Origin of the sequence: Pseudomonas asiatica, assembly GCF_009932335.1 — a bacterium.
Classification (GTDB): domain Bacteria; phylum Pseudomonadota; class Gammaproteobacteria; order Pseudomonadales; family Pseudomonadaceae; genus Aquipseudomonas; species Aquipseudomonas asiatica.
This window is the reverse complement of the sequence record NZ_BLJF01000001.1, coordinates 2,441,947-2,498,750: the sequence shown is the minus strand read 5'-3', so window position 1 is coordinate 2,498,750 and position 56,804 is coordinate 2,441,947. Positions and strand designations below refer to the sequence as shown.

Genomic DNA, 56,804 nt, shown 5'->3' with positions numbered 1-56,804 from the left:
CAGCTGGAGGGCCTGGGCTATGCCGAGATCGGCAAGCGCCTGGGCGTTTGCGAGCGCTCGGTCAAACGCTACATGGCGCAGGCCTACGAGCATTGCCTGCTGGCCGAACTGCAATGACCAGCCATTCCCCCGAAACCCGCGAGGCACTGCAGGCCGCCGCGCGCTGGCTGGCACTGGTGGACTCTGGCGCTGCCAGCGAGGGTGACCTGCAGCGCCTGGAACAATGGCGCACCAGCAGCACCTTGCACGAACACGCCTGGCAAAAGGCACTGCTGTTGCGCCAGCGCTTTTCCGCGCTACCCGGCGCATTGGCCATGGCCACCCTGGACCGCCCGGATAGCGGCCGTCGGGCGCTGCTCAAGCAGGCCCTGGGCGTGGCTGCATTGTTGCCGGCGGCCTGGCTGGCAAGCCGCGAACTGCCGCTGGAGGCCTGGGCCGCCGACATGCGCACCGCAGTCGGGGAGCGCCGGCAGGTGCTGCTGAGCGATGGCACATTCGTGCAGTTGAACACCGACAGTGCGGTGGATATCGACCTGGGCGCGCGTCGCCTGACATTGCTGCGTGGCGAAGTGGCAGTCAGGTTGCCCGGCAACCTGAGCCTGACGTTGCAGGTGCCCTATGGCCAGGTCGCGCTGGATGCTGGTGAGGTGTGCTTGCGCCTGGTCGATCAGGCTTGCCGGGTATCGGTGCTCAAGGGCACGGCCAACCTGCAGCCGCGGCAAGGCCCGGCGCTGCTGCTGCAGGCCGGGCAGCAGGCCAGCCTGCAAGTGGCCGGGGTTGGCCCTGTCACCGGCCTGGACGCATGGCTGCTGGGCTGGCGCGAAGGGGTACTGCGGCTGGAGGATCGCCCCTTGGGCGAGCTGCTGCACGAGCTGCGCAGGTACCGCCCCGGCGTGCTGCGCTGGGCGCCCGAACTGGAGGCCCTGCGCGTGACCGGTACGTTCCGCCTCGACGACACCGACCGGGTGCTGGCCTTGCTCGCCGCCAGCCTGCCGTTGCAGGTGCACACGCGCACGCGTTACTGGGTGAGCCTGGTCGCGCGGGAAAATCGCGCATGAGGCTGTCCCCTTTTTTTCGCTCACCGGTCATTACCGGTAGGAGCAAATAAAGGGGAGCCTTGTTCAATGCCTGTTGTCATGTCCAGCCGCCTGCGTCCACTGGCGCGTGCGGCACATCCGTTGTTCGCCATGAGCCTGTTGTTGTGTACACCGGCCTGGGCCGATGAACCTGCCCGGCGCAGCTATCAGGTGCCAGCCGCCAGCCTGGGTGCGGCACTTACCCAGTTTGCCGACCAGGCCGGGGTCAGCCTGTCGCTGGACCCGGCGCTGGTCAACGGCCGGCAGAGCAATGGCCTGTCCGGCAGCTACAGCGTCGACGAAGGCTTCACCCAGCTGCTACGCGGCAGCGGCCTGCAGTTGCTGCCGGTGGGCGAGGGCGCTTTCACATTGATGCCGGCACCCCAGGCGGGTGGTGCGCTTGAAATCGCCCCGACCAGCATCGTCGGTGGCCTGGCCGCAGGCAACGAAACGCAACCTTATGCCGGTGGCCAGGTGGCCCGTCAGGGTTCACAGGGCCTGCTCGGCACGCGCGACTTCATGGAAACCCCGTTCAGCATCACCAGCTACACCAGCGAACTGGTGAAGAACCAGCAGGCGCGAACCTTGGGCGAGCTGATCGCCAGCGACCCATCGGTACGCGCCACCAACCCGGCGGGTGGGCGCTTCGAGCAGTTCACCATTCGCGGCTTCAGCCTGTTCAACAGTGATGTGGCCTACAACGGCCTGTACGGCATCCTGCCGACCTACTCGATCGACATGGAAATGGCTGACCGGGTCGACATCATCAAAGGCCCCAGCCAGCTGATCAACGGCATTTCGCCGCGAGGCAGTGTCGGCGGCGGCATCAATGTGCAGCCCAAGCGAGCCGGCGACCAGCCGCTCACCGAGTTTACCGGCAGCTATGCCTCGGCCGGCCAGGCAGGCGGTGCGGTGGACGTTGGTCGGCGCTTTGGCGAAGGCCAGCAGTTCGGCGTGCGCTTCAATGGCGTGAAACAGGCGGGCGATACCGAATGGGACCACCAGCGAGTCGAACGTGAAATGGCGGTGTTGGGCCTGGACTTTCGTGGCGAGCGCCTGCGGCTTTCGGCGGACCTTGGCCATACCGAGCGCGATACCGATGCACCGCAGGAGCGGGTGCTGGTCGGTGCCAATGCCAAGGTGCCGGATGCCAACGACGTACGCCACAATTACGCCCAGGCCTGGAGCAAGGCGCGCACCAACGACACCTTCGGTGCGCTGCATGCCGAGTACGATATCAGCGAGTCGCTGCTGGCCTATGGCGCGGTCGGCGCGCGCAAGAGCAACCATGACTTCCTGCGCCACAACGTGTCGATCAGCAACGATGCCGGCGACTTCACCGTGCAGCCGCGCGACTTCACCCGGGATGAAACCGTGCGTACCGCCATGGCCGGCGTGCGCAACTGGTTCCATACCGGGCCGGTCAGCCACGAGCTGAACCTGGCCGCCACCTACTTCTACATGGACTTCACCAACGGCGGCGCCCGCTATGCCTCGGCGCCCAGCAACCTCTACCACCCGGTGGCCACGCCGACACCGGGCACGCCAACCCGCATCGATCCTGAGGTGTACACGGAAAACCGCTTTTCCGGCGTGGCCCTGGCCGACACCCTGGGCTTCTTCGACGACCGCCTGCTGCTGACCCTTGGGGCGCGCTGGCAGCGGGTGCAGGTGGATGACTGGAGCGACGGCATCAAGGGGGATACCGCCTACGATGAAGAGAAGGTGTCGCCCTCGGGCGGCGTGCTGCTCAAGGTTACCGACCAGCTGTCGTTGTATGCCAACTACATGGAGGGCCTGAGCCAGGGCAAGATTGCGCCGTCGACATCGGTCAACGAAGACCAGATCTTCCCGCCGTTCACCAGCCGCCAGGTCGAGGTGGGGGCCAAGTACGACCTGGGCCAGGTCGCCTTTACCGCCAGTGCCTTCCGCATCCGCCAGCCCGCCTATGAAACCAACCCCATATCGCGGGTGTTCGGCCCCAATGGCAAGCGCGACAACCGCGGTATCGAACTGAGCGTGTTCGGCGAGCCCGTGCAAGGCGTGCGTGTGCTGGGCGGGGTGATGTATATCGACAGCGAACTGACCGACACCATCGGTGGCGCCCACGATGGCAACCGCGCGCCGGCCACGCCCGAGTACAACGTCAACCTCGGCGCAGAATGGGATGTGCCTGGGGTGAACGGCCTGACCCTGACGGCGCGGGGCATCCACTCGAGCTCGCAGTACCTGGACCAGAACAACAGCAAGCAGATCGAAGGCTGGGAGCGTTACGACGTGGGTGCGCGTTATGCGTTCAAGGTGAATTCCGCCCAGGTTACCTTGCGTGCCAGTGTCGAGAACGTGCTGGACGACCGCTACTGGAGTTCGGCCGGGGCCTCGGATGACAGCGAGCCGGGGCTGACGCTGTCTACGCCGCGTACCTACCTGCTGTCGGCGACAGTGGGTTTCTAGCCCATTTTAAAAGTGGGTGCGTTCCGTTGCGCATCAATCCTGGGGCCGCGTTGCGGCCCTTTCGCGACACAAGGCCGCTCCTACAGGTTGAACCGATCGGTCAGACCGAATCAGGCACCACGGCGATCACATCGATCTCCATCAGCCACTCGGCCTGGGCCAACCCGGCCACCACTAGCCCGGTGGAAATCGGGAACACGCCCTTGAGCCACTTGCCTACCTCCTTGTACACCGGCTCGCGGAAGCGCGGGTCGGTGATGTAGGTGGTGGTCTTGACGATGTGCGACAGGTCCGAGCCGGCTTCTTCGAGCAGTTGCTTGACGTTCTTCATTGCCTGTTCGGCCTGCGCCCGTGGGTCACCCAGGCCCACCAGGTTGCCTTCGAAGTCGGTGCCGACCTGGCCGCGCACGTAGATGGTGTTGCCGGCGCGCACCGCCTGGCACAGGTCGTTGTCCAGGGTCTGGTTGGGGTAGGTGGCCTTGGTGTTGAACATGCGGATGCGGGTATGAGTAGGCATCAGTGGGCTCCGAGGGTGCTGACGTTGCTGATCTTGGGTTGCTGCTGCTCATCCGCTGCGCGTTGTTCGCGGTCGCGGTAGGCGGCATAGGTGCGTTGCGTGGCGATGTGGCCGGCGACGTGCTTGGCGTCGTGCCACACGCCCCAGATGAACGACGAGCCACGACGCGACAGCCACGGCAGGCCAAGGAAGTACACACCCGGCTCGCGGGCCACGCCGCGTTGGTGCTGGGGCTTGCCGTTGGCGTCGAAGGTGTCTACCTGCAGCCAGCTGAAGTCGACACCGTAACCGGTGGCCCAGATGATGCTGGTGACGCCGGCCTTGGCCAGGTCCAGTTGCTGCAGCGGGTTGCGCATGCACTCAGGGTCGGCCAGGCGTTTGCGGGCTTCGGGCTCTTCCGGCAGGTCCAGGCCGTTGCGTTCGATGTAGGCATCGGCGGCATCCAGCAGGGCCAGGTAGTTTTCGTCGCCGCGGTTGATGTTCTCGACCAGGTTGTCCTGGAAGCGCGCCACGCCGTTCTCGAACGACTGGGTCAGGCCGACCAGGGTCATGCCCTGGTGGGCGAGGGCGCGGAAGTCCACGGTGTGGCCGCCACGGGCGCCACTGACGGCAATGGTCACGTGCTCGCGGCCAGGCTTGGCGATTTCCGCATCCCACTCACCCAGCACGCCCAGCCACCAGCAGAAGTCGCGGTTGCGGTAAGCGCGTGGCGGGCGATCGTGGGCGCCGACCGAGAGGTACACCTGGCGCCCGGCACGCATCAGTTCTTCGGCGATCTGCACGCCGGAGGAGCCGGCGCCGACCACCAGCACAGCGCCTTCTGGCAACTGCTCGGGGTTGTAATAGGCCGCGGAGTGGATCTGGTGCAGGTTGCTGTCTTTCGGCGCGATGGCCGGGATTACCGGTTTCTGGAACGGGCCGGTGGCGGCGACCACGCGGTTGGCGCGAATCACGCCTTCATTGGTTTCGATGGTAAAACCGGGGCGGTCGCTGTTGCGCAGCACTTTCTTCACTTCGATGCCGGTGCGTACGGGCAGGTTGTACTTGCGTACGTACTGCTCGAAGTAGTCGGCCACCTGGTCCTTGCCGGCGAAGGCGTCGGCGTCGAGGTTGAATTCCAGCCCCGGGAAGCGGTCGTGCCAGACCGGGCCGTTGGCCACCAGCGAGTCCCAGCGACCGGTGCGCCAGGCCTCGGCGATACGCTTGCGCTCCAGCACCAGGTGCGGCACGCCAAGCTTGCTCAGGTGTTCGCTCATGGCCACGCCGGCCTGGCCGGCGCCGACGACGAGGGTGTCGATTTCGAGGTTGTTCAGTGTCATGTCCGAGCCCTTGTTCAGGCGGTTTTTGTCAGGTCGGTTTGGAGGACCGCCGTTGCCTGGGGCCAGACTAGGGATGCTGTGGAAATGGCGAAAATAGTATTTAGCTGGGGCTTGCCGATAAAACGGCGAAGGCCCTGGATTCTGTGGCTTGCGAGTTGGACGCCAAGGGACCGCGCGCTGTGCCGACAGGAATAATTGGCCCGAAACAGATGTAGGAGCAGCCTTGTGCTGCGAAGCGCCGCGCGGGCGGCGCTCGATCTCAGCCAGAGCAAAGTTTTTTCCTGCCTAACCCCTCGGAAAAAGGTCGTTTCGCCGGCCGAAAGGTTCAACCCAGAATGCCGTGTATCGCACAGCACAACAGGAACCATGACATGACTTTTTCCATCATCGGTCGTTGCCAGGAAACCGGCCAGGTCGGTATCGCCATCAGCTCTTCGAGCATCGCCGTGGGCGCCCGCTGCCCGTGGGTACGTGCCGGTGTGGGCGCGGTCGCCACCCAGAACATCACCTTGCCGGCGCTGGGTCCGCAGATTCTCGATGCCCTGGAACAGGGCCAGTTGCCGCCTGCCGCTGCGCTGGACCGGGTGCTGAGCGCCAACGGCTGGAGCGAGTATCGCCAGCTCACGGTGATCGACAGCCATGGCCAGGTCGCGCTGTTCACTGGCAAGGAAGCCCTGGGCACGCACCACGCCGTGGCCGGTGAGCAATGTGCGGCGGCAGGCAACCTGTTGGCCTCGCCCCAGGTGATCGAGGCGATGGTGCAGGCCTTTGAACAAGCCGGCGGGCATCTGGCCGACCGCCTGCTGGCGGCCATGCACGCGGCGATGGCCGCAGGCGGCGAGGCGGGGCCTGTGCACTCGGCGGCGTTGAAGATTGCCGGCGAACTGACCTGGCCACTGGTGGACCTGCGTGTGGACTGGGCCGAAGCAGACCCGATCGGTGTGCTCGATGGCCTGTGGCAGGCATATCGGCCGCAGATGCAGGACTACGTCACCCGCGCCCTCAACCCGACTGCCGCGCCAAGCTACGGGGTGCCGGGCGATGAGTGAATTTGCCAGTCGCGCGCTGCTGGCCAGGCTGATCGGCTTTGCCACGGTCAGCCGGGATTCCAATCTCGAACTGATCAGCTTCATCCGCGACTACCTGGCCGAGCTGGGGGTGGAAAGCGAACTGTTCCATAACCCGGAAGGTACCAAGGCCAACCTGTTCGCCACCATCGGCCCCCGGGATGTTGGCGGCGTGGTGTTGTCCGGGCATACCGATGTGGTGCCGGTGGACGGCCAGGCCTGGACAGTCGAGCCGTTTGCCCTGAGTGAACGCGACGGGCGCCTGTACGGCCGCGGCACGGCCGACATGAAGGGTTTCATCGCTTCGGTGCTGGCGGCTGTACCCGCGTTTCTCGCCCAGCCGTTGCGCATGCCGGTGCACTTGGCGTTCTCCTACGACGAGGAAGTCGGCTGCCTGGGGGTGCGCTCGATGCTGGCCGCGCTCGAGCAGCGCCCGCACAAGCCACGGTTGTGCCTGATTGGCGAACCCACCGAACTCAAGCCGGTGCTGGGGCACAAGGGCAAGCTGGCGATGCGTTGCCAGGTACATGGCGCGGCCTGCCACTCGGCGTACGCGCCGTATGGGGTGAATGCCATCGAGTATGCGGCGAAGCTGATCGGCAAGCTGGGTGATATCGGTGATGCCCTGGCGTTGCCGGAGCATCACGACGAGCGCTTCGACCCACCGTTCTCCACTGTGCAGACCGGTGTGATCAAAGGGGGCAGGGCGCTGAACATCGTGCCGGCGGAATGCGAATTCGATTTCGAAGTGCGGGCCTTGCCTGGGTTCGAGGCGCAGGCAGTGGCCGACCAGTTGCAAACCTATGCCGAGGCCGAACTGCTGCCGCGCATGCGCAAGGTCAATGCCGCCAGCGCCATTCGCCTGCAGCCGTTGAGTGCATATCCGGGGCTGGCCACGCCAGCGGATAGCGAGGCGGCTCGCCTGGTGGCGTTGCTCAGTGGTTCGGATGAGTTCGGTACCGTGGCGTTTGGTACCGAAGGTGGGCTGTTCGACCAGGCGGGCATCCCGACTGTGGTGTGCGGGCCTGGGAGCATGAACCAGGGGCACAAGCCGGATGAGTTCGTCAGTGTCGAGCAGTTGCGGGGGTGTGATGCCATGTTGCTGAGGTTGGTGGATTACCTCAGGCAGGGTTGATTGCGCTGGCCTCTTCGCGGGCACGCCCGCTCCCACAGGTACAGCACCGCCAGGCCAGCCGGTGATATACCTGTGGGAGATTGCCCAGCCCTTTGGGCTGCGCTGTCGCGCAGAGAACCAATATCGCTCGTCTGACGCGTCCTTTGTAGGAGCAGCCTTGTGCTGCGAAGAGGCCGGTACAGCCAATAGACAGGCTTTGTCAGCCCCGGCCTCTTCGCAGCACAAGGCTGCTCCTACAGAGCCTCGCCGAACCAATGAGTCATGTGTTGTTCTATGAGCGCGGGCGTGCCCGCGAAGGGCTGCAGAGCAGCCCCAATCAAGGTTTCAGAAGGTAGCCTTGACCTGCAGGCCAACCACCAGCGCGTTGTCGATGTCCTTCCCGGAGAACGCGCCCGGCTCGATGATGTACTGCACATCCGGGCGCAGGTTCAGCCACGGCGTGGCCTGGTAGCCATAGCTCAGCTCGACCAGCTGCTCGGCGCTGTCGATATCGGGGAACTGCTGCCCGGCATCGAACGCGGCATCTTCCAGCACGTCGCGGCTACGCGGGTTGGGTACGGCACGGCCATAGCCCAGGGCCACAGTATCCTTCGGGCGACCAGCGAACGGCTTGTACAGCACCACGCCGGCGCCATACCACTTGGTGAATGGCGAGGCGGCCTTGCTCGACGCCGAGTACTGGCCGAAGGCATGCAGGCTGCGGCCCGGCAAGCCCTGGTCGTTCCACACCGCCTGGTCGATCAGCAGGTAGTGGCCGCCACGGCCGGACACTTCCTCGTCGCTGCCGATGCGCTTCACGTCGGAGCTGTCGTAGTAGTAGCCCAGTTTGTACTCGCCAGGCAGCTCGCCCTGCAGCTTATAGACCAGCTCTACCGGTACCACGGTGCCGGTGGTGTGCTTGGGGCCCAGGTGCCAGGCGCGGCTGGAGTTGCCGTTGCTTTCCGGGTCGACGTTGAACGCCGCCACACGCAGTTGCCAGGATGGCGACAGGTCGTACTTCACCCGTACGCCCAGGTGGGCATTGGGGTAATTGGTCCAGCCACTGCCGCCAGACATGTTCAGCGGGTGACCGCAGAAGCCGGCGTTCATGAAGTTGCACAGGATGCCACTGTCCAGGCCGCCGAGGTCGTTGCCCATGGCCATGTAGCCGAGCTTGACGTTGAGCGCCGGGGTGAACAGGGTACGCTCGTAGCTCAGCTCGGTCAGGCGGGTGTACAGGCCACCGAAGTTTTCCTGGATCGGCAGGCGGTTGCCCACCAGGTCTTCCGAGGCGCTGTTGCCGCGGCGGTCGTTGATGGTCAGCTGGACCTTGCCGCCGTTGTCCAGGCCATACAGTTTCGACAGGTCGAACTGCACGCCCAGTTTCAGGTTTTGCGAGTAGCGCGCCGAGCGGTGCAGACCACCATGGGCGTTGTAGGCGGTTTCGCCGCTGTAGTCGCCGGTGAACCTGACGCCGTCTTCTTCCAGCTGGTGACGCAGGCCGCCCCAGTCACCGGTCATGGTGCTGCGTGTCATCAGGTCGCCGTCGGCCAGGGCGGTGCTGCTGGCGAGGGCCAGCAGCAGGGTGGGGGTGATGCGAATTACGGATGGCATTGCTGAATCTCAGGTTGTTTTTCAGGGGCTCATCGCCGGCAAGCCAGCTCCCACAGGTCTGCGCTGCCTTTGCAGGTGGCACGATCCTGTGGGAGCTGGCTTGCCGGCGATGAAGGCGACGCGGTCTTACGGCAGAGCGTAAGAAATCACGTAGTCGCCACGGTCAGTCGACTGGCGCGCGCCGCCAGCCGTGACCACCACGTACTGCTTGCCGGTTTTCGGCGAAACGTAGGTCATCGGGCCGCCCTGGCTGCCCACTGGCAGGCGAGCCTTCCAGATTTCGTTGCCGTTGCTGCTGTCGTAGGCGCGCAGGTAGAAGTCCTGGGTGCCGGCGATGAACACCAGGCCACCCTGGGTCGACAGGGTGCCGCCGAGGGTCGGCAGGCCGATCTTGATCGGCAGGTGCATGCGGATGCCGAGCGGGCCGGTGTCCTCGACAGTACCCACAGGTACCTGCCACGCCACCTGGCGGGTCTTCATGTCGATGGCGGTCAGGGTGCCGAATGGCGGCGCTTGGCACGGGATGCCGGCCACCGACAGGAAGCGGTTCTTGTTCACTGCATACGGGGTGCCCTTGAGCGGTACTGCACCCATGCCGGTGTTCAGCGCTTCGCCACCGGAAGCGGCACCGCCCTTGTTCTGCGACGGGATCATCTGGATCCACAGGCCCAGGCGCATGTCGTTGACGAAGATGAACCCATGTACCGGGTCGGTGGAAATGCTGCCCCAGTTCATGCCACCCAGCGAACCCGGGAAGCTCAGCGACAGGTCGGTGCCCGGGGCGGTGTACAGGCCGTCGTAGCGCATTTTCTTGAAGTCGATGCGGCACAGCAGCTGGTCGTACGGGGTTGCGCCCCACATGTCCGATTCGGTCAGGGTCTGCGCGCCGATCTGCGGCATGCCCACCGACTTCGGCTGGGTTGGCGAGTACGGCTCGTTGGGAATGTTGCTTGGCTTGACCGGTACTTCGTCGACCTGGGTCAGTGGCTTGCCGGTGGCGCGGTCGAGCACGTAGATCTGCCCGGCCTTGGTGCCGATTACCACTGCAGGTACCGACTGGCCGTCGTCCTTGGTGAAATCGATCAGGCTCGGCTGCATCGGCAGGTCGAAGTCCCACAGGTCGTTGTGCACGGTCTGGAACACCCACTTCTGGTTGCCGGTGGTGGCGTCCAGCGCCAGTACCGAAGCGCCATAGGTGTGGTCCAGCTTGCTGCGTTCGACACCGTAGATGTCGGTGGACGACGAGCCCATCGGCAGGAACACGGTATTCATCGCCGGGTCGTAGGACATCGGGGCCCAGCTGTTGGGGGTGCTGCGCACATAGGTGCTGTCGCCCTGCGGTGCCTGGCGATCTTCCGGGTTGCCGGGGTCGAAGGCCCAGCGCATTTCACCCGTGATCACGTCGAAACCACGGATCACGCCGCCTGGCATGTCGGTCTGGACGTTGTCGGCGACGCGGCCGCCGACCACCACGGTGGTACCGGCCATCAGTGGGGCCGAGGACAGCTGGTAGTAGGAGTCCGGCACATCGCCCAGGCCGGCCTTGAGGTCGACCTGGCCGTTGTTGCCGAAGCCCTGGCAGAACTCGCCGGTGTCGGCGTCGACGGCAATCAGGCGGCCATCGATGGTGTTGGTCAGCAGGCGACGCTGGCAGTTGGCACCGGCCGGTACGCTGGCCGCGGTGATTGGCGAGCTGTTCGGCTGGGTCGGCTGGGCGATGGCGGCAGTGGCGTCGAAGTAGGCCATGCCACGGCAACGCTGCCAGACCTTGGACTGGGCGTTGATCGCGTTCTTCCACAGCTCTTTGCCGGTGTCGGCATCAAGGGCGATCAGGTTGTTGTGCGGGGTGCAGATGAACACCTTGTTGCCGACCTGCAGCGGGGTCAGCTGGTCTTCGGCGCCGTTGCCGTCGCTGAGCGCCACGTCACCGGTGCGGTAGGTCCAGGCCACTTTCAGCTTGTTGACGTTGTCGCGGTTGATCTGGTCCAGCGCGGCGAAGCGGCTGCCACCTTCGGTGTTGCCGTAGTGAGCCCAGTCCTTCTGCGCCTTGCCGGCCTCGACCGGGGTCATGCCCGGGCCTTTGCCGGTGGGGGCGACGCTTGGGTGGGCGACGAACATGTTGCCGGCGGCGACCACCAGCAGCACGGCCATCACCCCGGCAACGCCATAGGCACCGCGGCCGGCGCTGGTGCCATTGGCACGGGCCAGCAGCGGGTAGACCAGTGCCACCACCATGCCGATTGCGCCGAACATGAACAGGCGCGAGAACAGCGGCCAGAACACCAGGCCTGCGTCGATCAGCGCCCAGATGGCAGTGCCGACCAGGAACGCCGCGTACAGCCAGGCGCCAGCCGGCTTGCGGCGAGCGATGAGAACGCCGGCGATGGCCATGGCCAGGCCGCCGATCAGGAAGTACCAGGAACCTCCCAGGCCGGCCAGCTTGACGCCGCCCGCAGCCAGGAGGAGGCCGAGCAGGGCGATGATCACGCCCAGGCCGACCAGGATGATGTTTGTGGCGCCAGAGGCGCGCGGTGTTTCTTTCATGCCAGGGATCTCAGCAGGTGGAATGCGCGCAGTGTAATCTCTTAGCTTGCTAATTAACAAGTTGGTACATAATTTTGTGGGGCGGATTGTCGCAGGGCTGAACTCTGCAAGGTGTGGCTAAAAGTCTAGATCATGCGATTAAAATTGCATTCTACGAGGTGTTCGTGCTGATTCATGTAGCGGGCACTCAGGCTATGCTTGAGTGTGAAGGTCGGCGGTGTGCTCTGTGTAGGAGCAACCTTGTGCTGCGAAGAGGCCGCTACGAGTGCAGCGGGTGTGTCGGCAGGACTGGCCCCTTCGCAGCACAAGGCTGCTCCTACAGGCGGCCACCGTTTCATGTCGGCCACGGAGTGCCGCTGCTGTAGAACACCGCGAGCCAGATGGTGGCGGTGCCGGGGGCGGTCCATTCCACGCGGTGGCGGTAATGCGGCGGGATGTCCAGGCAATCGCCCGGCGCCAGCAGGCGGGTATGGCTCTCGTGCTCGAAGCGCAGGCCGGCGGCGCCACTGAGCAGCACGATCCATTCGCCCTCGGCCTGGTCGTACCAGAAACCGGGCGGGCTGGCCTGGCCGCTGGAAACGATACGCTCAACACGCACACCTGGGCGGCTGAGCAGTTGGTCGACCCGTTCGGAGCTGGTGGGGTCGCAAGGGGGCAGGGCAGTCAGCAGGTTGGTCGGGATCATGGAAAACCTCGCTTGGAAGGGGGTAGTTCCACTATGGACGCAATTGCCGCGCGCCGCGCTTCTTGACCGGCCCCGCTGTTTGTAAGAACTTTCCGGGATTTGGAAGACGGGCAACAAATGGACAAACTCCTGGCGATGAAAATGTTCGTGGCCACCGTCGATGCCCAAGGCTTTTCTGCCGCCGCACGCCAGCTTGGGCTGGCGACATCGTCGGTGACGCGCCTGGTCGATGCCCTGGAAGCGGCGTTGGGCGCCACCTTGCTCAACCGCTCCACGCGCCAGGTCAGCCTGACCGAGGCCGGCGCCCGTTATTACGAGCGCGCGCGGGGTATTTTCGAGGCCCTGGACGAGGCCGATGCCAGTGTCGCCGACCGGGGCGAGGAGCCTGTCGGTGTGCTGCGCCTGTGCTTGCCGGTGGAGTTCGGCAGGCGGGTCATCGCCCCGCACCTGGGGCCGTTCCTGGCGCAACATCCGGCTCTGGAGCTGGACATCGACCTCAGCGACCGCCTGGATGACCTGCTTGACGGGCGCTATGACCTGTCGATCCGCCTGGGCGACCCCTCGCCCAATGACGAGCTGGTATGCCGCCAGCTGGGTCGCTTCCAGCGTTGGCTGGTGGCCAGCCCGGGCTACCTGGCCGGGCGTGACCCGCTGGAGCATCCGCGGCAGCTGCTCGAGCACGCCTGCCTGCGCTTTCGCTACGGGCAGAAAGGCCGCCCCTGGCGCCTGGCCCGTGGGCAGGACAGTCTGGAACTGGACGTGAGCGGGCCGTTGCGCAGCGCCAATGCCGACATGTTGCGCGAAACCGCACTGGCGGGCAGCGGCATCGCGCTGCTGGCCGACTGGCTGGTGCGTGAGGATGTGGCGGCCGGGCGCCTGCAACGGCTGTTCCCCGATTGGCAGGCCAGCCCCGGCGCGGCCAATGACAGCATTAACGCTCTGTACCTGCCCAACCATCGTGGTTCGCGGCGGGTGAGTGCCTTTATCGACTTTTGCGAAAACTTGCTGCAGCGCAGCACCTAGTGTTGCGCAATGCGCAAAGCCCTGTTGCGCCAGCGCTGGATTCTCGCCAGGAGTGCGTCTGGGTAAGGTGGCCGGCATATTCCAGCCATCGCCGAGGACACTCGCATGAATCCCTCCCTTGCCGCCGCGCAGCCTGCCGCCACCGGCCTCAGCCGGGCCCTGGTCGCCCTGCTGGCGTTCTGCTGCGGCGCGATCGTCGCCAATATCTACTATGCCCAACCCATCGTCGGGCTGATCGCCCCGGACCTGGGGTTGTCCATCGAGCATGCCAGCCTCATCGTTTCGCTCACGCAGCTTGGCTATGCCTTGGGCCTGCTGTTGCTGGTACCGCTGGCCGACCTGTTGGAAAACCGCCGCTTGATGGTGGCTACCGCCGTGCTGGCCTGCGTCAGTCTGCTGCTGGCGGGCACCAGCAGCAGCGGCCAGGGCCAGCTGTTCCTCGGCTATGCACTGCTGATCGGTTTCAGTTCCGTGGCGGTGCAGATGCTCATTCCGCTGGCGGCGCACCTGGCGCCGGAGCAGCAGCGTGGGCGGGTGGTCGGCAACATCATGGGCGGCCTGCTGCTGGGTATCCTGCTGGCGCGGCCGTTGTCCAGCCTGGTGGCCGACTACTTCGGCTGGCGTGCGGTGTTCATTGGCGCTGCCGGGGTGATGCTGGCGATCATCCTGCTGCTGGCCCTGACCTTGCCGCGGCGGGTGCCCGAGCACAAGGCCAGCTATGCCGGGCTGATGCTGTCGCTGCTCACGCTGCTGCGCCGTTATCCCTTGCTGCGCCAGCGCTCGCTGTACCAGGCGTTGATGTTCGCGGCGTTCAGCCTGTACTGGACGGCGGCGCCGATGGCCCTGGCAACCGAGCATGGCCTGTCGCAGAGCCAGATCGCGGTATTCGCCCTGGTGGGCGCGGTAGGCGCCGTCGCCGCACCCATGGCCGGCCGCCTGGCCGATGCCGGGCATGCCCGGGCCGGGTCGCTGTTGGCGTTGTTACTGGCACCGGCGGCACTGTTGCTGGGGCTGACCGTGCCGGGCTACAGCGTGATCGGCCTGGGGCTGACTGGCGTGCTGCTGGATTTTGCGGTGCAGATGAACATGGTCATAGGCCAGCGTGAAGTGTACGCGCTGGACCCGGCCAGCCGCGGGCGGCTGAACGCGGTGTACATGACCAGCATCTTCCTGGGTGGGGCGCTGGGTTCGGCGGTGGCCAGTGCGGTGTTCAGCCAGTTCGGCTGGCAGGGTGTGGCGCTGGTGGGGGCGGGGTTGCCGGGCGTGGCCTTGATCATCTTCCTGACCAAAGCGCGCCGGGGTTGAATGCGAGCCCACAGGTTGTCGCGATCCCTGTAGGAGCGGCCTTGTGTCGCGATGGGGCGCGCAGCGGCCCCGGGATATCGGCTTCGCTGCTGATATTGCCGGGGCTGCGTTGCAGCCCTTTCGCGACACAAGGCCGCTCCTACAGGGATCGCGACAGCCTTTGCGTAGTGCTACCGCCCAAGCGGCAACGCCACACCAATCAAGGCAAACAGGCTGCCGCAGCAGCGGTTGAAGCCCTTGCCGCCCTTGGCCAGCCATGGCCGGATGCGAAACGCCAGGCGTGCCAACAGGTATTCGACCAGGAACTCGACACTGGCAAAGGTCGCCGCCATCACCACGAACTGCAGCAGCAACCCACGCTGCGGGTCGATGAACTGCGGCAGGAAAGCGCCGTAGAACAGCAGCACCTTGGGGTTGGCCATGGCCGACAGCAGGCCCTGGCGGAACAGGCCGGCATTGCCCAGCCGCGCACTTTGCGCGGTCAGTTCCAGGTGCAGGCCCGGGCTGCGCCACAGCTGGATACCCAGCCAGACCAGATAGGCGCCACCCACCCACTTGAGCACGCTCAGCACCGAGGCCGAGGCCTGCAGCAATGCGCTGAGGCCGAACATGGCCAAGGCAATCAGGGCGCTGAAGCCAAACACCCCGCCGATGATGGTGAACAACGTCCGGCGTGCGCCATACAGGGCGCCGTGGGTCAGGGCCAGCAGGCTGTTGGGGCCTGGGGTCAGCGACAGGCCGATGCTCGCCAGCAGGTAGATGAGCCAGGTGTCGAGTGCCATGGTGGGGAATGCCTTGTTGATGGAGAGGGCGCCAGTCTATGGCGCCGATCTTGTCGGGCAAGGGTATGATCCGGACATTGAATGGTCGTTTCTGGACGCGAAGCCAATGCAGCCCGATATCCGCTTGCTGATCTTGCCGTTACCGGATTTTGCCCTGCTGCCGTTCGGTGCCTTTCTCGACAAGTTGCGTTTCAGCGCCGACGACGAGGACTACAGCCAGCAGCGCTACTGCAGCTGGACCGTGGCAGGGCTGACACTCGACCCGGTGCCTTCGAGCAGTGGCGCGGTGGTGCAGGTCGAGGCCGTCGCTGGCCAGCTCGAGCTGGCCAGTTTCGACTACCTGGTGGTGTTCGGCGGGCGCAACGCGATGGCCACTGCCGCGCTGGCGCCTCGCTACCGGGCCTTGCTGAGGCAGGCTGGCAAGGCTGGCGTCAAGCTGGTTGGGGTCGACAATGGCGCCTTCCTGTTGGCCGCCTGCGGGTTGCTGCAGGGGCACAAGGTGGTGGTGCACTGGCGACACGAAGCCGAATTCCGTGCGGCCTTCCCGCATTTGCAGGTGCTGAGTGAGCAGCTGTATTGCATCGACGGTAGCCGCATCACCTGCGCCGGCGGCACCGCGGCCATCGACCTGGCCGTCGCGCTGTTGTCACGCGCCTGCGGGAGGGCCAGGGCGCTGAAGGGCCTGGCCGACATGCTGGTGGATGAAACCCGCGATAGCCGCCATGCCTTGCGCTCGTTGGAGCTGGGGGCCGGGCAGGGGCGGCAGGTGCAGCGTGCGCAGGCGTTGATGCGTCATCACCTGGGTACGCCGTTGACCGCGGAGCAGTTGGCGGCTGAGCTGGGCATCAGCCGGCGCCAGCTGGACCGGCAGTTTCACGCCAGCCATGGCATGAGCGCCAAGGCCTGGTGGCTGGAGATGCGCCTGCAACAGGCGCGCTGGCGTTTGCTCAATTCCAGCCACAGCCTGGCGCAGATTGCCGATGAAGTGGGCCTGGGCGATGCCAGTTACCTGGGCAAGTGCGTGCGGCGACGGTTTGGTTGCACGGCCCAAGCGTTGCGTGACCGCAATATCTCGCCCTGAAGCCCGGCGCGCACTCTGTAGGAGCGGCCTTGTGTCGCGAAAGGGCCGCAAAGCGGCCCCGGCAATTTTGTGGCGATGCCGATATCCTGGGGGCGCTTCGCACCCCTTTCGCGACACAAGGCCGCTCCTACATAAAGCGCGTCAGCCGGGCTTACTGCGGCGTCCCGAACAACCCCGTCCAGTAAATCCCCGCATCACTCTTCGGGTCCACTGCATACGCAGCGCCCAGCTCGCGGAAGTCCGGGTTCATCAGCGTCGCGCAATGCCCCGGGCTATCCAGCCAGCCATCGACCACCTTGCGCGCAGTGTCACGCCCGGCGGCGATGTTTTCGCCGATCTGCTGGTACAGGTAACCGGCCAACTCTGCCCGGTCCCCGGGGGTGCGGCCATCCTTGTCGATGTGGTCGAAGAAGTTCTGGTTGGCCATGGCCCGGGTGTGGTTGGCGGCAACCCCGGCCAGCACCGTGCTCCAGCTCAACGCAGGGGCGGCGGCGAAGGGCTGGCCACCGCATTGGCGCGGTACCTTGCGCGCGGCATTGATCTCCTGCAGCACCTTCTGTCCCTCGGCCTGCCAGTCGCCCAGGCGGCCACTGAGCAGCGGCCGGGCCAGCACGATGCGCCAGTCGCGGCCTTCCTGGCTGACGCCGATATCGACGAACTGCGGGTCGAGCACCACCTGGCAGAAGCTCTCTTCGATGGCATGCATGGCAGCGCGCGCATCACGCGGCCCCGACAGGCTGATGGCCTGCACGTTGACCATCGGGTAGGCGGCGCGGGTCATGGCTTGCTGCAGGTCGCGGGTGCCCTCTGGCGACAGTGCCAGGCGGGTATCGCTGTTGAGCGGCGGCAGTTCCAACGACGCTTCGCCACCGCAGGGCTGGGCCTTGCTGCGGTAGGCATTGATCGAATCGATCAGTTGCGCTTCTTCGCCGGTGGCAGCCATGGCCCCGGCCGAGACGACCAGGCCCAGCGACAAGGCGGCAACGGATGACAGGACGCGCATGTGGATCTCCCTATGACTGGCAGCGTCGTGGTTCGCGCTGCTCATCCTACACAAGCCCGGGGCTTTTGGCCCGGGCTCGTGCGAAGCAATGAAAACGCCAACATTCTTTGCTGGCGGCAAAAGAGGGAGTAGACCACTGTTCATCTGAAAAGTGCGAATAGTTGGTAATCATTCCTATCGAACCACGCTGTCTGCCGGTTTGCTGGCGCCCGGCGGCTATCAGCGCGCCACCGCCTGGTTCGGTTTGTAGAACAGAAAATGCCTGGTCTGCGCCGTCCGGCGGTAGGCTTTGGCCCAGTCCGGGCGCACGTTGCGGTCATGGAAGTACAAGGCACCCCCGGTGCGGTCTCTCAATTGCTGGTTGAGCGCCTTGCGCGCGATTTCCTTGGCAATGTCGTAGCGTTGCGCTTCTTCGACCTGGTCCGGGCGCCCGTCGCACCACCAGGAGAACTGGCAGGCCTTGCTTTCCACCCCCTGCTTGACCACGCCGCAGATGGTATCCGGGAAGCCATCGTGGCCCAGGCGGTTGAGCACGACGTTGGCCACGGCGGCCATGTCTTCGGCGTCCGCACCCTTGGCCTCCCAGTAGATGGTGCGGGCCAGGCAGGTGATGCTGTCATCCAGCGGCGCCTGGCCGGCCGGGTCCACTGCCTGTGCTTCGCCCGGTGTGAGGGTTTCGGCCTTTTTCGGGGGTGGTGTGTCATTCACCACTTTTTCCTCGAGCACCTCGGCCTTGTCCTCGGCGACGGCAGCCTTGGCCGGGTCGGCCGCGTGCAAGGGGCCTGCGAGCAGGGCCGAAACCAGGCCGATCACCATCCACGAAAGGCGCATGATGCAAGCTCCCGAACTGTGGGCTGGTTCACAGTCTAGCCAAGCGCAAGCATCAGCACCAAAGGCAGGGTGGCGGCAGCCAACACGGTCTGCAGGGCGATGATGGTGGCCATCAGCGGTGCGTTACCGCCCATTTGCCGGGCCATCACATAGGAAGATGACGCGGTCGGCAGTGCCTGGAACAGCACCGCCACCACCGCTGCCTGGCCACCCAGGCCAAGCAGGCGGCACAAGCCCCAGGTGGTCAACGGCATGACCAGGAACTTGAATGCCGACGCCGCCATCAGCGGGCGCACCTGCTGGCCCAGGCGGGCGCCACCCAGGGCTGCGCCGACGCACAGCAGGCCCAGCGGCAGGGCGGCCTGGCCCAGGGCCTTGACCGTGGGTTCGATACCCGCTGGCAAGCCCAGCCCACTGGCGCGCAGCAGCAATCCGCCGGCGCAACCGACGATCAAGGGGTTGGCGAAGATGGCCCGCAACACCGTGGCCGGTGAGCTATGGCGGGCGCTGAAGCGGGCGAAAACCAGCACACAAAGCAGGTTGACCAGTGGCACGATGGCGGCGTTGGCCACCGCTGCCAGGGCAATGCCGGCGCTGCCGTAGATACCCGCTGCAAGGGTGGCGCCGATGTAGTTGTTGAAGCGGATGCCGCCCTGGAACACCGAGGTGAAGTCGGCACCGTCGTGGTTCATGGCGCCCTGGTACAGCACCAGCAGCACGGCCCCGGCCAGGGTCGAGAGCATCAGCACGCCAACCATGCCCAGCACCGGCACGCCATCGAGGTTGGCGGTGGCCAGGCCATGGAGAAACAGCGACGGCAGCAGTACGTAATAGCTCAGGCGCTCGGCGCCGGGCCAGAAGTTATCGGCGAGAAAGCCGCGCAGGCGCAGGAAAGTGCCCAGGGCAATCAGCAGGATGATCGGCAGCAGGGTAGTCAGCAGCAGGTGGAGCATGATCGACGTTCCGTGGTCGGGTACGGAGCACAGACTACGGGTGCGGATCGATCTGTAAAAACGTTGTTTTCTGCACTGACCATTGAGGAAAAATGCATGGTTGAAGTCGACACTGGCTCTTGTAGGAGCGGCCTTGTGTCGCGAAAGGGGAGCGAAGCGCCCCCAGGATATCGGCATCGCCACAAAATTGCCGGGGCCGCTTTGCGGCCCTTTCGCGACACAAGGCCGCTCCTACAAGGCCCTGCGAACCTTCACGCCTCCAGCGCAGTCTTCAGCACCGCGCTCAAATGCCGCCGCTGGCTCTTCTCATGCTCCAGCAACACCACGCGCCGGGTCAGCTGTGGTTCGCCAAATGGCAGGCAGGTAGCCGGTGGCAAGCGTTGCAGGTCGTCATCGGCCATGGGGATGATTGCCACGCCCAGGCCCATCACCGCCATGCGCGCCAGCGCTTCCTGGCTGTCCAGTTCCATCTGCTCGCTCACCTGCAGATGCTGGCGGCGCAGCTCCTGCTCGATCTGCCGCCCGGCCCAGGCACGCTTGTCGAAGCGCAGGAACGGCTGGCTGGCCAGCAACTGCGGCACGCTTAGCCCGGCCAGGTCGGGGCTGGCGATCGCCCAGAAGCGGTCTTCGAACAACGGCGTGAAGTCCAGGCTTTGCGGGTAGGGGCTGACCGGCTCGGTGGTGATCGCCGCATCGAGCTCGCCGTCTTCCACCCGTCGCGCCAGTTCCGCCGACATGCCGGAGGCCACGCTGACATGCAGCTGCGGATGGTGCGCCTTGATCCACACCAGCGCTTTGGGCAGGCGCCGCGCCAGCACCGTGTGGATCGCCCCCAGGCGCAGGCGGCCGCGCAGGCTCGGGCCGCTGGCCAGGGCGTCGGCCAGTTCGTCATAGCTAGCCAGGATGGTCTCGGCGCGGGCCACCGCCAACTGGCCGGCTTCGGTCAGCGAGACCTGCCTGCGGCTGCGGTCGAACAAGCTCACCTGCAGTTCGTCTTCGAGGGTCTTGATGTGCAGGCTCACCGCCGAAGGGGTAAGGCTGAGCAGGTCGGCGGCACGGGCGAAGGTGCCGTGGCGGGCGATGGTCACCAGAGTGCGCAGGGCTTTGAGGGACATGCGGGTGTGGTCCGGTTTCAAGCTGACAGAGCTGCATTGTCAGGCCCGGCCCTTTCGCAGCACAAGGCTGCTCCTACAGCGAGTCGAGGCTGGTAGAGGCAATATTTCTCAGCGCACACCACGCCCATAGGCCTGGCTGATCCGATCGATCACCATGGCCAAGGCGACGATCGCCAGCCCGGCCTCGACGCCTTGGCCGACATTCAGCGTCTGGATCCCCGACAGCACGTCCTCGCCCAGCCCGCGGGCGCCAATCATCGAAGCCACCAGCACCATCGACAGGGCCATCATCACCGACTGGTTGAGCCCGGCCATGATACTCGGCAGCGCCAGCGGCAGGGCGATGCGCCGCAACCGCTGCCAGCGGCTGGCGCCAAGACCATGGGCGGCTTGCAGCAGCGAAGGGTCGATCTGGCTCAGGCCCAGTTCGGTCAGCCGCACCAGCGGTGGCAGGGCATAGATCAGTGTGGCGAACACGGCGGGCACCTTGCCCAGGCCGAACAGCATCAGCACCGGGATCAGGTAAACGAAGGCCGGCAATGTCTGCATCACATCCAGTACCGGCAACAGCAAGCGCTTCGCCAGCGGCCGGGCAGCCAGCAGGATGCCCAGCGGCACGCCCACCAGCACGCAGAGGCCGGTACTGACCAGCACCAACGCCATGGTCTGCAGCAGTTTGTCCCACAACCCGAGCATGCCGATCAGGGCCAGCAGCGCCACCAGTACCGCGCTGCGCAGCACGCTGCGGCTGGCATGCCAGGCAAGCAGGCCGATCAGCAACAGCAGCAGCCACCACGGCAGCAGGCGCAGCAGGGTTTCCAGGCCGACCAGCAGTTGCAACAACTGGTCCGAGACGCTGCGCAGGTGATCGCCGTAATGCAGTACCAGCCAGTCGACCAGGCGGTTGACGCTGTCGGCAAAGGAGAATTGCAGGGCCTCGGGGAAGCCGCCGCTCACAGGCTGGCCTCGACCTTGGTGGCAATGTCCGCAGGCAACCAGGCTTTCCACACCTCGCGGTTATCGCGCAGGAAGGTGAGGGCCGCGTCGCGGGGCGGCGTTCGCTTTTCGCTCATGTCGGCCAGTGCCTTGTTCAGTCGGTCGATGGGCAGATCGACCCGCTCGAACACGCTCACCAGCTCCGGGTAGCCCTCGCGAAAGGCCTTGGATACGCCAATCGACAACTTGGCCGGCAGCGAGCTGCTGCCCTTGGGCTCGGGGTTGCCGGCATCGGTGAGGGTGGCCCAGGCCTGGGCATCGAACGGCGGCTCTTGCAGGCGTATGAGCTTGTAACGCCCCATCAAAGGGGTCGGGTTCCAGTAGTAGAACAGCACCGGCTGGCCACGGCGGATGGCCGAGCCGATTTCGGCATCCATTGCAGCCCCGGAGCCACTGCGGAAGTTGGTATAGAGATCATTCAGCCCGTAGGCCTTGAGTTTCTGGCTGTTGACGGTTTCGGATGTCCACCCGCTGGGGCTATTCAGAAAGCGCCCTTTACCGGGGGACTCGGGGTCGCGGAACACCTGCGGGTAACGTTTCAGGTCCTCGACGCTGCGCAATTCCGGCGCCACGGCTTTCAGCTTGCGCGCGTCATCGCCCTCGATCACGTAGGCCGGTACCCACCAGCCTTCTTCGGCGTTCTTGACCGTGTCGCCCAAGGCGAACACCTGGCCGGCCTGTTCTGCCTTGACCCAGGCAGGGCTGCGCCCGGCCCATTCCTCGGCGATTACTTGCAGGTCGTTGCGTGCGAGCGCCACTTCCATGCTGACCGTACTGCCGGGCAGGGTGTCGGTGGGGTAGCCATAACCGCGCTCGACGATCAGGCGCAGGATCTCGGTGGTGAGTGCGCCGCTTTCCCAGCCGATGGCACCAAAGCGGATGGGCGTGGTGCGTTCTGCGGAGGCGGCGCTGTCGGTGCTGGCCAGGCCGACGGCGAGCAGCAGGCCGGCCAGCAGCGTCGGAATCTTTTTCATGGGGCCTCTTGGAGTGACGCTACTGAGTTGCCGCAAGTGTAGACGACCGGCTCCAGGCCCGGCAGGAAGGCCGCTGCACGCGATTGGCAGCGGCCTGCAAGCGACTCAGACGCGGAACTGGTCCATCAGCGCCTGTTGCTGGTTGGCCAGGCTGTTCAGCGACTGGCTTACCCGCGCCGACTCGTTGGCCTGCCCCGACAGCGATTCGGTGACATCACGGATGGTCGCCACGTTGCTGTTGATCTCCTCGGCCACTGCGCTCTGCTCCTCGGCGGCCGAGGCGATCTGCAGGTTCATGTCGGTGATCACCGTCACTGCCTGGCCGATGCGCTGCAGCGCGGTGACTGCCTGGCCAACCTGCTGCACGCCGCTCTGGGCCTGGCGGTGGCTGTTGTCCATGGCCCCGACCACTTCGCGGGTGCCGTTCTGCAAGGCCTCGATCACCTGGCGGGTTTCTTCCACCGATTCCTGGGTACGCTGGGCCAGGTTGCGCACCTCGTCCGCGACCACGGCAAAGCCACGGCCGGCTTCACCGGCGCGGGCCGCCTCGATGGCGGCGTTGAGCGCCAGCAAGTTGGTCTGTTCGGCGATCGAGCGGATCACCTCCAGCACCGAACCGATCTTCTCGCTGTTCTGCGCCAGGCCCTCCACTTCGCTCATGGCGTTGCTCATGTCGGCGGCCAGGGCATCGATGCTGTGGGTGGTGCGGTCGATCACCGCCAGGCCTTCGCGGGTGGCCTGGTCGGCATCGCGGGCGGCCTGCGCGGCCTGGGCGGCGCTGCGGGCGACGTCCTGGGCGGTGGCACTCATTTCGTGCGAGGCAGTGGCAACCTGGTCGACCTGGCGGTACTGCTGCTCCATGCCGGCGCTGGTCTGGGTGGCAATTGCCGAAGACTGGTCGGCGGTGCCACGGGCGGCCTGCACCGAGCGTTTGACCTCGGCGATGGTCGGCTGCAGCTTGTCGAGGAAGCGGTTGAACCAGCCGGCCAGTTCGCCCAGTTCGTCCTGCTTCTGGTAGGTCAGGCGGCGGGTCAGGTCACCTTCGCCGCTGGCAATGTCCTTGAGCATGCTTGCCACGCCGAGGATCGGCCGGGTAACGCCGCGGGCCATCAGCCACACCATCAGCAGGCCGGCGATCGCCGCCGCCAGGCCCAGGCCAAGTTCCAGCAGGGTGCCGCTGGTGTTCAGCGCGTCCAGTTCCTGTTTCAGCGCTTCGGCCGGCCCGGTCAGGGCGTTTTCCGGCACATCCAGCAGCACGCCCCAGGGCTGGGCATCCGGAATCGGCTGGAAGGCGGCCAGCACCTTCAGGCGCTGCTGGTCGTGCACGATGGTCATCTTGCCGTCGGCCAGCTTGCGCACCAGTTCGGCACCCTTGGCGGTGTCGACCTGGTCGAAGCGCTGGGCCAGCTTGCTGGCATCGGCGCTGTAGCCGGCCAGCAGGCCGACCGGGCTGAGGATGCCGACCGTGGTGCGGCCTTCGTACAGGCTGCGGCTGGCCTCCTGGCTCAGGGCCTGCAGGCTGTTGAGGTTGATGTCGATGGACAGGGTGGCGATCACCTTGCCGTCGACTGCCAGCGGGAAGACGATGCTGGTCATCAGCACTTGCTGGCCATCGATGTCGTAGAAGTAGGGCTCCACCACGCACACCTTGCCGGATGTGCGCGGGCACACCCACCAGGTATTGGCTGGCTGGCCGCTGGGGCCGATCTCGGTGTTGGCCATGTCATGTTCGGGCAGGGCCATGGCCGTCAGCTGGCCGACACGCGGCTGCGACCAGTACAGGGCGAAGCGCCCGGTTTCGTTGCTGCCCAGTTCTGCCTTGCCGGCGAACAGGCTGTCCTTGTTGTCCAGGGCGTTGGGCTCGAATACCAGCGACAGGCCGAGCAGTTCAGGGTTGGCCTGCAGGGCGGCGCGCACCTGGCGGGTCATGTCCTCGCGCAGGTCGAAGGCATCGAGAAAGCGCTTTTCCGCCTGCTCGCGCAGGAACAGCACCTGGCGGGCGAAACCGGCGCCGTACTGGTAGGCGTCCATGAACTGGCGGCGGATGTTCAGCGCCTGCACCTCGCCCTGCGACTCGATGCGCGACTGGGCCGATTCGGTCAGCATCTGCATGCTGCTGGCCTTGACCAGGTCCGAGCTGTGGTCCATGCGATACAGCGACAGGCCGACGAGCAGGGTGACGATGCCGGCCAGGCAGAGACCGGCGAGCAGGGTGATCTTCCACTGGATGGAAAGTTGTCGCAAAGGCATGGGGCGTATCCCTTTTTTTGGACAGTAAGGGTTATGGCTTTGGGGCTGGGCGGGGTTGAGAGGTGCCTGGCTGGAGATGTGTGTCGTCTGTGAGATCGAGCGCCGCCCGCGCGGCGCTTCGCAGCACAAGGCTGCTCCTACATCTGTTTCGGGCCAGTAACGCTTGCGCCAGCGCGTGCGACCGCCTTGTTTGTCCGACACGATATCGAGATGGACGCCAAGGGGCCGAGCGCCTCCACCTCAGGAATAACTGGCCCGAAACAGATGTAGGAGCAGCCTTGTGCTGCGAAGCGCCGCGCGGGCGGCGCTCGATCTCACAGGCGACAGAAATCTCCAGCCAGGCATCTCCCAGCCTTCCCACCATATCGGCCCATCCCATTTTTTCTTTATTCAAACATTCAATTTAAATTTCAGCCCTCCGTGTAATCCGCCGCAACATGGCGCTTTTGACATCTGCTGCCCACTGCTTCACAGTGCGCGCTTTTTTTCTGTCGCAATGAGGTAAGCCAACCATGAATGCAGTGATCGCCGCGGTCGGCATCATGCTGATACTCAGCCTGTCCCGCGTGCACGTGGTCATCGCCCTGATCGTCGGGGCCCTGGCCGGTGGGCTGGTGGGGGGGCTGGGCATCGAAGGTACGCTCAAGGCCTTCAACGGCGGCCTCGGCGGCGGGGCCACGGTAGCCCTGTCCTATGCACTGCTGGGCGCCTTTGCCGTGGCTATCGCCAAGTCCGGCCTGGCCCATGCCCTGGCCGACCGCGCCCTGGCCATGATCGACCGCCAGTGCCATGCCAGTGGCGGCAAGGTCAAATGGTTGCTGGTGGGCCTGATGCTGGTGGTGGCAGTGTCGTCGCAGAACATCCTGCCTATCCACATCGCCTTCATCCCCTTGCTGGTGCCACCGCTGCTGTACGTGCTGACCCGCCTGCGCATCGACCGCCGGCTGATCGCCTGCGTGATCACCTTTGGCCTGATCACCCCGTACATGTTCCTGCCGGTGGGCTTTGGCAACATCTTCCTCAATGAAATCCTGCTGGCCAACGTCGCCCGCGCGGGTGTCGACGTGAGTGGCGTGAATGTCACCCACGCCATGGCCATCCCGGCCGCTGGCATGCTGGCTGGCCTGTTGCTGGCGGTATTCGTCAGCTACCGCAAGAAGCGTGACTACGACCTGGCGCGCATCGAGCAGGTGGAGCAGGTGAGCGTGCAGTACAACCCGCTGACCCTGCTGGTGGCCGGGCTGGCGATTGCCTCGGCGTTCATCGTCCAGTTGTGGCTGGACTCGATGATCATCGGCGCCATGGTCGGCTTCCTGATCTTCTCGCTGTCGGGCATCGTGCGCTGGAAGGACACTGACGACCTGTTCACCGAAGGCATGAAGATGATGGCCATGATCGGCTTCATCATGATTGCCGCCTCAGGCTTTGCCGACGTGATGAAGGCCACCGGTGAGGTGAACAGCCTGGTGGAAACCTCGGCGCAGTGGATCGACCACAGCAAGGGCGTCGGTGCCTTGCTGATGCTGCTGGTGGGCCTGCTGGTGACCATGGGCATCGGCTCGTCGTTCTCCACCGTGCCGATCCTGGCCGCGATCTTCGTGCCGCTGTGCGTGCAGCTGGGCTTCGACCCGCTGGCCACCGTTTGCATCGTGGGTACCGCCGGTGCCCTGGGCGACGCGGGCTCGCCTGCCTCGGACTCGACCCTGGGCCCGACCTCGGGGTTGAACGTGGATGGCCAGCACCACCATATCTGGGACACCGTGGTGCCTACCTTCATCCACTACAACCTGCCATTGCTGGCGTTCGGCTGGTTGGCGGCGATGACGCTGTAAGACGGGGAGGGCGTCAGCCCTTGTCGGGCGGCGGCGAGATGCGGTTGAGCACGGTGCTGCCGTCCTTGCTGCGGGTCAGGTAGACCGGCAGCACCTTGGGCAGGTTGTTGACCAGGCGCCCCACCTCACGGGTGTTGTAGATACCGCTGATGCGGATGCGGCCAGTGCTGGCGTCGGCCAGCAGCAGCGGTGCGTCGAGGTAGCGGTTGATTATCGGCAGGGCCTGTTCCAGGCTCAGGTTGTCGAGCACCAGCTTGCCGTCGCGCCAGGCCAGGCTGTTGCCGTAGTCCTCGCTTTGCTCCAGTTGCGGCTCGAAGTCGCCCTTGTGATAGCTGGCCTGCATACCAGGGCCCAGGCGGTAGCCACCGGTGCTGCCGTCGCTGGATACCAGTACCGAACCTTCCACCAGGGTGACCTTGACCTGGTCCTGGTACTTCCACACGTTGAACTGGGTGCCGGTGACGCGGGTCTGGCCACGACCGGCATGCACGATGAACGGGTGGCTGCTGTCGTGCTGCACCTTGAAGAACGCCTCGCCACGTTTGAGCGTGACCTGGCGCTGGTCCTTGTAGTTGAGGTAGGTGAGCTCGGTGTTGAGGTTGAGCTGCACCATGCTGCCGTCGCTCAGCTGCACGGTCTGCATGTGCGCGCCAGCTTCGAAGTGCTGGTAGCGATTGGGCAGCCAGCCTTGTTCCCAGCCCACCCAGCCGGCCAGCGGCAGCACTGCCAGGGCGATCGCGGCGGCGGATGCCAGCGGCCGCCAGTTGCGCTGGCGCGCGGCCTTTTGCAGCGGCGGGTTGAAGTCGATGACGGTGGCATTGCGCGGCAGCAGGTCTGCGGTTTGCCAGATTTCCAGCATTGCCTGGTATTCCTCGGCATGCCGCGGGTCGGCCGCCAGCCAGCGGGCGAACGCCTCGCGCTCGGCCACCGAGCAATCTTCGGCGTGCAGGCGCATGCACCAGTGCGCGGCGGCGTCGGTGATGGCATCGTCTGGGCTGGGATTGAGGCGGTCGTGGTTCATTGCGGCTCCGGGTTTTGCGCATTCTACCCTTGCTGGAGGGCTCCCGAGAACCGAGGTAATGGCGAATGACTATCAGTTGTGCCGGTTTTCGTCGGATTGGTGATGGTTTTTCAGCGTTTGAGAACCCTTCGCGCAGGTAAATTCAGGCTGAAATCGTTGGGGCTGCCTTGCAGCCCATCGCGACATAAGGCCGCTCCTACATGGAATCGCGTTCCCCTGTAGGAGCGGCCTTGTGTCGCGATGGGGCGCAAAGCGCCCCCATGGTCTCTCAGAACTGCGCCGCCTCCAAACCATAAAGGCTGCCACTACCCGCCCGGATACTGGCCTCCAGCCCCAACCCGCGCGGCAAGACCCGCTGGAAGAAGAACTCCGCACACGCAAGCTTGGCCCCATGAAACGCGGCATCCTCGTCACGCTTGGCCAACGCCACCGCCGCCATACGCGCCCACATGTAGGCATACGCAGTCAGCCCGAACAGCTGCAGGTATTCCACCGCCACCGCGCTGACCAGGTTGGCATCCTCGCCGGCACGCGCCCGCAGCCAGGCGCTGGTCGCCTCCAGCCGCGCCAGGCTCGCTTGCAGGGCTTCACGGTGCAGCGGCGCATCCACGCTGAAGGCCCGCACCTCGGCGGCAAAGCCGGCCAGCGCCTGGCCACCGTCGGCCAGCACCTTGCGCCCGAGCAGGTCGAGGGCCTGTATGCCGTTGGTGCCTTCATAGATCTGCGCGATGCGCACATCGCGCACACGCTGCTCCTGGCCCCATTCGCGAATGTAGCCATGGCCGCCATACACCTGCTGGCCGAGCACACAGCTTTCCAGGCCGTTGTCGGTGAAGAACGCCTTGGCCACCGGCGTCAGCAGCGCCACCAGGCGCTGCGCATGTTCGCGCTCGCCGGCGTCTTCGGCGTAGCGCGCCAGGTCCAGCTGCTGGCCGACGTAGGCGGCAAACGCCCGGCCACCTTCGGTGAGGGTGCGCATGGTCAGCAACATGCGCCGCACATCGCCATGGTGGATGATCGGGTCGGCAACCTTGTCCTGTGCCTGCGGGCCGCTGGCGGCGCGGCTTTGCAGGCGCTCGTTGGCGTAGCGGGCGGCGCTCTGGTAGGACGCCTCGGCACAGCCGATGCCCTGGATGCCGATGGACAGGCGCTCGTAGTTCATCATGGTGAACATCGCCGCCAGGCCCTTGTTCGGCTCGCCGACCAGGTAGCCGACGGCACCATCGAAGTTCATCACACAGGTGGCCGAGGCCTTGATGCCCATCTTGTGTTCGATCGAGCCGCAATGGGCGGCGTTGCGCGCCCCCAGGCGGCCATCGGCCTCGACCAGGTACTTGGGCACCAGGAACAGCGAGATGCCCTTGGCGCCGGTGGGCGCATCCGGCAGTTTGGCCAGCACCAGGTGGACGATGTTCTCGGTCAGGTCCTGTTCGCCGCCGGTGATGAAGATCTTGCTGCCGCTGATGCGATAGCTGCCGTCGGCCTGGGGCTCGGCGCGGCTGCGGATCAGCCCAAGGTCGGTGCCGGCATGGGGTTCGGTGAGGCACATGGTGCCAGCCCAGCGGCCTTCGTACAGGGGCGGCAGGTAGGTGGCCTTGAGTGTTTCGCTGGCGTGGGCATCGATCGCCAGGCAGCTGCCGGCGCTCAATGCCGAATACAGGCTGAAGCTGCAGTCGGCGGCGTAGAGCATTTCTTCGAACAGCACACCGAGCATTTTCGGCATGCCCATGCCGCCATGTTCAGGATTGCCGCCCAGGCCGACCCAACCGCCTTCACGGTAGGTGTGCCAGGCCTCGCGGAAGCCGTCGGGTGTAGTGACTTCACCAGCGGTGAAGCGCACGCCTTGCTCGTCACCGTTGCGGCTGAGCGGGGCAATCAGCTGGCCGGTGACTTTGGCTGCTTCCTCGAGGATGGCATCGGCGGTATCGGCGTCGATGCGCTCGGCCAGGGCGGGCAGGCGGGCCCACAGGGCCGGGGCGTTGAACACGTCATGCAGGACGAAGCGCATGTCGCGCAGGGGGGCGGAGTAGGTAGTCATCGGGGGCTCTTGGAATAATGGAAACATGGGCTGGCCTCTTCGCGGGCATGCCCGCGAAGAGGCCACCACTGGATCAGAGGGCTTTGGCCCGGTCGCGCAGCACGTACTTCTGGATCTTGCCGGTGGAGGTCTTGGGCAGTTCGCCGAACACCACGGTCTTCGGCACCTTGAACCCGGCCAGGTGCTCGCGGCACCAGCTGGTGATGTCGGCTTCGCGGGTGTCTTCGCGGCCCGGCTTGAGGGCAATGAATGCGCACGGGGTTTCCCCCCACTTTTCATCCGGGCGCGCCACCACCGCGGCTTCCAGTACCGCCGGGTGCTTGTACAGGGCGTCCTCGACCTCGATGGTGGAAATGTTCTCGCCACCGGAAATGATGATGTCCTTGAGCCGGTCCTTGATCTCGACATAGCCGTCGGTATGCCACACGGCCAGGTCACCGGTATGGAACCAGCCGCCCCGGAAGGCTTCGGCGGTAGCCTCGGGGTTCTTCAGGTAGCCCTTCATCACCGTGTTGCCCCGCATGAAGATCTCGCCCAGGGTGTTGCCGTCGCGCGGTACCGGCTCGAGGGTTTGCGGGTCGGCGACCATCAGGCCGTCGAGGGTCGGGTAGCGCACGCCCTGGCGGGACTTGATCCGTGCCCGCTCTTCCAGCGACAGTTCATCCCATTCGTCATGCCAGGCACACACGGTCACCGGGCCGTAGACTTCGGTCAGGCCGTAGGTGTGGGTGACCTGGATGCCCATCTCTTCCACTGCGCCGATGACCTTTGCAGGTGGCGCGGCGCCTGCGACCATGGCCTGCACCGGGTGCTCGATGGCCGCCTTGGCTGCCTCGGGCATGTTGACCAGGGCGTTGAGCACGATCGGCGCGCCGCACAGGTGGCTGACCCGGTGCTCGCGGATCAGGGTCAGGATCTTCTGCGGGTCGACCCGGCGCAGGAACACATGGGTGCCGGCCAGCGCGGTGATGGTCCATGGGTAGCACCAGCCATTGCAGTGGAACATCGGCAGGGTCCACAGGTACACCGGGCGATGGCCCATGCCCCAGACCATCTGGTTGCCCAGGGCGTTCAGGTAAGCGCCACGGTGGTGGTAGACCACGCCCTTGGGGTTGCCGGTGGTGCCGGAGGTGTAGTTGAGCGAGATCGCCTGCCACTCGTCATCGGGCCATTCCCAGGCAAAGTCCGGGTCGCCTTCGGCGAGGAACGCTTCATAATCCAGTTCGCTGACCGCACGGCCTTCGCCGTACTCCGGGTCATCCACATCCACCACCAATGGCGGGTGCTCGAGCAAGGCCAGGGCAGCCTCGATGACCGTGTGGAACTCGCGGTCGGTGATCAGTACCTTGGCCTCGCCATGCTGCAGCATGAAGGCGATGGCCTCGGCGTCCAGGCGTACGTTCAGGGTATTGAGCACGGCGCCGGTCATGGGCACGCCAAAATGGGCTTCGAGCATGGCCGGAATGTTGGGCAACATCACCGCTACGGTGTCGCCACGGCCGATACCCCGGCCCACCAGGGCGCTGGCCAGGCGCCGACAGCGTTGGTAGGTCTGCTGCCAGTTACGGCGGATGGCACCGTGGATCACCGCCGGATAATCGCCATATACGGCAGCGGTGCGTTCGATGAAACTCAGCGGGGTGAGGGCGACATGGTTGACGGCAGCGGGCATCAGGCCCTGGGCATAGATCGACATGCGGTAATCCTGTAGAGGAGGCAGGCACAACCTGTGCGCTTGACCCCCGGTGGCTGATTGTTAGCTCTGTTCAGGGTGCAGGGAGGCGGACGGTGGGCCGCTCCCCTTGTCGCAGTTTTACGCGAGTCGCTATGGTATTAGGAATATCGACTATAGCAATATAGTAAAACTACTATAACAACGAGCCGCCTACCGTGGACAACACTGCCTATCCCTTGCTCGCCAAGGACCCGCAACCCAGCCTGATGCTGGCCGGCGACGCCAGGCCGCTGGCACTCAACCCGGCGCTGCAGGCCTGGGTCGATGAAGGCCCGGCACTGGCCAGCTGGCTGCCGGGCAACTGCGCCGCCCTGGTGCGCGCCTGCCTGCGCCAGCGCCGGGCGATCGCCGATGTCGAGGTGCAGGTCGGTGAACGCATCGTGCTGTGGAGCTTCATCCCTGACGACCAGGGCCAGCAGGTGCTGGCGCGTGGCCGCGACGCCAGCGACGAGCGTCATGGCGCACGCGAGGCCAGCCGCGCCCGGCGCCTGTACCGGCTGATCATCGAGAACACCACCGACCTGATCTCCCGGCATAGCCCCGATGGCCGTTTTCTCGATGCTTCGCCGGCAGCATTCCGCCTGCTTGGCCTGTGGCCCGAGCAACTGCGCGGCATGGCCGTACATACCCTGCTGCACCCGCGCGAGCGCCGCCAGGTGCTGCGCCAGGCCGCCGCCGCCCTGGACCAGGACGGCTACCACACCATGACCTGCCGAGTGCGCCAGGCCGCAGGCGGCTACCGCTGGTTCGAAATCGCCAGCCGGGCCATCCGCGAAACCTACACCGGCACGGTGGTGGAGGTGGTCAGCGTGTCTCGCGACATCACCCTGCGCATCGAGGCCCAGGAAAGCCTGGCGCACAGTGCCCGGCTGGCCACCTTGGGCGAGCTGGCTTCGGGCATTGCCCACGAGATCAACCAGCCGTTGGCCGCGGTGGTCAACTATGCCAACGCAAGCCAGCGTTACCTGCTGGGCCTGGAGCGCGACCCGCAGGCCCGAGAGCGGGTAGGGCAGGGCCTGCAGCGCATCAGCGAACAGGCCACCCATGCCGCCGAAGTGATCCGCCGCCTGCGCGCCTTCCTGCGCAAGGGGCCGCGCCGCCTGCAGGCTCTGGACGTGGCCGAGGTGGCCGGCGAAGCCATGCGCCTGTGCGCCTGGGAAGCCGCGCGTGATCAGGTAGTGGTCGAGCTGCGCATGAGCGTGCAGCTGCCCTTGGTGTATGCCGACCGGGTACTGCTGGAGCAGGTGCTGTTGAACCTGTTGCGCAACGCCATCGATGCCAACCGCGAGCAGCATGGCGAGCGGCCGTCACGTATCCTGCTGGGCGCTGCGCGCGATGGTGATGGCGTGCTGGTCGAGGTGGCGGACCAGGGCCCGGGCGTGGCGCCCGAGCGCCTGGATGAAATCTTCACGCCGTTCACCACCAGCAAGGCCGACGGCCTGGGCCTTGGCCTGAGCATGAGCCGTAGCCTGATCGAAGGTTTTGGCGGCAGCCTGTGGGCGCGAGCCGGTGACAATGGCGGTCTGGTACTGTGCTGCCGCCTGGCGGTCAGCAGGGGGTAAGGGGAGATGGCGGTGCAAGCGAAGGTGTATGTGGTCGATGACGACCAGGGTATGCGCGACTCGACGGTGTGGTTGTTGCAGTCGGTGGGTTTGCAGGCCTTGCCGTTCGCCGGCGGGCAGGCGTTTCTCGACGCCTGCGTCGACGATGGGCCGGCCTGTGTGCTGCTGGATGTGCGCATGCCGGGGCTGGGCGGGTTGGCGGTGCAGCAGGCGATGCGCGAGCGTGGCCTGGGTTTGCCGGTGATATTCGTCAGCGGGCATGCCGATGTGCCGATCGTGGTGCGGGCATTCAAGGCCGGCGCCTGCGACTTCATCGAGAAACCCTACAACGACCAGTTGCTGCTCGACAGCGTGCAGGCCGCGTTGGAAAGCGCCGGGCGGGCACGCCAGGACGACCAGGCGCTGGCCCGGGTGCAGGCGCGCATCAATGGCCTGACCCCGCGCGAGCGCGACGTGTTCGTGCCGTTGGCCCAAGGGTTGAACAACCGCGAGATTGCCGAACGGCTGGGCGTCAGCGTGAAGACGGTGGACCTGTACCGGGGGCGGGTGATGAAGCGGTTGCAGGCCGATAGCCTGGCGGAGTTGGTGGGCATGGCCATTGCCTGCGGGGCGGTGGAGGCACTGGGCCTGCGAACACCGTAGCAGGCCTTGACGCATGGCCCTGTAGGAGCGGCCTTGTGTCGCGATGGGGCGCGAAGCGGCCCCAGGTTTTGTGCCCCAACAGAAATTGCGGGGCCGCTTTGCGGCCCATCGCGACACAAGGCCGCTCCTACAGGGGGGCGCAAGGGGCAGAAATCATGAAATTTTCCATAGCAACCTAATCAAAGCTTTGACATTCACTGCCTAGGCAGTAATATTTCCACACAATTACCCGAGCAGTCTCCGATGGCCCATTTCTCTCCCGAAAACTTCCAGACCTGCGCCATCGGCATGCTGCTTGGCCGGGCGGCGATCCTGAAGGACCGCATTCTCGACTGGCACCTCGAATCCGAAGGCGTCACCGCCGCGCAGTTCAAGGTGCTGATCATCGTCACCCAGTACCAGGTGGACACCCCGGCCGAGCTGTGCCGGTACCTGGGCCTGGACAGCGGATCGATGACCCGCATGCTCGACCGCCTCGAGCAGAAGGAACTGATCGTGCGCAACCGTTGCGCCGACGACCGTCGCCAGGTGCGCCTGGCGCTTACCGCCGATGGCCAGCGCCTGGCTGACCGCCTGCCGGAAATCGGCGCGGCGGCCATGAACGAGCTGTGCGGCGCGCTGGCACCCGAAGAGCTCGCGACCCTGGAAGGCCTGCTGGCCAAGGTCCTGCTCGCTGCCGGCGACCCGTTGACGATCCGCCGCTTCGGCGATCGTTGATCCCTGTCACGAATTATCCAAGGTATTGCCATGGCCACTCCCGCAGACACCCCGACTCCCTCCGCCGCGCCCGAACCGTCGCGCAAGCGCAAGGCCTGGCTGCTTGGCCTGGTGTTGCTGCTGATTCTTGCCGGCGTCGGAGCCTGGGCCTGGTACAGCCTGGTCGGGCGCTGGCACGAAAGCACCGACGATGCCTACGTCAACGGCAACGTGGTAGAGATCACCCCGCTGGTCACCGGCACTGTCACCAGCATCGGTGCCGATGACGGCGACCTGGTCCACGCCGGCCAGGTATTGCTGCAATTCGACCCGGCCGACCGCCAGGTGGCCTTGCAGGCCGCCGAAGCCAGGCTGGCGCGCAGCGTGCGCCAGGTGCGCGGGTTGTACAGCAACGTCGACGCGCTCAAGGCCCAGCTGGAAACCCGCCAGGCCGAGCTGCGCAAGGCCCGCCAGGACTTCAACCGGCGCAAGGTACTGGCCGACAGCGGCGCGATAGCTGCGGAAGAATTGTCCCATGCCCGCGACGACCTGAGCGTGGCCGAGGCCGCCGTCAACAGTGCACGCCAGCAGCTCAGCACCAGCAGCGCACTGGTCGACGACACCGTGGTGTCCTCGCACCCCGAGGTGATGGCCGCCGCCGCCGACCTGCGCCAGGCCTACCTCGACCATGCCCGCACCACCCTGGTGGCACCGGTAACCGGCTACGTTGCCAAGCGTACCGTGCAGCTGGGCCAGCGCCTGCAACCGGGTACCGCGACCATGGCGGTGATCCCGCTGGACCAGGTGTGGATCGATGCCAACTTCAAGGAAACCCAGCTGCGCGACATGCGTATCGGCCAGCCGGTGCAGATCAGCGCCGACCTGTACGGCAGCGAGGTCAGGTACAGCGGCACGGCCGACAGCCTTGGCGCTGGCACCGGCAGCGTCTTCGCCCTGTTGCCGGCGCAGAATGCCACCGGTAACTGGATCAAGATCGTCCAGCGCGTGCCGGTACGCATCCACCTCAGCCCCGACCAGCTCAAGGACCACCCGCTGCGTATCGGGCTGTCCACCGTGGTCGAGGTCGACCTGCACGACCAGAGCGGCCCGACCTTGGCCCAGCAGCCACCGCAGCAGGCCAGCTATACCACCCAGGTGTATGACCGCCAGCTGGTCGAAGCTGACAACCTGATCGCCCGGCTGATCCACGAAAACAGCGCAACCGGCAAGACGGCCCAGCGATGAGCAACAACGCTGCTGCCCAGTTCACGCCGCCGAGCCTGCTGCTGACCACCATCGGCCTGTCGCTGGCGACGTTCATGCAGGTGCTCGACACCACCATCGCCAACGTGGCCTTGCCGACCATTTCCGGCAACCTGGGGGTGAGCTACGAGCAGGGCACCTGGGTCATCACCTCGTTCGCGGTGAGCAACGCCATTGCCTTGCCGCTCAACGGCTGGCTCAGCCGACGGTTTGGCGAGGTGAAGCTGTTCATCTGGGCCACGCTGCTGTTCGTGCTGGCCTCGTTCCTGTGCGGTATTGCCCAGTCGATGCCGGAGCTGGTCGGTTTTCGCGTGTTGCAGGGTGTGGTGGCCGGGCCGTTGTACCCGATGACCCAGACTTTGCTGATCGCCGTCTATCCCCCGGCCAAGCGCGGCATGGCCCTGGCGCTGCTGGCGATGGTCACGGTGGTGGCGCCGATTGCCGGGCCGATTCTCGGCGGCTGGATAACCGACAGCTACAGCTGGCCGTGGATCTTCTTCATCAACGTGCCCATCGGCCTGTTCGCCGCCGCCGTGGTCCGCCAGCAGATGCGCACCCGGCCGGTGGTCACCAGCCGCCAGCCGATGGACTACATCGGCCTGCTGACGCTGATCATCGGCGTTGGCGCCTTGCAGGTGGTGCTGGACAAAGGCAACGACCTGGACTGGTTCGAATCGTCGTTCATCATTGCCGGAAGCCTGGTCTCGCTGGTGTTCCTGGCGGTGTTCGTGATCTGGGAACTGACCGACCGTCACCCGGTGGTCAACCTGCGCCTGTTCGCGCACCGCAACTTCCGCGTGGGCACCATCGTGCTGGTAGGGGGCTATGCCGGGTTCTTCGGCATCAACCTGATCCTGCCGCAGTGGCTGCAGACGCAGATGGGCTATACCGCTACCTGGGCCGGCCTGGCGGTGGCGCCGATCGGCCTGTTGCCGGTGCTGATGTCGCCGTTCGTGGGCAAGTACGCGCACCGCTTCGACCTGCGTGTGCTGGCCGGGCTGGCGTTCCTGGCGATCGGCAGCAGCTGCTACATGCGTGCCGGGTTCACCAGCGAGGTGGACTTCCAGCATGTGGCGCTGGTGCAGTTGTTCATGGGTATTGGCGTTGCGCTGTTCTTCATGCCGACCTTGAGCATCCTGCTGTCCGACCTGCCACCGCAGCAGATCGCCGATGGCTCGGGCCTGGCGACCTTCCTGCGTACCTTGGGCGGCAGTTTCGCGGCGTCGCTGACCACCTGGATCTGGATTCGCCGGGCGGACCAGCACCATGCCTACCTGAGCGAGCACATCAGCCAGTTCGACCCGGCCACGCGGCATACCCTGGAGCAGCTGGGCGGGGCCAGCCCGCAGAGCTATGCGCAGCTGGAGCAGATACTCAACGGGCAGGCGTACATGATGTCGACGGTGGACTACTTCACCCTGATGACCTGGGTGTTTGCCGGGTTGATCCTGCTGGTGTGGTTCGCCAAACCGCCCTTTACCGCCAAGGCGGGGCCGGCGTCGGCAGGGCACTGAGCCGGGCCAGAACAAGGCCCAGGCTCTTTGCCAAATGCCATGTCAGGCACTCGCTGCTGCGTACCAGGGCCGCTGCATGCGCAGCACCAACCGGTCGATTTGCGGCACCAGCAGGTTGCCGGCCAGCACGGCGAAGCAGAGGCCATCGGCGTAAAGGCCGAACTCGCGAATCAGCTCGGTCAGCGTGCCGACGGTCACGCCGAAGAGGATGCGACCGGCGCGGGTATCGGGGCTGGTGACCGGATCGGTGGCGATGAAGAAGGCGGTGAAGAGATAGCCGCCGAGGCTGAGGTTGTAAACGGCTTCCTGCAGGCTGTGGCCGGCAGCCATGCACAGCAATACTGTGCTCGCGATCATCGCCAGCGGAATCTCGATACGGATCACCCGCAGCGAAGCCAGCAGCAAACCGCCGGCAATGTAGCCGAACCCCGAAAGATTGTGGGTGATATGGGTGAACTCGTTCTGCGCCAGTTGAGTGGCGCCGGCGAACGCATCGAGCTCCAGGCGTGGCACCAACTGTAGCTGTTGCAGCAGAACCGCCTTGGCGTCCAGGGTTGCGGTCCAGGGGGCATGGTTCGATGGCGCGGGGTACAACTGCTGATAGAAGCAGATGGCAACCACCCCCAGGCCAACCATGGCAGGGTTGAGACGGTTGCGACCAAGGCCTCCACTGGCGTGCTTGCACAGTGCCAGAGCAGCAAAACTGGCCAGGGCGATCATCCACAACGGCACCATCAGCGGCAATGCCCGAGCCAGTATCAGGCCCAGCACCAGCCAGCTGAGGTCGCTCAAACCCTTGCGTACGTCATGCCCGCGCAGGCGCAGCAGGGCGGCTTCGAAGCCCAGGGCGAACAGCACGCACCAGAACACCTGCAACCAGACCACGACGCCGAATTGCCAGGCATACAGGGCGGTGCCCGGCAGCAGGCACAGGACGACCAGCAGCATCACCGTGCGCAGCCGTTGCGGGATGGGGTGGCGTATCAGGCTCATGCGCGGACCTCCGTCTTGCTTTGGCGGAAGCGTTCGCGCAGCGGGATATTGCTTGGGCAGATGCTGCTGCAGCTGCCGCATTCGATGCAGGCGTCCAGGCGCAGTTCCTGCAGGCTGGCCTTGTCCAGGCGCTCGGCGGCAGCGTAGAGGTCCAGCGGCCGCAGCGACATCGGGCAGACATCCACACAGCGCGTGCAGCGAATGCAACTGCTGGCGGGGCGAGCAGCCGGCAGGTAGCGCTCGGCGCCGAAAATCAGGCAACTGCTGGTCTTGCTGACGAAGGCGTTGGCGTCCGGTAGCGGCTGCCCCATCATCGGGCCTCCGACCTGGGTCAACTGCCCTGTGGGGGACGCGCCAGCAATCGCGCGCAGTTCGCTGACCGGGTAACCCACCGGCACCCGCACATTGCCGGGGCGCTCGCAGTCACCGGTCAGTGTCAGCACGCGGCTGGTCAGTGGTTCGTCCTGGAAGACGGCCCGGCCCAGCGCGTAGAGCGTTGCGACATTCAGGGCGAGGACGCCGATATCGGCGGGGCGGCTCCCCGGGGCCAGGTTGCGGCCACTGAGGCTCTTGATCATCAACGGCTGCCCACCTGCTGGGTAACGCTCCGGAAGTGGACAAATCTCGACCCGGGTGCGCGCCTGGCGTGCGGCGGCACGTAACGTGGCCATCGCCTCCGGTTTGTTGGTTTCGATGCCGAAACGGGTTGCCGTTATTCCCAGCAGCGCGGCGACATAGTCGGCGGCCTCGATCAACGCTTCGGCATTTTCACGCATGAGGCGGTCATCGCAGGTAAGGAAGGGCTCGCATTCGGCACCGTTGATCAGCAGCAGGTCGGGCTGCTGTGCGCCGGCCAGCTTGAGGGCCGTGGGGAAACCCGCACCACCAAGGCCGACTATGCCCATCTGCAATGCGTGCTCGACCAGCGCCTCTGGCGTTTGCGGCAGGCCCGGTGCCGGGCGTTCGAGCCACTCGTCCAGGCCATCTGCGTTCAGGATGACGGCCATGACTGGTTCGGCCGAGTCGGCCGCGAAGACGTGATCGATCCGGTCCACGATGCCGGAGGTACTGGCATGCACCCAAGCGGTGGTGTTGTCGCCAATACCGATCACTTCGCCCTTGCGCACATGCTGCCCCGGCTGCACGCAAGGCTGGACAAACCGCCGACCCCGCCCGAGCGGAATCGCCAGCTGGATTTTACCGACCACGACCGGGGCAACCGTCGTGGCGTTGGATAGTTCCTTGTATCCCCTGAGCTCGATCCCTCCGTGCCAACTACGCTGAGAGGATGAGGCGATGGCCAGCAGACGGCGCCAGAAAGGTTTCTGTTGCGGCTGACGCTGGGCGCGGATGCGGCTCTGCAGGCGTTCGACGCTCTGCAACGAATGGCTAGACATGTAATGTCCTCCAATTTTTGGGCAAAGAACGCCCCTGTGCGCTTATGCACATGGTTGTTTTATTGCTTCCGGGACGTTAAGCGGAAAGGGAGGGGGATGAATGATCACCCGCGCAGATCAGAGTGTTCGAAGAGGAGTTTGTTCGGTTTTTGACCAGGTTTGCTGATGAACGGTAGGCCAATTGCCATCTCGCAACTCTGGTGAAATAGCCTGCGCCGCGAACGGGCGGCCAGAGTCTGCGAGGTGTCCAATGATGCGCGCAAGCCTGCTGGTGATGCTGGTGACGTTGCTGTATGGCTGCGGCGACAGGATTGAACGCTTTGGCGGGCCGACCATGGGGAGTACGTATTCGATCCAGTACGTACCCACTGCACAGACGCCCGATTCGCGGCAGGTAAAGGCCGAAGTCGAGCTTGTTCTCCAGGCCCTCGACAAGCAGTTCTCCAACTGGCGCGGCGATTCCGTGGTTTCCCGCTTCAACAACCTGCCGGCCGGCGCCTGTCAGGCAGTGCCGCAAGAGATGCAGCAATTGCTGGCGTACGGTGTTTCTCTGTTCCGCCAGAGTGGCGGGGCTTTCGACCTGACGGTTTTGCCCTTGATGAACCTCTGGGGCTTCGGCCCACAGTCACGCGGCAGACAGGTGCCGGATGCCAGCACGCTGGCGCGGGAGCAGGCACGGGTAGGCCTGCAGCACTTGCACCTGGATGGAGAAAAGCTGTGCAAGGATGTGGCGGCGCAGCTGGATTTCGACAGCATGCTCGCCGGTTATGCAGTGGATCGGGTGGGTGACAGGCTTGCGGCCCTGGGTATCCAGGCCTATCTGGTCGAGATCACCGGCGAACTGAAGGGGGTTGGCCGCAAACCGGATGGCTCGCCCTGGCGCATCGCCCTCGAGGTACCGAGTGGTGGGGGCGAACAGCAAGTGGAGCGCGCCATCGCCCTGGATGGCTACGGCGTTGCCACCGCCGGCGATTACCGCAACTATTTCGAGGAAGGTGGCCAGCGTTATTCGCACACCTTCGATCCCCGTGTCGGCAGGCCGGTCAAGCACGCGCTGGCGGCAGTGTCGGTGGTCGACCCTTCGGTGTTGCGTGCCGATGCCCTGGACACACTGTTGATGGTGCTGGGCCCGGAGGAAGGCTATGCCTTCGCCGAGCGGAATGAAATCGCTGCCTACTTCATCATGCACCAGGGGCTGGGTTTCGTTGCGCGGGCGACGCCGCGGTTCGAGACGTTGTTTCCCGGGCAAGGCAAACCCACGCAGTAGCAGAAGGAAAGGTCATTCCCACGCGCTGCCTTTTCCCCTATTGTCGATGCTCCCTTTCCAAACGATTGGCAGACCCATGGAGCAAGTCATCGTCATCACCGGTGCCAGCCGCGGCATCGGCGCCGCCACGGCGCTGCTGGCCGCCCGTCAGGGCTACCGCATCTGCATCAACTACCACGCCGACGACCAGGCCGCCGAGGACATCCTCGGCCAGGTCCGAGCCCTGGGCGCCAAGGCCATCACCGTGCGCGCCGACGCCAGTGTCGAGGATGAGGTCATCCAGCTGTTCCAGCGCGTTGACGAAGAACTCGGCCCGGTCACCGTGCTGGTCAACAACGCAGGCACCATCGGCCAGCAAAGCCGGGTCGAGGACATGTCCGAGTTCCGCCTGCTCAAGGTCATGAAGACCAACGTCGTCGGCCCCATGCTCTGCGCCAAGCACGCACTGAAGCGCATGGCACGCCGGTACGGCGGGCAGGGCGGGGCCATCGTCAACGTGTCGTCGGTGGCCGCCCGCCTGGGCTCGCCCAACGAATACGTGGATTATGCCGCTTCCAAGGGCGCCCTCGACACCTTCACCATTGGCCTGGCAAAGGAAGTGGCAGGCGAGGGCGTGCGGGTAAATGGTGTGCGGCCAGGCTACATCCATACCGGGTTCCACGCGCTGTCGGGCGACCCCGACCGGGTCAGCAAGCTCGAGCCCGGCTTGCCCATGGGCCGCGGCGGGCGCCCCGAGGAAGTGGCCGAGGCCATCCTCTGGCTGCTCTCGGACAAAGCCTCGTACTCCACCGGTAGCTTCATCGACCTGGGCGGCGGGCGCTGAGCGCGCCGGTCAATCCTGCAGCAGCGTGCGTACCCGTTCGGCCAGCACTGCCAGCTCGAACGGCTTGGTCAGCACCTCAGTGCCTTGCAACAACTGGCCGTCACTGAGCGCCGCGCTTTCGTCGTAGCCGGTGATGAACAGTACCTTGAGGTCGGGGTGGCGCTCGCGGCAACGTTCAGCCAACTGGCGGCCATTCAGGCCGCCGGGCAGGCCGATATCGCTCAACAGCAGGTCTGGCCGCTCGCCAGCTTGCAGGTGGGCGAGGGCGGCTGGGCCGTTCTCGAATGCATCGACCCGATAACCCAGTTCTTCCAGCACCTCGCAGACGACCACGCGCAAGGCGGCCTGGTCTTCAACCAGCAGGATACGCTGCGTGGCGCTGCTGCTTTTTTCCAGCAGTGTGCGCGGTGGCCTGGGTGCCGGGGCTTCGGGGTGCTGGTGGTGGCGGGGAAGCAGCAGCTCGATGCGGGTGCCTTCGCCCAGTGTCGACAACACCCGTAGCTGCCCGCCCGACTGGCGCACGAAACCATAGGTCATCGACAAGCCCAGCCCAGTGCCCTGGCCCATGGGCTTGGTGGTGAAGAACGGGTCGACGGCGCGCTCGGCCACCTCCGCCGACATGCCCTTGCCGTTGTCGCTGATGCTCAGCCGTACGTATTCGCCAGCTGGCAGTTCCAGTGCACGGGCTTGCTGGTCGTCGAGCAGGAGGTTGTCACCGAGGATATCGATCACGCCGCCGGCAGGCATGGCATCGCGGGCATTGATGCACACGTTGAGCAGGGCGCTTTCCAGTTGCGGCGGGTCGATGAAGGTCGGCCACAGCTGGCAGGGGAATTGGCTGGTCAGGGTGATGGAGGGGCCGATGGTGCGGCGCAGCAGCTCTTCCATGCCGCCCACCAGCGTGGCTACCTGCGTGGAGCAGGGCTGCAGGGTCTGCTGACGGGAAAATGCCAGCAGCCGGTGTACCAGCGAAGAGGCCCGCTGCGCCGAGCCGTTGGACAGCTTCAGCAATGGCTCCAGGGCGTCGAAACGGGATTGCTCCAGGCGCTGGCGCATCAGCTCCTGGGCACTGAGGATGCCGCCCAGCAGGTTGTTGAAGTCGTGGGCGATGCCGCCACTGAGCTGGCCGACCGCTTCCATCTTCTGTGCCTGGCGCAGGGCTTCCTCGGCCTTGGCCTGTTCTGCCAGTGCCGCATTCACCCGTTGTTCCAGTTCCTCGTTCAGGCGCTGCAGGGCCTGCTCTGCCCGTCGGCGTGCAGTGACGTCCTTGAACAGTACCGCCACCTGGCGCTTTTCGGCAGGCTCTACGCGGAAGGTGGTCACCGACAACACATGGCCGGTGGCGACCAGTTCCTGCTCGAAATGCAGCGGCTCGCCCGTGCGCAGCACCGCGCCATAACGGGCGACCCAATCGTCGGCCTCATCGGGCACCATCTCGCGCAGTTTCTGCCCGACCACGTTGGGGATGCCGGCATGCTTGGCATAGGCCGCATTGGCCAGCACATGCACATAGTCGCTCAGTGGGCCGTGCGGGCCGTCGAAGAACTCGATGATGCAGAAGCCTTCGTCCATGGTGTCGAAGAGCGAGCGGTAGAAGTCCTGATCGTGTTGCTGATGGCTTGCCAGGCGGGCTTCCAGCAGCGCGTTCTGTTGCTGCAGGGCTTCGACTTGTTGGCGCAGTGAAAGCAGGTCGCGGGAGGGCATGCCGACGTCCGACAGTGGATGAAGCCCAGACTTTAGCGTGTTCGGCAACAGGCGAATAGCCAGTCAACGCGGGTGTGACGCAATGCCCAACAGGCGCTCGATCCGTTCGCCGAGGGTGTTCAGGTCGAGGGGTTTGTGCAGCAGTTCGGTGCGCCTGCCGGGGCGGGCACAGTGCACCGTTTCGGCAGTCTCGTAGCCGGTAATCAGCAATACCGGGGCATCCGCCACAAGGTCCTGGCAGGCCTCTGCAAGCTGGTAACCGTCGAGTCGCCCAGACAGGCCGACATCGGTGATCAGCAGGTCCGGTGGCGGCCCTTTCTGCAACGATTCCAGAGCCCGGTGGCCACTCTCGAAAGCCTGCACCTGATAGCCCAGTTCCGTCAGCACTTCGACCAGTACCAGGCGCAGGGCCGGTTGGTCCGCCACCAGCATGATCCGGTGCATCCGCGGCTGCACCGTCGCGGTGGCGGATGTGGCTGGCTCGCCGTGGCCGGTTGCGCAAGCGCTCTGGTCACGGGGCAGGTACAGGTGAACGCAAGTGCCTTGCCCGGTGACGCTGTCGATCAGCAACTGCCCCCCGGACTGGCGAACAAAGCCATAGGCCATGGACAATCCCAAGCCAGTGCCCTGGCCCAGCGGCTTGGTGGTGAAGAAGGGCTCGAAAGCGTGTTGCAGCACCTCACTGGGCATGCCCACGCCGGTGTCCTCGACACGAATGTGCAGATAGTGCCCCGTCGGCAGGTCCAGGCGCTTGGCCTCGGCCGCTGCGAGATCGGCGTTTTCACAACCGATGCGCAAGGTGCCGCCCAGCGGCATGGCGTCACGGGCATTGATGCACAGGTTGAGCAGAGCGTTCTCCAGCTGCTGCGGATCGATGCGGATCGACCATTGCGCGGCCAGCGTGCGGTCCTGGAAGTCAATGTGCGGGCCGGTCGAGCTGCGGATCAGGTCATGCATGTCGGCGACCAGGCGGTGCACATCCACCGCTTGTGGCATCAGCGTCTGTTGGCGCGAAAAGGCCAGCAACCGCTGCACCAGGGCTGCGGCGCGCATTGCGTTGCTGCGGCCGAGCCCGAGCATGCGGGCGGTGTCGGCAAGGCGTTGCTCGCCCAGGCGCTGCTCTGCAAGCTCCAGCGCGCCAAGCAGGCTACCCAGCAAGTTGTTGAAGTCGTGGGCGATGCCGCCGGTCAACTGGCCGACCGCCTCCATTTTCTGCGACTGGCGCAGGGCCTCTTCGGCCTGGCGCAGGCGTTCCTGCTCGGCCATGCGCTCGGTGATGTCATAGGCGAACAGGTACCCGCCCTGGACTTGCTGTTGTGCATCGAGCAATGGGTGATAGCGGATTTCGTAATGGCGGGGGGCATCGGAGGGGCCGAGTGAGATAGTGTCGATGAAGGCTTCGCCGGCCAGCACGCGTGGCCACACCGGTGCCAGGCGGCCCATGATGTCAGGGTGGTTGAGCAGAATTTGTGGCACGTAATCGCCGATCTGCGGCACGAAGCCCCGGTAATGCTCGAAGGTTTCCCGGGCCGTGCGGTTGATCGCGACCAGGCGCATCTCGCTGTCGGCGGCAAACACGTTGGCCCGGCTGTTGTCGAGCAGTTCGCCCAGTAGCTGGATGTGGGCCTGTGCAGTGTCGTCGCGCTCTGCCAGGCGAGCTTCCAGTTCTGCGACACGCGCTTGCAGTTGTGCCAATGACGGGAGCGAGTCTGCTTGCATGGCGAGGGCCCGGTGAGCGGATCAAGCAACTATAGCCGCCTGCCGGGGCGCCAGTCATCAGAACGAGCGGATGATCCGCCCCAGGGTTTCCATGGCCCGTTCGGCATCCTCATGCCAGGGGCTGCCGTAGTTCAGGCGGATGCAGTTGCCGAAGCGCCGGGTGGGCGAGAAGATCGGCCCGGGGGCGATGCTGATGCCTTGGGCCAAGGCCATGTGGAACAGCTTGAGGGCGTCCATCTGTTCGGGCAGCTCCAGCCACAGGAAGTAGCCGCCGGATGGTTGGCTGACCCGCGTCTGCGCCGGAAAGTGCCGGGCGATGGCCGCCAGCATGTTGGCCTGCTGGCCTTCCAGGGCATAGCGCAGCTTGCGCAGGTGGCGGTCGTAGCCGCCGTGCTGCAGGTAGTCGGCGATGGCCGCCTGGGCCGGCATCGAGGCGCACAGCGAGGTCATCAGCTTGAGCCGCTCGATCTTTTGTGCAAAGCGCCCGGCTGCCACCCAGCCAATGCGGTAGCCAGGTGCCAGGCTCTTGGCGAACGAGCCGCAGTGCATCACCAGCCCCTGGGTGTCGAACGCCTTGGCCGGTTTGGGTGCCTGTTGCGCGTAGTACAGTTCGGCGTACACGTCGTCTTCGATCAATGGCACCTGATGACGCGCCAGCAGCTCCACCAGTGCCTGCTTTTTCGCCTCCGGCATGCTGGCGCCCACCGGGTTCTGGAAGTTGGTCATGCACCACACGGCCTTGACCGGGTGTTTCTCCAGCGTTTGCGCCAGCACGCCCAGGTCCATGCCTTCGCGCGGGTGCACAGGAATTTCCACGGCCTTTAGCTTGAGACGCTCCAGTACCTGCAGGCAGGCATAGAACGCGGGGGCTTCGATGGCCACCAGGTCACCGGGCTGGGTGACGGCCTGCAGGCACAGGTTCAGGGCTTCCAGCGCGCCGTTGGTGATCAGCAGCTCCTCCATCGGCAGCATCAGCCCGCCAACCATGTAGCGCAGGGCAATCTGCCGGCGCAGCTGCGGGTTGCCGGGTGACAGGTCGGTCACCACCATGCGCGGGTCCATGCTGCGGCTGGCGCTGGCCAGCGAGCGCGACAGGCGTTGCAGCGGAAACAGCTCGGGGCTGGGGAAGGCCGAGCCGAACGGCACGGTGTTGGGGTCCTTGATCGAGTCGAGGATCGAGAACACCAGCGCGCTGACGTCTACGTCGGTGGATTCGCTTACCGGCTGCAATGCCTGCGGCTCGCTGAACTGGCGCGGGGCGTGGGCGTTGACGAAATAGCCCGAGCGCGGCCGGGCACGGATCAGCCCGCGCCGCTCCAGCAGGTAGTAGGCCTGGAACACGGTGGACGGGCTGACCCCGTGGGTCTGGCTGGCATAGCGCACCGAGGGTACGCGCTGGCCGGGGCCCAGCACCCCGGAGCGGATCAGTTCGGCGATGTCGTCGGCAAAGCGTTCGTAGCGTTTCATTCTGGCCTTCTGTCGAAGCCTGGCAGGCAAGGTGGACTCAGTGTAAGGGATCAACGGTTCATCGGCGCGACGAAGCGGCTGTGGGCCACGCTGCGGATGGCGGGGTCGTCGCGCTCGCTGATTTCGAAGCTCAGCGTCTGCGAGCTGCTGGCCGGGCGCTCGGCGAGCATCGCCACCGACACCGGCAGTTCACTCATTTCACCGGCCGGGATCACGAAGGAGGTCTTGCCCTGCAAGCTGAAGCCGTCGGCGTCCAGCAGGCGCAGCTCATAGTGCCGGGTGCTTTCGGTCTTGTTGATGACCTTGAGCAGGTAGATGTTCTCGATCTGGCCCTGGGCATTCTCGCGGAACAGGCCGCGGTCCTTGATCACGTCCAGCGACACCATCGGGCGCAGCTGCAAGGCCACCACCAGTGCCGCGATCATCACCCCAAGCGCGGCGGCGTAGCCCAGCAGGCGCGGGCGCAGCCAATGGGTGGTGCCACCTTGCAGGCTGCGTTCGGACTTGTAGCCGATCAGGCCACGGGCGTAGCCCATCTTGTCCATTACCCCGTCACAGGCATCGATGCACGCCGCACAACCGATGCACGCCATTTGCAGGCCGTCGCGGATATCGATGCCGGTGGGGCACACCTGCACGCACAAGGTGCAGTCGACGCAGTCGCCCAGGCCCTGGGCGCGGAGGTCACTGCCTTTCTTGCGTGGGCCACGGGCTTCGCCGCGACGCGGGTCATAGGCGACCGCCAGGGTGTCCTTGTCGAACATCACGCTCTGGAAGCGTGCATAGGGGCACATGTGCAGGCACACCGCTTCGCGCAGCAGGCCGGCATTGATGTAGGTGGCGGCGGTGAAGAACAGCACCCAGAACAGCGCCACGCCGCCCAGTTGCAAGGTGAACAGTTCCGCGGCCAGTGGGCGGATCGGGGTGAAGTAGCCGACGAAGGTCAGCCCGGTGAGCACGCCAATGGCCAGCCACAGGCTGTGCTTCAGCATGCGCCGGGCCAGTTTGTTCAGGCTCCAGGGCGCGGCGGCCAGCTTGATGCGCTGGTTGCGGTCGCCCTCGGTGACCTTTTCGCACCACATGAACAGCCAGGTCCAGGTGCTTTGCGGGCAGCTGTAGCCGCACCACACGCGGCCGGCATACACGGTGATGGCGAACAGGCCGAAGGCGCAGATGATCAGCAGCGCCGACAGCAGGATGAAGTCCTGCGGCCAGAAGGTGGCGCCGAAGATGTGGAATTTGCTGTTGCTCAGGTCCCACAGCACGGCCTGGCGGCCGTTCCAGTTCAGCCAGGCGGTGCCGAAGAACAGCACGAACAGGGCGCCGGCGAAGCCGATGCGCAGGTTGCGGTACAGCCCGGTGAAGCTGCGGGTATGGATGCCATTGTCGGCGCGGCGTGGCTGGGGGCTGGCTGGGGCGGTGGCGATCTCTGTGAAAGGGATTCTATCGTTCATGGCTCGGTGCTCATCAGGCCTCGATCAGGCATGAGCACTATGGCCCTGAGACTGTTATCAGCACAGGCTCAGATTTTGCGATAAAAACCGTATCAGATTTCCCGGCAGGCCCCGCCAGGCCTCAGATTACCGAGCCTGGCGTGCTGGCCTTCAGATGCCTGCGGCTATCCACCGCACCCGCCACGGTCAGTGCATCGGCCTCGGCTTCGGTGATGGGCACACGCTGGCCGGCGAGCAGGGCCACGGACATGCGCAGTTGTTCGTCGGTGACGATTTCGATGGACGGGCCATCACCCTCGATGCGCAGGTCTTCGGCGATCAGGGTGCAGCGGCGGGTGGTTTCGTCGATTTCAATGGGCATGGAGTAGTCCTCCTGGGGGTGGTTACAGGGTGGACCGTGCTGAGGGGAAGGTTGCTGCATCAGCAGGCTGAACGGCACTTTGTCATTTGTTCGGGGGTCAACCCTTGCAGATGGCAGGCCTGGCCTCTTCGCGGGCACGCCCGCTCCCACAGGTGTTTCTCAGATCCCTGTGGGAGCGGGCGTGCCCGCGAACGGGCCGGGCCTGACAACACAATGCTCCACATGGGAAGAAAGCAATGGACCTCATCTGGCAAGCAATCCAGGCCGAATTCGCCGATATCACCGACGAGCGCGAGGTCACGCAAATCCTCGTACGCCTGCTGATGGCAGCCCTGCTTGGCGCTGTGCTGGGCTTCGAGCGCGAGCACAAGGGCAAGGCCGCCGGGGTGCGTACGCATATGCTGGTTTCGCTGGGCGCCGCGCTGTTCGTGCTGACACCGAGCATGGCCGGGGCCGACGAGCAAGCGCTGAGCCGGGTGATCCAGGGCATTGTCGCCGGTATCGGTTTTCTGGGTGCGGGCACCATTCTCAAGGGCAACGGCCAGGACGCCAGCCATGTGAAGGGCCTGACCACTGCTGCCGGGTTGTGGATGACCGCCGCCATCGGTACGGCAGCCGGCATGGGCCGCGAAGCCACGGCGTTGATCAGCACGATACTGGCCCTGCTGGTGCTGGGCACGATGCCGTTGCTGGTGGACAAGCTCGAAGGGCAGGATGAGGGAAAGCAGGAGGAGGAAGAGGGCAGGAAGCACTGAGGGGAGCCGAAGCTCCCCTCAAAGCGTTGTTGCCTGCTCTTTTTTTATTATTGGGACCGGCCTGTTTTTGTTTTTGTCAGCCTGTCCTGGTGTTGCGGGCGACCCCCATGCGGGGTCAAGAGCAAACGTATTTTTTTGAGCGCTGACCTGCTTTCATCATTGCTGATCCGAACCTGGCTGCCGCTACCTGGAGGTAGTTTTATTGTTCTGTGCCAGACCGCGGGGCGTACCCCTGAAAAGCGTGTCGACTCCAAAAAAATCTGCTTGCTACGCCTCTGCCGTGTTGTTCTTGTTATGTCAGAGCCGTTACCTGTTGTTTTTATTGGGTGTCACATTTTTTTTGTTGTTGTACCAGAGATATAGCAGGGTGCGTGCCAACTTTTGAAAGCCCTTTAAAATCAAGCACTTGGCGATTTCAGTCGAAATCGACTGGCCTGAAATTCTGCCGATTTGTTTCCCTGTTACCCGATTTTTTGCTGCAAAACGTGGGGGCGGTAACACTTCACCCACACCAATGTGACACCCGTATGACTTATTGCGCGCTGCGCGCCCGTGCTACCCGCGACCCGTTGTCGCGGCCCAGCACGCTGCTGATGCGGCGGCCGGCGGCGATCAGTCGGTCCAGGTCGATGCCGGTTTCAATGCCCAGCCCCTGCAGCAGGTACACCACGTCTTCACTGGCGATATTGCCGGTAGCGCCTTTGGCATAGGGGCAGCCGCCCAGCCCGGCCACCGAGCTGTCGAACACGCTGATGCCTTCGAGCAGGCTGGCATACACGTTGGCCAGGGCCTGGCCATAGGTATCGTGGAAGTGCCCGGCCAGTTGCTCGCGCGGTACCTGTGCCGCGACCACCTCGAACAGGCGCCGGGTCTCGCCGGCGGTACCGGTGCCGATGGTGTCACCCAGCGATACCTCGTAGCAGCCCATGTCGTGCAGGGCACGGGCCACCGGGGCGACCTGCTCGGCGCTGACCTTGCCTTCATAGGGGCAGCCGAGCACGCACGACACATAGCCGCGCACGCGCACACCGTGGTTGCGCGCGGCTTCCATGATCGGCTCGAAGCGCTTGAGGCTGTCGCTGATCGAGCAATTGATGTTGCGTTGCGAGAAGGCTTCGGAGGCGGCGGCGAACACCGCCACTTCCTTCACGCCGGCGGCCAGGGCGTCCTCGAAACCGCGCAGGTTGGGGGCAAGCGCCGCATAGGTGACACCCGGGCGCTGGTGGATGCCGGCGAACACTTCGGCGGAGCCCGCCATTTGCGGCACCCACTTGGGCGAGACGAAACTGCCCACTTCGATATAGGCCAGGCCCGCTTCGGTGAGGTCGTCCACCAGGCGCACCTTGTCGGCGACGCTGATGGGCTGGGCTTCGTTCTGCAGGCCGTCGCGGGGGCCTACTTCGACCAGGCGGACGTGTTTGGGCAAGGACATGGCGGGTTTCCTGTGGCGTTCAGCGGTTGTCTTTGTTGTTCAGGGTGGCGGCCAGGGCTTGTTCGCAGCGCTCCTGGGCGGTGTCCAGCTCCAGCTGCATCTGGTGGATGTCGAGCATCTGCTGTTCCAGCTGGGCGCGGCGCTCGGCGATTTTCGCCAGCATGCTGTTGAGCTGCTTTAGGTTGCCGCTGGAGGGGTCGTACAGTTCGATCAGCTCGCGGCATTCGGCCAGCGAAAAGCCGATGCGCTTGCCGCGCAGGATGAGTTTCAAACTGACTTTGTCACGCGCCGAATAGATACGCTCCAGGCCACGGCGCTCGGGGCTCAGCAGGCCCTGTTCCTCATAGAAGCGGATGGCGCGGGTGGTGATGTCCAGTTCGCGGGACAGGTCGGAAATGCTGTAGGTCTGGGTGCTCATGCTGGGGCTCGGCGTGGGGTATGCGGGTATCCTGAGGGCAGGTTGACGTATACGTCAAGCAGGGGCGCGGAATGTGTGTTGCCTGTACCGGCCTCTTCGCGGGCTTGCCCGCTCCCACAGGGACAGCGGTGCCCTCTAGGTCAATGCAATACCTGTGGGAGCGGGCAAGCCCGCGAAGAGGCCTGCACAGGCGAAAAATTTACTCAGACAACCCCGACCTGCGATACCCATTCGGCGTCTGCCCAGTCAACCGCTTGAACCACCGGGCAAAATACGTCGGGTCGGTAAACCCCAGGCTATCCGACAACTGCCCGATGCTCATCCGCGTATAGATCAGGTTGCGCCGAGCCTCCAGCAGCAACCGCTGGTGCACCACCTGCAGCGCGGTCTGCCCACTCAGTGCCCGGCACAGCTGGTTCAACTGCAGACTCGGAATATTCAACCGCGCGGCAAAATCCTCCACCGACAGGTGCTCACGGTAATGCGCCTCGACCAGGCGCAGGTACTGCCCCAGCAAGTGGCGGTCACGTTCATCGCGGTTGCGCGGTGCCTGCACCAGCTGCTGGCGGCGGCTGATCCACACCATCAGCGCCGTCACCAGTGCTTCGAGCAAGGCCGCCCGCGCCGGGGCGTTGCCCTGGTACTCCTGCTGCAGGGTGTCGATCAGGCTGCGCAGATGCACCCGGTCCCGGCCCAGCGGGTAACAAGCCGCCTTCGCCAGTACCGCCAGCGGCGCGCCCAGGCGCTGCTCCAGGTTGGCCACCAGTGCCGTGCCAAAGGTTAGCACATGCCCCTGGATATCGGCGCTGAAGCGAAACCCGTGCACGGTCATCGGCGGTACCACCTGGATTGCCGCTTCGCTGATGGCGCTGCGCACCCCCTCGATCTCCACTTCGGCCCGGCCGCGTTGCACATACAGCAACTGGAACAGCTCGGCGTGCTGGTGCGGTTTGATTTCCCAGTGATGCAAACGGCTACGCGCCGGGATCGACTCGCAGTGCAGCAGGTCGGTGCCGGGCCAGGCCTGGTTTTCGCCGTACAACTTGAACAAGGGGACACCGGGGAGGGTGGATTTCATGCGTGCAGGCCTGTCCGTTAATCGAACGTTTTTTGTAAAAGTGCAGGTTATGCATGGGATAGCACACTTCAATGGCTGTTTTTGCCAGTAAAAATGCAAGGGCAAACCCTAACAGCAGATGCCGCCCCACTGCCAGTCCAGGGCCGGCATCGTCCGCACAGAGACAACAACAATGAAAACTCAGGTCGCAATTATTGGTGCAGGTCCGTCTGGCCTGCTGCTGGGCCAACTGCTGCACAAGGCCGGTATCGATACCGTCATCGTCGAACGCCAGACGCCCGAATACGTGCTTGGCCGCATCCGTGCCGGGGTGCTGGAGCAAGGCACGGTCGACCTGCTGCGTGAAGCCGGTGTGGCCGAGCGCATGGACCGTGAAGGCCTGGTACACGAGGGTGTCGAACTGCTGGTCGGCGGGCGCCGCCAACGCCTGGACCTCAAGGCCCTGACCGGTGGCAAGACGGTGATGGTATACGGCCAGACCGAAGTCACCCGTGACCTGATGCAGGCACGTGAAGCCAGCGGTGCGCCGATCATCTATTCGGCAGGCAATGTCCAGCCGCACGAACTCAAGGGCGAACGGCCCTACCTGACCTACGAAAAAGACGGCCAGATGCACCGCGTGGACTGCGACTACATTGCCGGTTGTGACGGCTTCCACGGTGTCTCGCGGCAGAGCATCCCCGAGGGCATCCTCAAGCAGTACGAGCGGGTCTACCCGTTTGGCTGGCTGGGCATGCTGTCAGATACGCCACCGGTCAACCACGAACTGATCTACGCCCACCACGAACGCGGTTTCGTGCTGTGCAGCCAGCGTTCGCACAGCCGTAGCCGCTACTACCTGCAGGTGCCGCTGGACGAGCAGGTGGAGGCGTGGCCCGACGAGCGCTTCTGGGAGGAGCTGAAGGCACGCTTGCCCGAAGATGTGGCTGCGCGCCTGGTCACCGGCCCGGCCCTGGAGAAGAGCATCGCGCCGCTGCGCAGCCTGGTGGTCGAGCCGATGCAGTATGGCCACCTGTTCCTGGTCGGTGACGCCGCACATATCGTCCCGCCGACCGGCGCCAAGGGCCTGAACCTGGCGGCATCGGATGTCAACTACCTGTACCGGATCCTGGTCAAGGTGTACCGCGAAGGGCGCACCGACCTGCTGCAGCAGTATTCGCCGCTGGCCCTGCGCCGGGTGTGGAAAGGCGAGCGCTTCAGCTGGTTCATGACCCAGCTCCTGCATGACTTCGGCAGCCACAAGGACGCCTGGGACCAGAAGATGCAGGAAGCCGACCGCGAGTACTTCCTGACCTCGCCGGCGGGGCTGGTGAACATTGCCGAGAACTATGTAGGGCTGCCGTTCGAAGAAGTAGCCTGAGGTCCTGTGCTGCTTGTCCTGGCCTCATCGCCGGCAAGCCAGCTCCCACAGGGACCGCGTATGGCTTGGAGTCGATGCGGTCCTGGTGGGAGCTGGCTTGCCGGCGATCACGGGCGAAGCCCGTGCCATGCAACCTTGCCTAGCGGGCCAGTAACGCCTCCATCTCCCGATACCCCCGCTGCCGCGCATGCTCCAGCGCGGTCACCCCATCTTTGTCGGCAATCTGCCGATCCGCCCCGGCCGCCAGTAGCCGGCGCACGATCTCCACATGCCGCGGCCCGCCGTCACCGAGGATCACCGCCTCCAGCAGCGCAGTCCAGTGCAGGCGGTTGAGATGGTTCACGTCCACCCCGGCATCGATCAGCAACTGCACGGTCTCGACATGCCCGCGTTCGGCGGCGGGTATCAGCGCAGTGCCTCCATACCGGTTGGTGCTCTTGAGGTCGGCACCGTGGCTCAAGGTCAGCCTCAGGATGTCGTTCAGGCCACGAGCCCCGGCATACAGGTACGGGCTGTCGTCGATGTTGTCCTTGGCATTCACATTGGCACCGGCCTCGATCAGCGCTTTCGCGGCCGCAATGTGGTTGCCGTGGGTGGCCACCAGCAGGGCAGTGCGCCCTTGCTCGTCACGGCTCTCCAGCTGCGCACCTTGTGCCAGCAGTTGTTGCAGGGTGCGCACATCATCGTGACGGGCAGCGTTGTGCAGGCGGTTGTCCATGGCAGTGCTCTCGGCGTGGGCGGCAAAGCTGGTGCACAGGGCGAACAGCATCGCAGCAAGTAGTGAACGCATGGGGCAGGCTCCTCGATGACCTGCCCGCATCCTAGAAAAAACACGCCAGGGCTTGAAGTTAAGTTTGCGCATGAAAGACAGTGCCGTGCTGAATAGGTAATGGCAGGAAGCACAACGATGAAATTCTCCACCCCTCTGATGGGCGCCTTGTGCCTGGTAGCTGCCAGTGGCTGGGCCTGTGCCGACCAGGTGCTGCCCGCGCCACCGGAACTGGCCTCTGGCTACCGCACTGGCCTGCAGCCGGTGCATGCCAGCCGGCACATGGCCGCAGCTGCCAACCCGCTGGCCAGCGAAGCGGGGCGGGCGATGCTGCGTGCCGGTGGCAGCGCCATCGACGCGGCCATCGCCATGCAGATGGTGCTGACCCTGGTCGAACCGCAATCCAGTGGCATTGGCGGCGGGGCGTTCATCCTCTACTGGGACGGCCAGCGCGTGCAGGCCTTCGATGGCCGCGAGGCAGCCCCGGCAGCGGTAACGGAAAACTTGTTCTTGCAAGCCGATGGTTCACCGATGCCGTTCAGGACGGCGCAGATCGGCGGGCGTTCGGTGGGCGTACCAGGAGTTCTGCGTGCCCTGAAGCTGGCCCATGAGCAGCACGGCAAGCTGCCCTGGCGCGACCTGTTTGCCCCTGCCATCGCGCTGGCACGCAACGGTTTCGCGGTTTCCGAACGCCTTCACACCCTGGTGGCGGGCGACCCGTTCATTGCCCGTTCACCCGCCATGGCCCGCTACTTCCTGGATGAACAGGGCAAGCCACTGGCGGTGGGGACTACCTTGCGCAACCCCGAGCTTGCGCAAACCTTCGAGCAGATTGCCGAGCAGGGCCCCGAGGTGTTCTACAGCGGCGAGATCGCCGAAGCCATCGTCGCCAAGGTGCGCAGCCATGCCAATGCCGGCTACCTGTCGATGCAGGATATGCAGCAGTACCGAGCCAAAGTGCGCGAGCCGCTGTGTGGCCCTTACAAGGCCTGGCGCATCTGTGGCATGCCGCCGCCATCGTCGGGCGGGGTGACGGTGCTGCAGACCCTGGGCATCTTGGAGGCACTGCAACGGGCTTCGCCACAGCGCGACCTTGCCGCCATGCGGCCGCTGCGCACTTCGTCGGTTGCCGGGCTGGAAGCCCCGCCGCTGGCCGTGCACCTGGTTGCCGAGGCAGAGCGCCTGGCCTATGCCGACCGCGCCCAGTACCTGGCCGACAGCGATTACGTGCCGGTGCCGCTCAAGGCCCTGACCGACTCCACATACCTGGCCAGCCGCGCCGCGCAGGTCGGCGAGTACAGCATGAAACGCGCCCGCCCGGGCCAGCCGCAGGGGGCCGACCTGGCCCTGGCGCCTGACCGTTCGCCGCTGCGCATTTCCACCTCGCACCTCAGCGCGGTGGATGACCGCGGCCAGGCCCTGGCCATGACCACTTCGGTGGAAGCAGCGTTCGGCTCGCACCTGATGGTCAAGGGCTTCTTGCTCAACAACCACCTGACCGACTTCTCGTTCATCCCCCGGGAACAAGGCAAGCCCGTGGCCAACCGGGTGCAACCGGGCAAGCGGCCGCTGTCGGCCATGGCGCCGACCCTGGTGTTCTCGCAAGCTTCCGGCGAGCTGGTGGCCAGCCTGGGCTCGCCCGGCGGCTCGCAGATCATCGGCTACGTGAACAAGGCGCTGATCGGCCTGCTGGATTGGCAGCTCGACCCGCAGCAGGCCGCCGGCCTGCCCAACTTCGGCAGCCGCAATGCCGGCACCGAAGTAGAGGCGGGTTTGGCCAGCCCGGCACTGATCCGGCAGTTGGCAGCCTGGGGGCATGAGGTGACGCCGATGATCATGACCAGTGGCATGCAGATCATCCAGCGCAGTGGCGAGGGTTGGTCGGGTGGTGCCGACCCTCGGCGCGAAGGCGTGGCAGTCGGCGACTAGCAGTGTGCGTTGCGGTGCAGCAGGTGGCGTGATAGAAGCTAAGTCTTGCCATTCAAAAGTTGAATACCAAGATGTCCATCAGCGTGAAATCGAATAGGGCCCTGTTCGACCTCGACCTGCTGCGTGCCATTGTCGTGGTGGCCGATTGCGGCAGCTTCACCACGGCTGCTGCGCGCCTGCACTCCACCCAATCGACCATCAGCCAGAAGGTGCGCCGCCTGGAGGATATGGTTGGCCACCGTCTGCTGGTGCGTGGCAATCGCGACGTGCTGCCGACCGACGCCGGGCAGACCCTGCTCGGCTATGCCCGGCACATGCTGGCCCTCAACGACCAGATGCTCGAAGCCTTGGCCGGGGCGATGGTTGGCATGACCGTGCGCCTTGGCGTGCCCGAGGACTTCGTGGGCGGGCGTACCACCAATGCGCTGTCGGCGTTCAGCCGGCTGCACCCGCAGGTGAAGCTGGAAGTGACCAGCGGCCTGTGCCGCGACCTCAGCCAGGCCTACGACAACGGTGAGCTCGACCTGGTGTTGCTCAAGCAGCGGCGCAACAGCCGCGAAGGCGTGGCCTGCTGGCCCGAGCGCCTGCAATGGATCGACAGCGCGCGCACGCCCGCCTTCGAACTGGACCCGATCCCGCTGGTGACTTTCCCGCCCCGCGGCCTGTACCGCGACGACATGATTACCGCCATCGAAGGCATGGGCCGGCGTTGGCGCATCAGCTTCACCAGTTCCAGCCTCAGCGGCATCCAGGCAGCGGTCGCCGATGGCATGGGCATCAGCCTGCTGCCGCCACGGGCGGCGACCGGCGAGCATCGGGTGCTCGGTGCGGAGCAGGGGCTACCTGAGGTCGACAGCTATGAAATCGTCATC

At 65.2% G+C, this 56,804-nt stretch carries 47 protein-coding genes and 1 pseudogene (2 of these 48 only partly in view); 20 read left to right on the top strand and 28 right to left on the bottom strand.

Annotated features, from left to right (window positions below; translation table 11 throughout):
* From GYA95_RS11525 to GYA95_RS11515, 3 genes are all read left to right on the top strand, one after another.
* On the top strand, positions 1-117 hold the end of the coding sequence (locus tag GYA95_RS11525; RefSeq protein ID WP_015270682.1) for a sigma-70 family RNA polymerase sigma factor. 396 nt of this gene lie to the left of the window's left edge; the window shows 117 of its 513 coding nt (coding positions 397-513); its start codon lies off the left edge, out of view; the stop codon is at positions 115-117.
* On the top strand, positions 114-1,058 hold the full coding sequence (locus tag GYA95_RS11520) for a FecR domain-containing protein (RefSeq protein ID WP_015270681.1): 945 nt from the start codon (positions 114-116) through the stop codon (positions 1,056-1,058). The genes GYA95_RS11525 and GYA95_RS11520 overlap by 4 nt, the downstream gene beginning before the upstream one ends.
* Positions 1,059-1,124: 66 nt before the next feature.
* Positions 1,125-3,530, top strand: a complete 2,406-nt coding sequence (locus tag GYA95_RS11515; RefSeq protein WP_015270680.1) for a TonB-dependent receptor — start codon at positions 1,125-1,127, stop codon at positions 3,528-3,530.
* 100 nt (positions 3,531-3,630) lie between these two features.
* On the opposite strand, the gene GYA95_RS11510 is transcribed toward GYA95_RS11515, so the two are convergent.
* The gene (locus GYA95_RS11510) at positions 3,631-4,047 is read right to left on the bottom strand and encodes a RidA family protein (RefSeq protein ID WP_015270679.1); all 417 of its coding nucleotides are present in this window, start codon (positions 4,045-4,047) and stop codon (positions 3,631-3,633) included.
* Positions 4,047-5,366 (bottom strand): flavin-containing monooxygenase, encoded by a 1,320-nt coding sequence (locus GYA95_RS11505; RefSeq protein WP_015270678.1) that lies wholly within the window; start codon positions 5,364-5,366, stop codon positions 4,047-4,049. Before GYA95_RS11505 ends, GYA95_RS11510 begins: the two co-directional genes overlap by 1 nt.
* Positions 5,367-5,737: 371 nt before the next feature.
* On the opposite strand from GYA95_RS11505, the gene GYA95_RS11500 reads away from it, so the two are divergent.
* Positions 5,738-6,415, top strand: a complete 678-nt coding sequence (locus tag GYA95_RS11500) for a DUF1028 domain-containing protein (protein ID WP_015270677.1) — start codon at positions 5,738-5,740, stop codon at positions 6,413-6,415.
* The gene (gene argE, locus GYA95_RS11495; protein WP_015270676.1) at positions 6,408-7,568 is read left to right on the top strand and encodes an acetylornithine deacetylase; all 1,161 of its coding nucleotides are present in this window, start codon (positions 6,408-6,410) and stop codon (positions 7,566-7,568) included. Before GYA95_RS11500 ends, argE begins: the two co-directional genes overlap by 8 nt.
* Positions 7,569-7,892: 324 nt before the next feature.
* On the opposite strand, the gene GYA95_RS11490 is transcribed toward argE, so the two are convergent.
* From GYA95_RS11490 to GYA95_RS11480, 3 genes are all read right to left on the bottom strand, one after another.
* Positions 7,893-9,161: a carbohydrate porin gene (locus tag GYA95_RS11490; protein ID WP_015270675.1), complete on the bottom strand. Its 1,269-nt coding sequence runs from the start codon at positions 9,159-9,161 to the stop codon at positions 7,893-7,895.
* A 126-nt stretch (positions 9,162-9,287) separates the two neighbouring features.
* Complete coding sequence (locus tag GYA95_RS11485; RefSeq protein ID WP_015270674.1) at positions 9,288-11,705, bottom strand: glucose/quinate/shikimate family membrane-bound PQQ-dependent dehydrogenase; 2,418 nt, start codon at positions 11,703-11,705, stop codon at positions 9,288-9,290.
* A gap of 334 nt (positions 11,706-12,039) precedes the next feature.
* A complete protein-coding gene (locus GYA95_RS11480; RefSeq protein WP_015270673.1) occupies positions 12,040-12,390 on the bottom strand; it encodes a cupin domain-containing protein in 351 nt (116 codons plus the stop codon).
* A gap of 117 nt (positions 12,391-12,507) precedes the next feature.
* Between GYA95_RS11480 and GYA95_RS11475 the strand changes: the two genes are divergently transcribed.
* Both GYA95_RS11475 and GYA95_RS11470 read left to right on the top strand, forming a co-directional pair.
* Positions 12,508-13,413, top strand: a complete 906-nt coding sequence (locus GYA95_RS11475) for a LysR family transcriptional regulator (RefSeq protein WP_015270672.1) — start codon at positions 12,508-12,510, stop codon at positions 13,411-13,413.
* Between the two features lie 105 nt (positions 13,414-13,518).
* A complete protein-coding gene (locus GYA95_RS11470) occupies positions 13,519-14,718 on the top strand; it encodes an MFS transporter (RefSeq protein WP_015270671.1) in 1,200 nt (399 codons plus the stop codon).
* A 170-nt stretch (positions 14,719-14,888) separates the two neighbouring features.
* Here GYA95_RS11470 and GYA95_RS11465 read toward each other — a convergent pair whose 3' ends face one another.
* Positions 14,889-15,500 (bottom strand): LysE family translocator, encoded by a 612-nt coding sequence (locus GYA95_RS11465; protein WP_004376275.1) that lies wholly within the window; start codon positions 15,498-15,500, stop codon positions 14,889-14,891.
* Between the two features lie 106 nt (positions 15,501-15,606).
* Here GYA95_RS11465 and GYA95_RS11460 point away from each other — a divergent pair, with 106 nt between their 5' ends.
* On the top strand, positions 15,607-16,581 hold the full coding sequence (locus GYA95_RS11460) for a GlxA family transcriptional regulator (protein ID WP_015270670.1): 975 nt from the start codon (positions 15,607-15,609) through the stop codon (positions 16,579-16,581).
* Positions 16,582-16,732: 151 nt separating this feature from the next.
* Here the strand turns inward: GYA95_RS11460 and GYA95_RS11455 are convergent, their stop codons facing one another.
* The 8 genes and pseudogenes from GYA95_RS11455 to GYA95_RS28305 form a co-directional block, all read right to left on the bottom strand.
* On the bottom strand, positions 16,733-17,584 hold the full coding sequence (locus GYA95_RS11455) for a CAP domain-containing protein (protein ID WP_015270669.1): 852 nt from the start codon (positions 17,582-17,584) through the stop codon (positions 16,733-16,735).
* Between the two features lie 219 nt (positions 17,585-17,803).
* Positions 17,804-18,415, bottom strand: coding sequence for a cell wall hydrolase (locus GYA95_RS11450; RefSeq protein ID WP_015270668.1), 612 nt, complete (start codon positions 18,413-18,415; stop codon positions 17,804-17,806).
* Positions 18,416-18,450: 35 nt separating this feature from the next.
* Positions 18,451-19,368: an AEC family transporter gene (locus GYA95_RS11445; protein ID WP_013972955.1), complete on the bottom strand. Its 918-nt coding sequence runs from the start codon at positions 19,366-19,368 to the stop codon at positions 18,451-18,453.
* 251 nt (positions 19,369-19,619) lie between these two features.
* Positions 19,620-20,483 carry a LysR family transcriptional regulator gene (locus GYA95_RS11440; RefSeq protein WP_015270667.1) on the bottom strand — a complete coding sequence of 288 codons (864 nt, stop codon included), beginning with the start codon at positions 20,481-20,483 and terminating at the stop codon, positions 19,620-19,622.
* 108 nt (positions 20,484-20,591) lie between these two features.
* Positions 20,592-21,440, bottom strand: a complete 849-nt coding sequence (locus GYA95_RS11435) for an ABC transporter permease (RefSeq protein WP_161551397.1) — start codon at positions 21,438-21,440, stop codon at positions 20,592-20,594.
* Positions 21,437-22,453 carry an ABC transporter substrate-binding protein gene (locus GYA95_RS11430; RefSeq protein WP_015270665.1) on the bottom strand — a complete coding sequence of 339 codons (1,017 nt, stop codon included), beginning with the start codon at positions 22,451-22,453 and terminating at the stop codon, positions 21,437-21,439. The genes GYA95_RS11435 and GYA95_RS11430 overlap by 4 nt, the downstream gene beginning before the upstream one ends.
* Positions 22,454-22,558: 105 nt before the next feature.
* On the bottom strand, positions 22,559-23,314 hold the full coding sequence (locus GYA95_RS28310; protein WP_371034575.1) for a methyl-accepting chemotaxis protein: 756 nt from the start codon (positions 23,312-23,314) through the stop codon (positions 22,559-22,561).
* A gap of 102 nt (positions 23,315-23,416) precedes the next feature.
* Positions 23,417-24,382 (bottom strand): annotated as a pseudogene (locus GYA95_RS28305) (PDC sensor domain-containing protein); the annotation flags it as partial.
* Between the two features lie 833 nt (positions 24,383-25,215).
* On the opposite strand from GYA95_RS28305, the gene GYA95_RS11420 reads away from it, so the two are divergent.
* Complete coding sequence (locus GYA95_RS11420; RefSeq protein ID WP_015270664.1) at positions 25,216-26,535, top strand: Na+/H+ antiporter family protein; 1,320 nt, start codon at positions 25,216-25,218, stop codon at positions 26,533-26,535.
* Positions 26,536-26,548: 13 nt separating this feature from the next.
* On the opposite strand, the gene GYA95_RS11415 is transcribed toward GYA95_RS11420, so the two are convergent.
* The 3 genes from GYA95_RS11415 to GYA95_RS11405 all read right to left on the bottom strand — a co-directional run bounded on the left by GYA95_RS11415 (position 26,549) and on the right by GYA95_RS11405 (position 31,290).
* Positions 26,549-27,556, bottom strand: a complete 1,008-nt coding sequence (locus GYA95_RS11415; protein ID WP_015270663.1) for a FecR family protein — start codon at positions 27,554-27,556, stop codon at positions 26,549-26,551.
* A 268-nt stretch (positions 27,557-27,824) separates the two neighbouring features.
* A complete protein-coding gene (locus GYA95_RS11410) occupies positions 27,825-29,594 on the bottom strand; it encodes an acyl-CoA dehydrogenase C-terminal domain-containing protein (protein ID WP_015270662.1) in 1,770 nt (589 codons plus the stop codon).
* A gap of 73 nt (positions 29,595-29,667) precedes the next feature.
* The gene (locus tag GYA95_RS11405; RefSeq protein ID WP_015270661.1) at positions 29,668-31,290 is read right to left on the bottom strand and encodes an acyl-CoA synthetase; all 1,623 of its coding nucleotides are present in this window, start codon (positions 31,288-31,290) and stop codon (positions 29,668-29,670) included.
* Positions 31,291-31,484: 194 nt separating this feature from the next.
* On the opposite strand from GYA95_RS11405, the gene GYA95_RS11400 reads away from it, so the two are divergent.
* The 5 genes from GYA95_RS11400 (at position 31,485) to GYA95_RS11380 (ending at position 37,006) form a co-directional block, all read left to right on the top strand.
* On the top strand, positions 31,485-32,891 hold the full coding sequence (locus GYA95_RS11400) for a sensor histidine kinase (RefSeq protein WP_015270660.1): 1,407 nt from the start codon (positions 31,485-31,487) through the stop codon (positions 32,889-32,891).
* A 6-nt stretch (positions 32,892-32,897) separates the two neighbouring features.
* Positions 32,898-33,533, top strand: a complete 636-nt coding sequence (locus tag GYA95_RS11395) for a response regulator transcription factor (protein ID WP_015270659.1) — start codon at positions 32,898-32,900, stop codon at positions 33,531-33,533.
* A 243-nt stretch (positions 33,534-33,776) separates the two neighbouring features.
* Positions 33,777-34,250: a MarR family winged helix-turn-helix transcriptional regulator gene (locus GYA95_RS11390; protein ID WP_003260288.1), complete on the top strand. Its 474-nt coding sequence runs from the start codon at positions 33,777-33,779 to the stop codon at positions 34,248-34,250.
* Between the two features lie 30 nt (positions 34,251-34,280).
* Positions 34,281-35,474 (top strand): HlyD family secretion protein, encoded by a 1,194-nt coding sequence (locus GYA95_RS11385; RefSeq protein WP_161551396.1) that lies wholly within the window; start codon positions 34,281-34,283, stop codon positions 35,472-35,474.
* A complete protein-coding gene (locus GYA95_RS11380; protein WP_161551395.1) occupies positions 35,471-37,006 on the top strand; it encodes a DHA2 family efflux MFS transporter permease subunit in 1,536 nt (511 codons plus the stop codon). Before GYA95_RS11385 ends, GYA95_RS11380 begins: the two co-directional genes overlap by 4 nt.
* A 42-nt stretch (positions 37,007-37,048) precedes the next feature.
* On the opposite strand, the gene GYA95_RS11375 is transcribed toward GYA95_RS11380, so the two are convergent.
* The gene (locus GYA95_RS11375; RefSeq protein ID WP_015270657.1) at positions 37,049-37,999 is read right to left on the bottom strand and encodes an RnfABCDGE type electron transport complex subunit D; all 951 of its coding nucleotides are present in this window, start codon (positions 37,997-37,999) and stop codon (positions 37,049-37,051) included.
* Positions 37,996-39,396 (bottom strand): electron transport complex subunit RsxC, encoded by a 1,401-nt coding sequence (rsxC, locus tag GYA95_RS11370; protein WP_015270656.1) that lies wholly within the window; start codon positions 39,394-39,396, stop codon positions 37,996-37,998. Before rsxC ends, GYA95_RS11375 begins: the two co-directional genes overlap by 4 nt.
* Positions 39,397-39,646: 250 nt before the next feature.
* On the opposite strand from rsxC, the gene GYA95_RS11365 reads away from it, so the two are divergent.
* Positions 39,647-40,663, top strand: coding sequence for an FAD:protein FMN transferase (locus GYA95_RS11365; protein WP_043935679.1), 1,017 nt, complete (start codon positions 39,647-39,649; stop codon positions 40,661-40,663).
* Positions 40,664-40,739: 76 nt separating this feature from the next.
* Positions 40,740-41,486, top strand: coding sequence for an SDR family oxidoreductase (locus tag GYA95_RS11360; RefSeq protein WP_015270654.1), 747 nt, complete (start codon positions 40,740-40,742; stop codon positions 41,484-41,486).
* Between the two features lie 9 nt (positions 41,487-41,495).
* On the opposite strand, the gene GYA95_RS11355 is transcribed toward GYA95_RS11360, so the two are convergent.
* From GYA95_RS11355 to GYA95_RS11335, 5 genes are all read right to left on the bottom strand, one after another.
* Entirely contained in the window at positions 41,496-43,190 is a 1,695-nt protein-coding gene (locus GYA95_RS11355; RefSeq protein ID WP_015270653.1) for a response regulator, read from the bottom strand.
* 63 nt (positions 43,191-43,253) lie between these two features.
* Positions 43,254-44,909: a PAS domain-containing sensor histidine kinase gene (locus tag GYA95_RS11350; protein WP_043935677.1), complete on the bottom strand. Its 1,656-nt coding sequence runs from the start codon at positions 44,907-44,909 to the stop codon at positions 43,254-43,256.
* A 57-nt stretch (positions 44,910-44,966) separates the two neighbouring features.
* Positions 44,967-46,376 (bottom strand): GntR family transcriptional regulator MpaR, encoded by a 1,410-nt coding sequence (mapR, locus tag GYA95_RS11345; RefSeq protein WP_013972935.1) that lies wholly within the window; start codon positions 46,374-46,376, stop codon positions 44,967-44,969.
* 50 nt (positions 46,377-46,426) lie between these two features.
* Positions 46,427-47,830, bottom strand: coding sequence for a cytochrome c oxidase accessory protein CcoG (gene ccoG / locus GYA95_RS11340; protein ID WP_015270651.1), 1,404 nt, complete (start codon positions 47,828-47,830; stop codon positions 46,427-46,429).
* A 121-nt stretch (positions 47,831-47,951) separates the two neighbouring features.
* Positions 47,952-48,191: a DUF3203 family protein gene (locus GYA95_RS11335; protein WP_013972933.1), complete on the bottom strand. Its 240-nt coding sequence runs from the start codon at positions 48,189-48,191 to the stop codon at positions 47,952-47,954.
* Between the two features lie 236 nt (positions 48,192-48,427).
* Here GYA95_RS11335 and GYA95_RS11330 point away from each other — a divergent pair, with 236 nt between their 5' ends.
* Entirely contained in the window at positions 48,428-48,946 is a 519-nt protein-coding gene (locus GYA95_RS11330) for an MgtC/SapB family protein (RefSeq protein ID WP_015270650.1), read from the top strand.
* Between the two features lie 532 nt (positions 48,947-49,478).
* On the opposite strand, the gene GYA95_RS11325 is transcribed toward GYA95_RS11330, so the two are convergent.
* The 3 genes from GYA95_RS11325 to GYA95_RS11315 all read right to left on the bottom strand — a co-directional run bounded on the left by GYA95_RS11325 (position 49,479) and on the right by GYA95_RS11315 (position 51,874).
* Positions 49,479-50,378, bottom strand: a complete 900-nt coding sequence (locus GYA95_RS11325; protein ID WP_015270649.1) for a hydroxymethylglutaryl-CoA lyase — start codon at positions 50,376-50,378, stop codon at positions 49,479-49,481.
* A gap of 19 nt (positions 50,379-50,397) precedes the next feature.
* A complete protein-coding gene (locus GYA95_RS11320) occupies positions 50,398-50,796 on the bottom strand; it encodes a MerR family transcriptional regulator (protein ID WP_013972930.1) in 399 nt (132 codons plus the stop codon).
* A 199-nt stretch (positions 50,797-50,995) separates the two neighbouring features.
* Complete coding sequence (locus tag GYA95_RS11315) at positions 50,996-51,874, bottom strand: helix-turn-helix domain-containing protein (RefSeq protein WP_015270648.1); 879 nt, start codon at positions 51,872-51,874, stop codon at positions 50,996-50,998.
* 172 nt (positions 51,875-52,046) lie between these two features.
* Here GYA95_RS11315 and pobA point away from each other — a divergent pair, with 172 nt between their 5' ends.
* Entirely contained in the window at positions 52,047-53,234 is a 1,188-nt protein-coding gene (gene pobA, locus GYA95_RS11310) for a 4-hydroxybenzoate 3-monooxygenase (RefSeq protein ID WP_015270647.1), read from the top strand.
* Positions 53,235-53,373: 139 nt separating this feature from the next.
* Here the strand turns inward: pobA and GYA95_RS11305 are convergent, their stop codons facing one another.
* On the bottom strand, positions 53,374-54,024 hold the full coding sequence (locus GYA95_RS11305; RefSeq protein WP_015270646.1) for an ankyrin repeat domain-containing protein: 651 nt from the start codon (positions 54,022-54,024) through the stop codon (positions 53,374-53,376).
* Between the two features lie 117 nt (positions 54,025-54,141).
* Here GYA95_RS11305 and ggt point away from each other — a divergent pair, with 117 nt between their 5' ends.
* The gene (ggt, locus tag GYA95_RS11300) at positions 54,142-55,932 is read left to right on the top strand and encodes a gamma-glutamyltransferase (RefSeq protein WP_015270645.1); all 1,791 of its coding nucleotides are present in this window, start codon (positions 54,142-54,144) and stop codon (positions 55,930-55,932) included.
* A 71-nt stretch (positions 55,933-56,003) separates the two neighbouring features.
* Positions 56,004-56,804: the 5' portion of a LysR substrate-binding domain-containing protein gene (locus tag GYA95_RS11295; protein ID WP_015270644.1), read on the top strand. 81 nt of this gene lie beyond the right edge of the window; only the first 801 of its 882 coding nucleotides appear in the window; it begins with the start codon at positions 56,004-56,006; its stop codon lies beyond the right edge, outside the window.

Coding starts and splice junctions, on each gene's coding strand:
- GYA95_RS11430 (WP_015270665.1), bottom strand. CDS start 22,453: ATGAAAAAGATTCCGACGCTGCTGGCCGGCCTGCTGCTCGCCGTCGGC.
- GYA95_RS11325 (WP_015270649.1), bottom strand. CDS start 50,378: ATGTCCTTGCCCAAACACGTCCGCCTGGTCGAAGTAGGCCCCCGCGAC.
- GYA95_RS11485 (WP_015270674.1), bottom strand. CDS start 11,705: ATGAAAGAAACACCGCGCGCCTCTGGCGCCACAAACATCATCCTGGTC.
- GYA95_RS11500 (WP_015270677.1), top strand. CDS start 5,738: ATGACTTTTTCCATCATCGGTCGTTGCCAGGAAACCGGCCAGGTCGGT.
- GYA95_RS11490 (WP_015270675.1), bottom strand. CDS start 9,161: ATGCCATCCGTAATTCGCATCACCCCCACCCTGCTGCTGGCCCTCGCC.
- GYA95_RS11405 (WP_015270661.1), bottom strand. CDS start 31,290: ATGTCGATCTATGCCCAGGGCCTGATGCCCGCTGCCGTCAACCATGTC.
- mapR (WP_013972935.1), bottom strand. CDS start 46,376: ATGAAACGCTACGAACGCTTTGCCGACGACATCGCCGAACTGATCCGC.
- GYA95_RS11415 (WP_015270663.1), bottom strand. CDS start 27,556: ATGAACCACGACCGCCTCAATCCCAGCCCAGACGATGCCATCACCGAC.
- GYA95_RS11480 (WP_015270673.1), bottom strand. CDS start 12,390: ATGATCCCGACCAACCTGCTGACTGCCCTGCCCCCTTGCGACCCCACC.
- GYA95_RS11445 (WP_013972955.1), bottom strand. CDS start 19,368: ATGCTCCACCTGCTGCTGACTACCCTGCTGCCGATCATCCTGCTGATT.
- GYA95_RS11350 (WP_043935677.1), bottom strand. CDS start 44,909: ATGCAAGCAGACTCGCTCCCGTCATTGGCACAACTGCAAGCGCGTGTC.
- GYA95_RS11450 (WP_015270668.1), bottom strand. CDS start 18,415: ATGCGCCTTTCGTGGATGGTGATCGGCCTGGTTTCGGCCCTGCTCGCA.
- GYA95_RS11455 (WP_015270669.1), bottom strand. CDS start 17,584: ATGCGCGTCCTGTCATCCGTTGCCGCCTTGTCGCTGGGCCTGGTCGTC.
- GYA95_RS11355 (WP_015270653.1), bottom strand. CDS start 43,190: ATGCCCTCCCGCGACCTGCTTTCACTGCGCCAACAAGTCGAAGCCCTG.
- GYA95_RS11505 (WP_015270678.1), bottom strand. CDS start 5,366: ATGACACTGAACAACCTCGAAATCGACACCCTCGTCGTCGGCGCCGGC.
- GYA95_RS11510 (WP_015270679.1), bottom strand. CDS start 4,047: ATGCCTACTCATACCCGCATCCGCATGTTCAACACCAAGGCCACCTAC.
- GYA95_RS11515 (WP_015270680.1), top strand. CDS start 1,125: ATGCCTGTTGTCATGTCCAGCCGCCTGCGTCCACTGGCGCGTGCGGCA.
- GYA95_RS11335 (WP_013972933.1), bottom strand. CDS start 48,191: ATGCCCATTGAAATCGACGAAACCACCCGCCGCTGCACCCTGATCGCC.
- GYA95_RS11305 (WP_015270646.1), bottom strand. CDS start 54,024: ATGCGTTCACTACTTGCTGCGATGCTGTTCGCCCTGTGCACCAGCTTT.
- GYA95_RS11420 (WP_015270664.1), top strand. CDS start 25,216: ATGAATGCAGTGATCGCCGCGGTCGGCATCATGCTGATACTCAGCCTG.
- pobA (WP_015270647.1), top strand. CDS start 52,047: ATGAAAACTCAGGTCGCAATTATTGGTGCAGGTCCGTCTGGCCTGCTG.
- argE (WP_015270676.1), top strand. CDS start 6,408: ATGAGTGAATTTGCCAGTCGCGCGCTGCTGGCCAGGCTGATCGGCTTT.
- ccoG (WP_015270651.1), bottom strand. CDS start 47,830: ATGAACGATAGAATCCCTTTCACAGAGATCGCCACCGCCCCAGCCAGC.
- GYA95_RS11365 (WP_043935679.1), top strand. CDS start 39,647: ATGATGCGCGCAAGCCTGCTGGTGATGCTGGTGACGTTGCTGTATGGC.
- GYA95_RS11315 (WP_015270648.1), bottom strand. CDS start 51,874: ATGAAATCCACCCTCCCCGGTGTCCCCTTGTTCAAGTTGTACGGCGAA.
- GYA95_RS11390 (WP_003260288.1), top strand. CDS start 33,777: ATGGCCCATTTCTCTCCCGAAAACTTCCAGACCTGCGCCATCGGCATG.
- GYA95_RS11440 (WP_015270667.1), bottom strand. CDS start 20,483: ATGTCCCTCAAAGCCCTGCGCACTCTGGTGACCATCGCCCGCCACGGC.
- GYA95_RS11360 (WP_015270654.1), top strand. CDS start 40,740: ATGGAGCAAGTCATCGTCATCACCGGTGCCAGCCGCGGCATCGGCGCC.
- GYA95_RS11465 (WP_004376275.1), bottom strand. CDS start 15,500: ATGGCACTCGACACCTGGCTCATCTACCTGCTGGCGAGCATCGGCCTG.
- GYA95_RS11330 (WP_015270650.1), top strand. CDS start 48,428: ATGGACCTCATCTGGCAAGCAATCCAGGCCGAATTCGCCGATATCACC.
- GYA95_RS11375 (WP_015270657.1), bottom strand. CDS start 37,999: ATGAGCCTGATACGCCACCCCATCCCGCAACGGCTGCGCACGGTGATG.
- GYA95_RS11520 (WP_015270681.1), top strand. CDS start 114: ATGACCAGCCATTCCCCCGAAACCCGCGAGGCACTGCAGGCCGCCGCG.
- GYA95_RS11385 (WP_161551396.1), top strand. CDS start 34,281: ATGGCCACTCCCGCAGACACCCCGACTCCCTCCGCCGCGCCCGAACCG.
- GYA95_RS11460 (WP_015270670.1), top strand. CDS start 15,607: ATGCAGCCCGATATCCGCTTGCTGATCTTGCCGTTACCGGATTTTGCC.
- GYA95_RS11410 (WP_015270662.1), bottom strand. CDS start 29,594: ATGACTACCTACTCCGCCCCCCTGCGCGACATGCGCTTCGTCCTGCAT.
- GYA95_RS11475 (WP_015270672.1), top strand. CDS start 12,508: ATGGACAAACTCCTGGCGATGAAAATGTTCGTGGCCACCGTCGATGCC.
- GYA95_RS11380 (WP_161551395.1), top strand. CDS start 35,471: ATGAGCAACAACGCTGCTGCCCAGTTCACGCCGCCGAGCCTGCTGCTG.
- rsxC (WP_015270656.1), bottom strand. CDS start 39,396: ATGTCTAGCCATTCGTTGCAGAGCGTCGAACGCCTGCAGAGCCGCATC.
- GYA95_RS11395 (WP_015270659.1), top strand. CDS start 32,898: ATGGCGGTGCAAGCGAAGGTGTATGTGGTCGATGACGACCAGGGTATG.
- GYA95_RS11320 (WP_013972930.1), bottom strand. CDS start 50,796: ATGAGCACCCAGACCTACAGCATTTCCGACCTGTCCCGCGAACTGGAC.
- ggt (WP_015270645.1), top strand. CDS start 54,142: ATGAAATTCTCCACCCCTCTGATGGGCGCCTTGTGCCTGGTAGCTGCC.
- GYA95_RS28310 (WP_371034575.1), bottom strand. CDS start 23,314: ATGGAGCAGCAGTACCGCCAGGTCGACCAGGTTGCCACTGCCTCGCAC.
- GYA95_RS11470 (WP_015270671.1), top strand. CDS start 13,519: ATGAATCCCTCCCTTGCCGCCGCGCAGCCTGCCGCCACCGGCCTCAGC.